The sequence below is a fragment of the Allobosea sp. P4_H5 genome, assembly GCF_056400825.1.
Genome location: NZ_JBFUKM010000006.1, coordinates 326,507 through 373,432 on the forward strand (window position 1 = coordinate 326,507; position 46,926 = coordinate 373,432).

Below are 46,926 nucleotides of genomic sequence, written 5' to 3' on the forward strand. Positions count from 1 at the left end.
TGAACGCCGTGGCGCTCGCCCGCTTCGCCCCGGAGAGGGTCAAGCGCCTGAAGAGCGCCCATTTCGCCTTCCAGGAGCTGATCGACCTCAACCAGACCGTGCTGGCGACGGCCCGCGCGATCTCGGAATCGATCATGCGTGACCTGGCCGTCGACACCAACAAGCAGAACAGGGCGCCCGGCTACGGACCGACCGCGACCGTCGGTGCCGGAGTCTTCGCTCGGCCCAATGCCGGCCCGCTGGTGATTTCGAAGAGTTTGTGAGACCCGCACCCTCAAGAAAAAGCATCCGAGCACTTGCGGCACATCCAGATCAGGAACTCACCGCAAGCGGACAACTGCATGGTTAATCTGAGCCGAGACTCGACCTAAGCCGCATTAACGCTGTCGACGCGCATGAAATGCACAAAACGCATTGCAATTTACCAATTTCTCTAACGGCAGATTCAACTCTCTGCCGCATCCTCGCAGGCTTGGAAGAAGTCCGCCTTTGCGAGAGGAGTCCAGAATGGATTTCGGCGCGACACCCAAGACGTTCGCGACCGGTGCCGTCCAGGCGACGATACGCACCGATATTTCCGTCCAGAACGGCGCAACGCCGGTCGAGCTCCCTCCGGAGAAGACCGTCCGTTCGGTCCCCGCCGGGGAGCCCGTCCAGCTCGACATCCGCGCCCGCGCCGAGGAGCGTCGCTCCGACGCGCAGCGCCAGCAGAGCAAGCAGGACGATACGGCCCAGCAACGCCGCTTCGACGAGCAGCGGCACCAGCAGGAGTTGCGCGACGTGATCGAGCGGCGGCTCGACATCGAGCCGAAGACGCGCAGCGTCATCCTGCGCAAGACCAACCGCGACACCGGCGAAGTGGTCGAGCAGCTCCCTGACGAGACGCTGCTGAAGCTGCGCATCTGGTCGCGCGAGATCATCGAGCGCAACCGCGAGGCGGAAGCTCCTCGCAGCCACGAGGTCGAGCGGCTCGCCTGAGCCTGCCGCCCCCTCACCTCTTGACGCCGTCGGCCTTCGCCGGCGGCGTTTTTCGTTTGCGCAGGCGAAGCCAGGCTGCAGCACCTCGGCGTGGCAATATTTTACGCTCGTTAACTAGTTCGCGACTTCGCCCAAATCGTGGGCAATTCGCCGGCTTGGATTCACCGCTCGTTACGAAATCGGCCGCATCCTCGCTCGGTCGCGGCCAGAACGGTCTCGACGCCAGAAGGCACCATACCAGGAAGGTATCGAAATATGGCCGTTTCTCTCTCTGCCGGCGTCCGGAACAACCTCTCGACGCTGCAATCGACCGCCGCCCAGTCCTCGCAGATCCAGAACCGTCTCGCCACCGGCAAGAAGGTCAACTCCGCGATCGACAGCCCGGTCAACTTCTTCACCGCCGCTTCGCTGAATGATCGCTCGAGCCAGCTCACCGGCCTGCTCGACGGCATCTCGAACGGCATTCAGACCATCCAGGCTGCCTCCAAGGGCATCGACGGCATCACCAAGCTGGTCGGTTCGCTGCAGTCGACGATCAAGCAGGCCCAGGCCGACGCGGCTCAGAACCGCCCGACCAAGGCCGGCGGGGCTTTGGCGAACGCGGCGGAAGTCACCGCCACCAGCAAGAGCCTGAAGGACATCGCCCTCGACAAGAAGATCGGCGGCGCGGATGCCGTCGCTGACGCTGCCACTGCCACCTCCGCCGGTGACATCGGCATCGACACGACGACCAACAACACTGCTGCCGTGTTCCTGAAGTCGGGCTCGACGACCTATACCGCGAGCTTCGACGCCACCACCACGACGGTTCGCGATCTCGTCAACGAGATCAACAAGTCGGGCGTCGCCACCGCCTTCGTCGATGAGAAGGGCCAGCTCAACATCAAGGGCACCGGCTCGGAAGAAGTCCAGTTCGGCTTCGGCGTCGGCACTGACGCGACCACCTCGCAGGCCGCCGCCGCCGGCGCCGGCAATAGCAACACCAAGATCAATTTCTTGACGGCGGACAACGTGGCGGGTACCGGCATCAAGGGCCAGGCCATCACGTCGGCGACGCGCTCGAACCTGATCGACCAGTACAACGATCTGCGCACCAAGATCGACGATCTCGCCAAGGATGCCGGCTTCAACGGCATCAACCTGCTTGGCGGTGACCGTCTGTCGGTCGTCTTCAACGAGAAGACCGGCAAGAACCAGACCAAGCTCGACGTCCAGGGCACCCAGCTGAACTCCGACAACCTCGGCATCATCAAGGCTGGCAACACCCAGCTCGCCGGCAGCACCAACTTCCAGAACGACTCCGATCTGGAAGCGGCGACCAAGTCGCTGACCGGCGCGCTGACCTCGCTGAAGTCACTCTCCTCGACCTTCGGTGCGAGCCTCTCGGTCGTCCAGACCCGCCAGGACTTCACCAAGGATATGGCGAACGTCCTGACCAGCGGCGCGGATAATCTCGTCAACGCCGACCTGAACCAGGAAGCCGCCTCCCTGCTCGCGCTGCAGACCCGTCAGCAGCTCTCGCAGCAGGCGCTCTCCCTCGCCAACCAGGCCGACCAGGGCGTCCTGCGTCTCCTCGGCTGATCTTCGGTCCGCAGGAGCGGATCACCCCGCAGAACGCGGGACGAAGCAAAAGAGCGGCGGAGCCAATGGCTCCGCCGCTTTTCGTTTGCGGGGAGTCCGGATCAGCACCCTGCGCGCCGTTCCACATCCATTAACCATGTCGAGACTTCGCCTGATTTCCGAGTAATTCGCCGCCTCGGATTTACCGCTCGTTACGAGATCGGACGCATGGTCTCTCGGTCGCGGCCAGAATGGTCGCGATGCCAGAAGGCACCATACCAGGAAGGTATCAAATCATGGCCGTTTCGCTCTCTGCCGGCGTCCGCAACAATCTCTCGACGCTGCAGTCGACCGCCGCACAGTCCGCGCAGATCCAGAACCGTCTCGCCACTGGCAAGAAGGTCAACAGCGCGATCGACAGCCCGGTCAACTTCTTCACCGCCGCCTCGCTGAATGATCGTTCGAGCCAGCTCACCGGCCTGCTCGACGGCATCTCGAACGGCATCCAGACCATCCAGGCTGCCTCCAAGGGCATCGACGGCATCACCAAGCTGGTCAGCTCGCTGCAGTCGACGGTGAAGCAGGCCCAAGCCGACGCGGCTCAGAACCGCCCGACCAAGGCCGGCACGGCGCGCGCCACCCAGACCGAAGTCGCCGCCACCAGCAAGAGCCTGAAGGACATCGCTCTCGACAAGAAGCTGGTCGGTGCGGACGCGGTTGCCGACGCTGCGACCGCAACAAGCTCGGGCGACCTCGGCATCATCGATACAAACACCTTCATCGGCATTTCGCTGACGGCGGGCTCCACCACTTATGAGGCGTCGTTCTCCTCGGCGAACGCCACGGTGCGCGACCTCGTCAACGAGATCAACAAGTCGGGCATCGCCACCGCCTTCGTCGACGAGAAGGGCCAGCTCAACGTCAAGGGTACCGGCTCCGAGGACCTCGAATTCGGTATGGGCGTCGGCACGACCGGTGCTCCCATCGGCGCGGGCAGCGCCATCGTCGACGCTCAGGCCGGTAATGCCAACGCGGCTATCGGCTTCGTTCCCGGCGACGCCGTCGCAGCGACCGCGATCAAGGGCCCGACCGTCACCTCGGCAGTCCGCTCGAACCTGATCGACCAGTACAACGACCTGCGCAACAAGATCGACGATCTCGCCAAGGATGCCGGCTTCAACGGCATCAACCTGCTCGGCGGTGACCGTCTGTCGGTCGTCTTCAACGAGAAGACCGGCAAGAACCAGACCAAGCTCGACGTCCAGGGCACCCAGCTGACCTCCGACAACCTTGGCCTCGTCAAGGCTGGCAACACCCAGCTCGCCGGCTCCGTCAATTTCCAGAACGACTCCGATCTGGAAGCCGCGACCAAGTCGCTAACCGGCGCGCTGACCTCGCTGAAGTCGCTCTCCTCGACCTTCGGCGCCAACCTCTCGGTCGTCCAGACCCGGCAGGACTTCACCAAGGACATGGCGAACGTCCTGACCACCGGCGCCGACAGCCTCGTCAACGCCGACCTCAACCAGGAAGCCGCCTCCCTGCTCGCGCTGCAGACCCGTCAGCAGCTCTCGCAGCAGGCGCTCTCCCTCGCCAACCAGGCTGACCAGGGCGTCCTGCGTCTCCTCGGCTGATCTTCGGTCCGCAGGAGCGGATCACCCCGCAGAACGCGGGACGAAGCAAAAGAGCGGCGGAGCCAATGGCTCCGCCGCTTTTCGTTTGCGCCCTCTGGCGTCATTAACCGAATATTAGCCTTAACAAAGGATTGTCGGTCCCGAGCAAGCTGGCTGAGCGCCGAAGTGCGCTGTCTGAGGGACCTGAAATGGCCAACACCATCCTGTCGAACGGCGTCCGCAACAACCTGCTGACCCTTCAGCAGACCACGGCTCAGCAGGGCGTGATCCAGAACCGCCTGGCGACCGGCCGCAAGGTCAACTCCGCGATCGACAACCCGGTCAATTACTTCACCTCCGTTTCGCTGAACGATCGATCCAGTCAGCTCACCGGCCTGCTCGACGGCATCTCGAATGGCATCCAAACCATTCAGGCCGCCTCCAAGGGCATCGACGGCATCACCAAGCTGGTGCAGTCGCTGCAATCGACGGTGAAACAGGCTCAGGCCGACGCGGCCCAGAACCGCCCGACCAAGGCCGGCGGCGCCCTGGCGAACGCCGCCGAAACCGCGGTGACCAGCAAAAGCCTGAAGGATGTGGCGCTCGACAAGCTGATCGGGGCGCCCGGAGCGGCGGCTCCCGCTGCGGCGACCGCCACCTCGCCCGGTCATCTCGGCATCAACACGACCACAAACACCAATGCGGCCTTCTCGATCACCGTCGGCTCGGACACCTACGAGGCGAGCTTCGCGCTGACGGCGACGACTACGGTTCGCGACATCGTCAACGAGATCAACAAGTCGGGCCTCGTCACGGCATTCGTCGACGAGAAGGGCCAACTCAACGTCAAGGGCAAGGGCTCCCAGACCGTCGAATTCGGCTTCGGCGTCGGCAACGCCGGCCCGGCCGCCATCACCGCGGCGCAGGTCGCCGGCACCAACAGCAACGCCGCGATCAACTTCGCCGCCGGCGACGCTGATGTGGGCACCTCGACCATCACCTCGTCGAACATCACCTCGGCAGTGCGCTCGAATCTGATCGACCAGTTCAACGACCTGCGCGACAAGATCGACGATCTCGCCAAGGATTCGAGCTATAACGGCATCAACTTGCTCTCGGGCGACCGCCTCTCGATCGTCTTCAACGAGAAGACCGGCCGCAACCAGACCAAGCTCGACATCCAGGGTTCGAACATCACCTCTGACAATCTCGGCATCCCGCGCGCAATCAACACGCAGCTCGCCGGCTTCATCAACTTCCAGAACGACATGGATCTTGAGAAGGCGACCGCCGCGCTGACGAGCTCGCTGAGCTCGCTGAAGTCGCTGGCCTCGACGCTCGGCTCGAACCTCTCGGTCGCCCAGGCCCGCCAGGACTTCACCAAGGAACTCTCCAACGTCCTGATCACCGGCGCGGGCAACCTCGTCCTGGCCGATCCGAACGAGGAGGGCGCCAGCCTGCTCGCGCTCAACACACGCCAGCAGCTCTCGCAGACCGCCCTCTCGCTCGCCAACCAGGCCGACCAGGGCGTGCTGCGCCTGTTCGGCTGAGGCCCCTCCCCTCGTAGATCATCGCGCGTCCGAACGGACGCGGTCACGACGATCTACATATTGTTGCCGCATCGGATTCTTCCGAAAAGTGGACTCCACGTTTCGGTCCGATGCCTAGCCAGAAGGCGGGACAGACATGGCCCTCAAGGTCGAGCTCAAGCCGAACGAGCGCATCATCATCGGCTCGGTCGTCATCCGCAACGACGAGCAGCGTACGCGCTTCTTCATCGAGGGCGAGGCGCCGATCCTGCGCGAGAAGGACATCCTCACTGCGGCCAGCGCCGACACGCCGGCCAAGAAGATCTACCTCGCGATCCAGCTGATGTATCTCGCCGGCGATCCGACGGCGGAGCATGAGGTCTACTTCCAGCTCGTGCGCGATTTCATGCAGGCGGCGCCGAGCGCTTTGCCGCATATGTCCGAAATCAATAACTGCATCTTAAGCGGTGAGCTCTACAAAGCTCTCAAGGCTGCCAAGAAGCTGATCTCTTACGAGGCGGAACTGCTCGAGCATGCAAAGCGGGTTTAATGCCTACGCCGCGGCGTCGAAGACGGCACAGAACGTCCAGTCACCGCGTGAACTCGAAGCCGGCCTGCTGCTCAAGGCAGGCGCCCGTCTCCAGATGATCATCGATGACTGGGCCGTCCGTTCCGGCGATCTCGACGCAGCCCTGGCCTATAACCGCAAGCTCTGGACCCTTCTGGTCTCGGCGGTGATCGCCGAGGACAATCCGCTGCCGGTCGAGATCAAGCGCAACATCCTCGGCCTCGCGAATTTCATCTTCAACCGGACGTTTCAGATCGCCGCGGCGCCGGAGCCGGCCGCGATCGGCATCCTCGTCAACATCAATCGCGACATTGCCGCCGGCCTGCGCGGCCGCTGAACGCCCCCGGCGACAATTCGGAACACGAACGAAAACGGCCCGGAGCGATCCGGGCCGTTTCCTGTTTCGGGGCCCTGGGCAACGGCCTCAGAGATAATTCGTCAGGCGCAGTTGCTGCAGCATGGAGGTGGTCTGATAGCTCGCCTGCAGAGTGGTCTGCAGCGCCAGGATCTGCATCGCCACCTCCTCCTTGGTGATGTCCTCGACGCCCGAGAGCGTCGTGCTCAGATAGTCCTTGGTCGCGGTGTGCCGCTCCTTGGCCTGCGCCATCGCGGTCTGGGCGGAGCCGAGCTCGACGATGATCTCAGACGGCGCCTGCGTCCCGGTCGGGAAGCCGATCGTGCTGCGCACGCGCTCGGTCATCGCACCGTAGGCCAGCTTCGAATTCGGATCGCTCGCCGGGAAGGTCTCGGCCGCCATGATCGCGAACTGCGCCAGTCCGGTGCGGAAGGCTTCTTCGTTGGCGCGGGCGCCTGCAGCCACTTGCTGGCCCTGGTCGACCTGGACGTTCGACGTCGCCCTGGCGGAGCCGGCGGCATCATCGCCCTGGTACCAGATCACCGTATTGGCGGCCGTGCCCGGCGCCGGCGCTGCGGTTGCGGTGTCGAAGGGCGGTCCGGGCACCCGGAGAGGCGGATTGCTCTTGCTGCCCGCGAAGAAATCCTTGGCTGCGACCTGGGCCGACGCCGCCGACAGTGAGGTCTTCGCCTCGCGCGACAGCGCCGCGCCGATCGCAGTCCGCAGATTCGCGGCGGTCGCATTGGCATCCGTCCCGATGACGAAGCCTTCGGCCGGGTCGCCCGTCGTGCCCGACGCACGCGCCGTCAGGGTGATCTCCTCGGTCGAACCGTCCGGGAGCGTCAGCGCGAACTTCAACGTATCGCCCGGCTGCGGCTGTGCGGCGACGTTGACGGCGATGTCGGCTGGCGGCCCGGCATTATAGGCCGTGGTCATCGCCGCCGTGCTGCTGGAGGCGCCGGTCAGCTTGAAGCCATAGGGCAGCCCGGCCGCCTCCTCGGCGATCGTCGCGTTGGTGCCGGCGCCGCCGGTGACGAGCCGGCCCATGCCGCTGGCGCCGATATCGGCCTGCTTACGCTCGGAGATCAGCTGCTTCAGGCCGGCATGAGTGGCATCGCCATCCATGATCAGCGAATAGTCCACCACCGGCTCGACATCGGAGGTGCGGCCCGAGAACAAGTAGCGGCCATTCACCTGCGAATTCAGCAGATCGAGCGTCTGCTTGAACTTTTCCTCGGCCAGCACCTGCGGCGAGGTGCGCCCGGTCGAGGTCTCGACATAGCTGTCCGGCCGGGCATCGGCCCGTGTCTCGCCGGCGAGCTTGGTGAAGTTCTCGACGGCCTTGGTCATCAGCTTGAGGTTGACGTCGGCGCGCTGGATGCCGGTCAGATAGCCGTCGAGCGTCGAGAGCTTGTTGTTGAGGTCGAGGCTGGTGCCACGATCCATGCCGAGGCCGGCAAAGGTCTGCGACTTCTTCTGCGTCGCGAGCTGTCGCTGCAGATCCTCGAGCTGGCCGCGCATCGAGACGAACTGGTTGGGATTGGCGAGGCGGTAGGCGCCGGTACCGGTCGGGGTGATGGTCATCGACTATCTCCTCACAGTCTCATCAGCACGTCGAGCAACTCCTTGACGGTGGAGATGACGCGTGCGTTGGCGGCGTAGGCACTCTGCAACTCGATCAGCGTCGACATTTCCTGATCGACATTGACCTTGGTGTCCTCGAGGAAACGGCTTTGCACCGAGGAGAAGGCGACCTGCTGACCCTCGTCGAGGCGCTTGGCCTGCTCGCTCGCCTGGCCCTGGCCGGCGACGACGCGCTGGACCAGGCTGGAAACCGTGCCGGTCGAGGTCGCGGTCGAGCCGTCGAAGCCGGTCGCGTTGGTAAAGCTGCGCTGGCTCGAGGTCAGCCGGTCGTAGAGGAATTTCGGCCGGGTCACGTCGCCCTGCGGCGTCGCCGGGCTGGTGTTGTAGATGACGAGCCGCGAGCGGTCGGCGACCAGGTCCGGATTGACGGCGATGCGCGAGGCGAAGCCGACCGCCTGCGCCCCACCCTCATAGGAACCGGTATAGGCGGCATTGTTGCGTCCGGCATCGACGAAGAACGGCATCTCGGCCGTGCCGCCGGTCAGCGAGGTCTGGGTGGGGCGCGCGGTCAGTCCGGCGACGTCGCGCGTCGCGCTGCCGACCACGCGCAGCGTCGAACCGGTGTTGGACACGGTGAAGCCGGCGCCGACGGCCGCCTGGATCTGCGTCGCGACCGAGGCCGGGCCGCCGGAGAAGTCGATGCCGATGACGCGGTTGTTGGCGTCACCCTGGGCAGAGGCGGGCAAGGGCAGCGACGTCGCCGAGTCGACGCGCACGAAGGTGAAGCGCTGCGTCTGCCCGCTGGGCGGGATCTTGTAGTCCAGCGTCACCGAATTGCCGGCAGCCAGCCCGCTGAGGTCGACGTCGAAGCCGTTGAAGCCGCCGGCTGTGACTGCCGTGCCGGCGATCTCGCGATCCGAGAGCGCGCTGGAGAGCTGGGCGGCGATCTCGTCGAGCTGCGCCTGTGCCTGAACCAGCGTCTTGTCGCGCAGTTCGACCAGCGCGCCGATCTCGCCGGAACGGAAAGTGTTATTGGCGATCGCGTCGAAGCTGTTTCCGTTCAGGTCTCGGGCGACGATCGTGCCGACAGTCCGCTTGGTCGGGTCGCTGCTCCATTGCGATTGCGGGCCGATATTGGCGCGCGCATCGAACTCGAACTTGACCGTCGGACGGCCGTCGAAGAGCTGCGTGCCCGAGGCGGTCGTGATGCTGAGCGAGCCGTTCGGCCGCTCATCGGTGCGGATCTCGACATATTGCGAGAGCTCGGAAACGATGCGGTCGCGCTGGTCGCGCAGATCCGCCGTGCCGGAGGTCTGCTGGGCGTTGACGATCCGCGCATTGACGTTGGTCAGCTGGTCGAGCAACTCGTTGACGCGTGTCACCCCCGAGCCGATGCCCGCCTCGGCCTGTGAGCGCTGCTGCTGGACGCCATCCGACAGCCCGCGCAGCCGGTTGGCGAGCTGGCTCGCCGCATCGAGCACGGCGGTGCGGTTGGTGTAGGAGGACGGGTCGTTCTGCAGCGCCTGCAGCGAATTGGTGAAGGTGCTGTACATCGAGTCCAGCGCCGTCTTGCTGCCAGGAGCACCATAGAGCTGGTCGAGATTGGCGAAGACCTGGGCGCGGGTCGAGGTATAGGACGCGCCCGAGCTCTCCTGCAGGAGCTGGTGCTGGACGATGCGGTCGAGCAGCCGCTGGACGTTGGGATTGCTGACCCCGACGGTGCCGCCGGAGATCGAATCGACGCTCGAGACATTTCGCCGGACATAGCCGGGCGTGCCGGCATTGGCGACGTTCTGCGAGACGACGCCGATGCCGATCTGGGCGCTGTTCAGCCCGGAAATCGAAGTGCCGAGTGCGGTGTTGAGACCCATCGTCAACTCCTGTCGTCTTTGGCTCTTGTTCTTTGGCCCGGCCCTTCTGGACCGTCAGGCCAGGCTGCTCTCAGCGCTCAGCGGATGATGTTGAAGACGTCGCGCAGCATCTCCTGCGCCGTCGAGATCACCTTGGTGTTGGCCGAATAGGCCTGCTGGGTGACGATCATCTTCGAGAACTCGTCGGCGATATCGGTGTTGGACTGCTCGACATTGCCGCCGATCAGCGCCGCGGTGCCGAGGCCGACGATCGGAGCGCCCGACTCGATCGTCTCCTCGAAGGCGCCGCCATCGAGCCGTTTCAGCGCATTGCCTGCGTTGAAGCGGGCGACCGCGATCTGCGCCAGCGGCACGACCTGGCCATTGCTGAACGTGCCAATCACCTGGCCCTCGTTCGAGATCGAGACCCGGTCGAGCGTGCCGGCGGTGTAACCGTTCTGGCGGATGCTGCGGGCGTCGATCTGGCCGCTGGTGTCACCGTTCTGGGTCAGGCTGGTGCCGTTGGTGACGATGCTGATTGGCGCGGTGGCGGGCGAGATGGCGTTTCCGCCGATCGTCATGGGCGGGATTGTGATGTTGCCGCTGGCCGGCGACGTCATCTTGCCGGTGTTGTCGAAGGTGATGTCAGTGTTGACGTTGCGGTAGGCAACCGTCGCACCGGTCGCGCCGGTGTTTTCGGCGATGAACAGGTTCCAGGTGTCGGGGGTGGCACCAGCGGCGTTGCTGACCTTGGCCCAGCGCAGCTCGACGCTGGTTGCCTTGCCGAGCGTATCGTAGACCGTGACCGAGCCACCGGGGATCGAGCGGTTGAGGAAGGTGGTCAGGTCGCTGCCGACCACGGTGCCGGTACCGCCCGAGGCGGTCGTTCCGGGATTCGTACCGAAGCCCGTGCCGGCATTGAGCAGCTCGGAACCGGCAGTCGCGGTATTGGCGTTGTTGGTCTTCGGATAGGCCGGGATGTTGGCGCTGTATTCGATCTGGGTCGTCGCCTTGGCCGGGAACTGGTCCTTGGTGATGCGCAGCACATCGGGCTGGCTGCCGATGATCTGGCCGGTGACGGGGTCGATCTTCTGGCCCTTGAGGTAGTAGCCGGCGCCGTTGACGAGGTAGCCGTCGGCGTCGAAGTCGAAATCGCCGCGGCGGGTGTAGAGATTGCTGTTGGCGAACTGGGTCGAAGCGCCGACGCCGCTCTTGCGCTGATCGACGACGAAGAAGCCGTCGCCATTGATCGCGGCGTTGGTGTCGATCCGCGTCGCGTTGAGGTCGCCCTGGATCGTGTTGGTGGCGCGGCTATAGGAGGCGACCGAGCCGGCGACCTGCCGGTTCAGCGCCGAATCCGGCACCAGGTCGGAGAAGCTGGTATCGACCCGCTTGAAGCCGGCGGTGCGCGAGTTCGCAATGTTGCCGGAGATATTCTCGAGGGCATAGGATTGGGCCTGCATGCCCGTCACCGCCGTCGTCAGCGCACTGAAAACACCCATCGCAACCTCACCTGGTCACCTGACCTGGACAGCGCCCCCCATGGGCGGCATGTCGAACCGAGGCTGAGTTTGCACGGCCTGTGCCACGGCCTTGGCTGAGATATTTCAAGAGCTTGGATGGTTTTCGAAACGTTTCCAGACGATTCCGACCGGGCAGATTCGTCCGCTACCGGCAAATTCTGCCGGGCTCAACTATCCTTGCCACCCCAGCCGGAGAGATCGCCGGCGACATCGGACAGTCCCGGCGGCGTCTCCTCGACGAAGGGCAGCGGCCGGCAGACTGCGATGGCCGCGAGCCCGATCCGGGCGGTCAGCAACCCGTTGAGCACGCCCTCGCCAAGCTTGGCCGAAAGCCGCGCCGCCAGCCCCTGGCCGAGCACCTGCTGGATCACCGCATCGCCCGCCGCCATGCCGCCGGTGACGACGAGATGGCCGAGCACCTGCCGCGCCAATCTGAACAGCCCGAGCGTCCCGGGCCGGCCGGCATAGATCGTGGCGATCGTCCGCAGCAGCCGGGCACAGGCGACGAGCACGAAGACGACGTCGACCAGCGCCCGCGGGCTGACCGCCGTGACCAGCGAGACGCGCCGCGCTGCCTGCGCAACCTGCGCCTGCGCGAGCGCATCGAGCGGCGCGAGCAGGCTGCGCTCGGCAACGGTGAGCAGGTCGCGGGCAGCGAGCAGCTGCGGCGTATGCAGGGTCAGCTCCGCCCTGCCCTTCGCCGTCTCGGGCCGGAGGGCATAGAGCTTGTCGAGATCACCGGCGACGCTGCGCGCCTTGGCGAGATCGCTCTCGGCCAGTGCCGCCACGGCGCGCTCGCGCAGTGCCTCGACCCGCCGCTCGCGCAGGATGTCGCGCAGCACCCGCAGCAGCATGACCAGCAGCGCCAGAGCCGCAACGCCGGCGCAGATCAACGCTGCAATGCCGACAGCCGGATTGAGGGCGAGCAGCCAGCGGATCGTCTGCTCGGCCCAGACCGTAATGGAGAGCGCCAGCAGGCCCGACAGCGCCGCGACGAACAGGCTGCCCCAGCTGAAGCGGCGACGCGTCGGCTGCGGAGTCGGAGCGACCTCGGCCTCGATCGGCTCGACCTCGGGCACGACGGCGACATCGCCGCGGTTGGCGAAAACGGCATCGTCGGATGATCCGTCCTGCGGGTCGAGGCGGATCGCGCGCGGCGCCTTGCTCACGACAATCCCCCCACCAGATCGCAGATCGCACTCCCGAATGTGGCGAAGCGCAGGAGCCGCCACAGGTCCTCTCCCCCCTTGTGGGGGAGAGTTAGAGAGGGGGGTAGACAGCGCTGAGGCTGATCATCCTGCTTTTCCGGCTCGACAAAACGGCAAGAGCCAGAGGGTGGCATACCCCCCTCCCCAACCCTCCCCCACAAGGGGGGAGGGAGTGCGTCGGCGCCTCGCCTAGCTGTCGCAAGAATGCCCATACTCCTTCACGCCAGCCTGTCGCCGATCAGGAATTCGAGCGCGCGGTCGAGGCGGATCTGCGGCGGCGGTGCGAGGCGCCCACCGGCATCCGGCTTGACCAGAGGCGGCCGAAAGCGCGGCGCCCTGACATGCCAGCGCGGCGCGCTGGAATCGAAGATCGCGCCAGGCCGCTCCGGCAGGTCGCCTGGGAAGATCGCCGCTTCCGTCTGACCATCGAAGACCTCGCCATCGACCATTTCGCCGGCTTCGGGCACGCCGGCAATCGCGGGCAGTTCCTCGCGGCCCTCGCGGATGCGGACCTCGCGGGTGGCGCGGATCGCAGCGAAGGCCATCGCCTCGACCTTGGCCCCCGCCCCTTGCGCCTGCGCAGCGGCCCGGGCGACCAGATGCGACATGACCCCGGCGAGCCGGTCGTGGCTGGTATGGTGCAGATGATCGGCCTTGGTCGCGGCGAACAGCACCTTCTCGATCCGCGGCGCGAACAGGCTCGACAACAGGCTGTTGCGGCCGACGGCGAAGGCCGAGAGGGCCTGGCCGAGCGCGGTTTCGAGATCGGCGAGCGCAGCCGGACCGGCATCGAGCGCCGCCAGGGCGTCGACCAGCACGATCTGCCGGTCGAGCCTTGCGAAATGCTCGCGGAAGAAGGGGCCGACCACGATGCGCTTATAGGCCTCGAAACGCTCGGCCATCAGCCCGGCGAGGGTGCCGGGCTGCGGCTGCACGCCCGGCGGCAGGTCGAGCGGCGCGAAGGTCAGGGCCGGCGAGCCCTCGAGATCGCCCGGCATCAGGAAACGCCCGGGCGGGGTCACCGCCACCGACTCCGGATCGGCGCGCAGGGCGGCGAGATAAGCCTTGAACACGTCGCTCGCCGCTTCCGCCGCGAGCTCGTCCGCCGGCCCGGCCGGGTCGCGCTGCTTGAGGTCGTCGAGCCAAGGCGCTGCGATGGCGAGCCGGTGCGCCTTGCGCGCATCCGCCACCGCCTGCGCCGACCAGTTGGCATAGTCCTGCCCGATCAGAGCGAGATCGAGCAGCCATTCGCCGGGGTAGTCGACGATATCGAGGGTCAGCGTCGCCGGTCCCTTGAACCAGCCCTCGGCGCGCTCGTAATCGATCTCGATCCGAAGCTCCGAGATGCGGCGCGTCGACTCCGGCCAGCGCCGATCCGCTCCCGAGAGTGCGGCACGATGCGCCTCATAGGGAAAGCGCGGTATCTCGGGGTCAGGCTGCGGCACCAGCCGGACACGCGCGATCCGCCCTTCCGCCGAGGCTTTCAGCACCGGCAGCTTGGCGCCCTCGACCAGGTTCTGGATCAGCGCAGTCGTGAAGACCGTTTTCCCTGAGCGCGACAGGCCGGTGACGCCGATGCGCAAACGCGGCCGCGCCAGCCCGAGCAGGCTGTCGCCGAAAGCGAGCGCGGCATTGCGCGCCTCGTCGAAATAGGAGCCGGACGCCATCAGGCGATCCGCATCATTCGTCGGGGCCTTCGCCGAGTGAGCCCGGCGTGACGAAGCGGTCGAGCCGGCCGCCTTGCGCGACGAGATCGCGCCAGTCCTCGATGGAAAAATCGATCACGGCGAGCCCGCAGGTCGGGTATTTCTGCGCCATCCGTGCCGCCGCATAGCGGTCGCCATGGCCGGCGAGCTTGGCGGCGAGTTCCTCGAAGCCGGGATTATGGCCGATCATCAGGAGCGTGCGAACGCCAGGGTCCGTCTCCTGCACCACGTTGAGCAGGCGCTCGGGCTTGGCCTCGTAGATGCGCGGCTCGTAATGCGTCGGCGGCTTCTCCGGCAGCATCGGCTTGACCAGCTCCCAGGTCTCGGCCGTGCGCTTGGCCGGCGAGATCAGGACGAGATCCGGCAGCAGCAGTTCCTCGGCGAGATAACGCCCCATGACCGGAGCGGCTTCGCGTCCACGCGTGGCGAGCGGCCGGTCGCGATCGGCGGTGTTGGCGGGCCAGGCCGATTTGGCATGGCGCAGAAGCATGAGGCGGCGCATGGCCGCCATCTAACCATGGCTGGCGGGATTTGCGAGTGGCTTGGGCGGGGAAGCCCGCACCGCGGCGAGCAGCATCTCCATGAGACGCCCCGAATACAGCGCGATCAGCCGCTCGCGCCCGCCCGGCTGCATTTCCAGCGGCGCAAGCTGGCCGTCGATTAGCATGGTCGAGAAGCCATGGGTGATCGACCAGACGAACAGGATCTCGGCGAGATCGGCATCGTCGCCATAGCTCGACGGCAGCCGCGCCAGCACATCGCCATCGACCTCTCGTCCCAGCGCCAGCTTGGTCTCCCGGACCAGGATGCCGAAGGCTCTGACCCCGGCGCGACGCAGATCGTCGTCCCCGCTCTTCAGGCCGAGCCGCCCGAAGACGACGCGGAAGCGGCCGGGCCTGGTCAATGCGACGGTGAGATAGGCCTCGCAGATCGCCGCCAGCCGGTCCCCGCCAGCCGCCTTGGCTTTGGCGACGGCGGCCTCCATGCTCTCGGACAGATCGTCGAAGCCGAGCGTCGCGATCGCGGTCAGGAGGCCGACGAGATTGCCGAAATGATGCGCCGGCGCCGCCGGCGACACGCCGGCGCGGCGGGCACATTCGCGCAGGGTGAAGCCACCAACGCCCTTCTCCGCCAGCACCGCCTCGGCCGCGTCGATCATCGCCTGGCGCAGGTCGCCGTGATGATAGCCGCCTCGCTTGCCGACCTTGGTATCCATCGCACGCCCTGCCCGCACGCCGCCGTCATCAAACTTGACGGCGTCAAGATAACGCAATAGGACAGAGCCGCAACTAAACAGCGTCAAGATTGGAGCGCATGATGCCTCTCAGCTTGGACGACGCCTTCGCCCGGGCCGGCCAGCTCGCGATGATCGGCTGGGCCGCCTTGATCCTGCTGCCGCGCTGGCGCGGCATCTCGGCCGCGCTGGCCGGCTGGATCATCCCGGCCCTGCTTTCGCTTGGCTATGCCGTGCTCATCGCCGTCCATTGGCACGCCGCCAAGGGCGGCTTCTCCTCGCTCGATTCGGTTGCGGCGCTGTTTGCCTCGAAGCCGCTGTTGCTCGCCGGCTGGGTCCATTACCTCGCCTTCGATCTTTTCCTCGGCAACTGGATCCTGCGGCGCTCGCAAGCGGAAGCGATGCCGCACTGGCTGATGTTGCCCGTGCTGCTGCTGACCTTCCTGTTCGGCCCGGTCGGCTTCCTGACCTATCTGCTGCTGGAAGCCTGCTTTCGCCTGGCCCGCGAAGACCGCATCGCCCGCCTGCAGGCCCGCCTTCCCACCTGGTTGCCCGATCTCGAGCTGGAGCCGCGTCTCACCGCAGCGGCCTTCGCCATGCTCGCCCTGGCGGTGCCGACCGTGTTCGCCTGGCTGATCGACACCAGGCAGTTCCACGGCGTCGACACCTGGATCAAGCCGCTGAAATTCGAGATCTCGGTCGCCTTCTACCTGCTGACGCTGGCGCTGTTCCTGCCGCTCGCGAGCGACCGCTTCCGCGCCTCCTGGCTCGGGCGCTACATGGTCTGGCCGGTGATCGTACCGATCGTGCTTGAAGTGCTCTACATCGCCTGGCGCGCCTCGCGGGTCGAAGCCTCGCACTACAACAGCGACAGCGCGCTCGGTGTCTGGCTCTACACACTGATGGGCATTGGCGCAGTGATGTTCACGATCGCGCCCGGCTTCCTCGCCTATGGGCTCGCCCGTCGCGACGCCGCCCCCATGCCGCAAGTCGTGCGCTGGGCACTGGTCACCGGCCTTGCGCTCACCTGCGTCTTCGGCCTGCTGAGCGGCGCCCTGCTCGGCTCCAGCGCCAGCGGGCACTATGTCGGCGCCGTCCCGGTCGATCACCGGACGCTTCCGATCTTTGGCTGGTCGCTCGCGATCGGAGACCTGCGCATCGCGCATTTCCTCGGCCTGCACGCTTTGCAGATCATCCCGGCGATCGGCGTGGCTCTCTGGCTGGCGATGCGACAGAGCAAGGCCGGGCTCGTCGCGCTCGGGACGGTCTCGGCCGCCTATGCCGCCATCACCGCGACGGCGCTCGTCGCGGCGCTGCAGGCGCGCCCGCTGCTCGGGCTCGGCTGACAGGCATTACGCATCATCGCCATCGGAACCGGGCGCAAGATCATCGGCGCCCGGCTCATAGCGCAGCAGGTCGCCCGGCTGGCAGTCGAGCACGGCACATATCCGCGTCAGCGTGTCGAAGCGCATGCCGCGGACCTTGCCGGATTTCAGCTGCGAGACCTGCTGCTCGGTCAGCCCGATGCGCTGGGCCAGTTCCTTCGAGCGCATCTTGCGGCGCGCCAGCATGACATCGAGTTCGACGATGATCGGCATCGCCCGACACCTACACGAAACTCTGATTCTCGTCCGCGAGCCGGACCGCCTCCTTCAGCACCAGCCCGAAGGCGACCAGCGCCGCCCCTGCCGCCAGTACGCCGAACGTCCCCGGATCGAGCGTGATCGCCAGTTGCTTCTGGCCTGAGGGATTGTCGAAGGTCAGCGCCACGCTCTGCAGCGCGCGCGCCAGCGGCGTCGCGACGCCCATTGCCGTCAGCAGCCAGCCGACCCGCGTGAGGCGCTGCGCATTCTCTTCTTCCAGCACCCGGCCGCGGCCGAAGCGGCCGAACAGGCTTGAGAGCCGCAACATCGCGGCAACGAAGAGGCCCGCAGGTACGAGGCCAATCGTAAGGGCGGCCCAGTAGCCGCGCTCCGAGAGCGAGCCGACCGGGGCGCTGACGCCGATCGTACTGCGAGCATAGGCGGCGAGTTGCTCGGGATCGCGCCAGAGCCAGATCGCGCCGACGGCCATCAGCGCCGCCGCCGCAAAGCAGAGGACGCGAGCGACCGTGCTCACGCGGCGCAGCCTCGCCATGGCGGATCGGCCTTGGGCGGAATTCGATATGGCTGCCATTTCATTTCACCCCGCGATTGACAAAAATAAACTAATAGATGAATTTCTGAATGTCAAAGCCATTTCATCGAGAGCCGCCATGCACACTTCCCTGCCTGCCAATTTCCTTCTTTTCGGCCTGCTTGCGGGCTGCGGCCACGTGCCGCTGACCTCGCTGCCGAAGCTCTCGAAGATCGACATGAAGACCACAGATCTCGCGCAGCTGCGCGCCGGCATCAGTCTGCCGGCTGATATCCGCACCCTGCCCGGCGGCGTCACCATGACGCTTGTCGCCTTGCCCAAGGATGGCGGCCGTCATGAGCGCAAGGTCGTGCTGGAAGAAGTGCGAGATGCTGCCGAACTGGCCAAGCTGCCGGCGGTGGCATCGCCGGGACGCCGCTTCACCCTGTTCAGGCTGAGCCGGACCGACGCCGCGCGCCTTGGCGCCTTCCGCGAGGAGATGTTCGCCGGTCCGCAGAACAGCGGCAATCGCGGCAGCCTGGCGCTGAGAGCCGACAAGGCCTGCCGCCTCGGCGAGCTCTCAGGCAAGCCGATCGCGATGAGCGGCTATCTCAGGACGTCGGAAACGCAGGACTATGTCCTGCTGATGCGCGACTTCGATCTGAAGGAAGCTGTCCGCGAAGTCGACCCCAAGGTCGACTTGGCCACCGCGATCCCGCCCTGTGACACAGTGTCGGAAACGAAGCTCAGCGGCTCTCCCGCCGCGCCATGAAGGCGAGCTTCTCGAACAGCGAGACGTCCTGCTCGTTCTTGAGCAGCGCGCCGTGCAGCGGCGGGATCAGCTTGCGCGGATCACGCTCGCGCAACACCTCGGGGCCGATATCGTCGGCGACGAGGAGCTTCAGCCAGTCGAGCAGTTCGGAGGTCGAGGGCTTCTTCTTGATGCCGGGCACCTCGCGCACCTCGAAGAACAGGCGCAGCGCCTCTTCCATCAATCGCTTCTTGATGCCGGGGAAATGGACCTCGACGATTCTCTGCATCGTTTCGGCGTCGGGGAAGCGGATGTAATGGAAGAAGCAGCGGCGCAGGAAGGCGTCCGGCAACTCCTTCTCGTTGTTCGAGGTGATGATCATCACCGGCCGCTGCGCCGCCCTGATCGTCTCGCCGGTCTCGTAGACATGGAATTCCATGCGGTCGAGCTCGAGCAGGAGGTCGTTCGGGAACTCGATGTCGGCCTTGTCGATCTCGTCGATCAGCAGCACCGGGCGGGCCGGCGAGACGAAGGCCTCCCAGAGCTTGCCGCGCTTGATGTAGTTGGCGATGTCGGAGACGCGGGCGTCGCCGAGCTGGCTGTCGCGCAGGCGGCTGACCGCGTCGTATTCATAGAGGCCCTGCTGCGCCTTGGTGGTCGACTTGACGTGCCAGGTCAGCAGCGGCGCGCCGAGCGCAACCGCGATCTCCTCGGCCAGCACGGTCTTGCCGGTGCCGGGCTCGCCCTTGACCAGCAGCGGCCGCTCCAGCCGGATCGCGGCATTGACCGCGACGGTCAGGTCCTCGGTAGCGACGTAAGAAGCGGTGCCGGTAAAGCGCATGCGAGGCCCTTCATATGGCTGCTCCGTGGCCATGCTGCCGCCGCGGATGGCAACGTGCTTAGAGGTCAGCCGGCGGCGGGGCAAGTTTTCGTCAGCCCGGCGCGTGATTTGGTTTGTGTTGCAAGGCTTTACCAAGCAAAGCTTTGAGATCAGCAGCTTCGCTTGATTCTTCGAGGGTGACGTGGCCGGGACGATCGATCCTTCCGCCTATCGTGACGCCGTGGTCGTGCTCGCCACGGCCGGCGTGATCGTGCCCTTCGCCAAGCGTTTTCGCGTCAATTCGGTCGTCGCCTTCATGGCCTGTGGTGCCGTGCTCGGCCCCTATGGCCTCGGCGGGCTCGCCGCCAAGATTCCCTTCCTTGGCGCCATCACCGTCTCGAATGCGGAGGCGCTTGCCGGTCCTGCCGAGCTCGGCGTCGCCTTCCTGCTCTTCGTCATCGGACTCGAGCTCTCCTATGAGCGCTTGATGACGATGCGCCGGCTGGTCTTCGGACTCGGCCTCGGCCAGGTCGCGTTCTCGGCCACTGCGATCAGCGCCATCGCCTATGCCTTCGGGCAACCGGCGGCTGCGGCCCTGCTGATCGGCACGGCGCTCGCCTTGTCCTCGACCGCGATGGTGGTCGAGCTGCTCTCGGCCCATCGCCGCATGACGTCCTCGGCCGGACGCGCCAGCTTCGCCATCCTGCTCTGCCAGGACCTTGCGGTGATTCCCCTGCTGTTCCTGGTCAGCGTGCTCGGTGCGCAGAATGGCGGCTCGCTGATCGCCGGCCTGACCCAGGCGCTGCTGCAGGCGGCCGCCGCGGTCGCTGCCATCATCGTCATCGGCCGCCTCGCCATGCGCCCGCTCTTTCGCCTGGTCGCCTCGACCGATTCGTCCGAGAGCTTCATGGCGGCGACCCTGCTGGTTGCGCTCGGCACAGGACTGATCGCGGCCGGGGCCGGCCTCTCCATGGGGCTCGGGGCTTTCATCGCCGGGCTACTGCTGGCGGAGACCGAGTATCGCCGCGCCATCGAGGTGACGATCGAGCCATTCAAGTCGCTGCTGATCGGCGTCTTCTTCCTTACCGTCGGCATGAGCGTGAATCCTGCAGCCCTGGCGGCCCAGCCTGCCGCGATCCTGAGCATCGCCGCCGGGCTCTTCCTCGCCAAGGTCGCGATCACCTTCCTGTTCGCCCGCTATTTCAAACTGTCGGTACCGACCGCGCTCGAAACTGCGATCATGGTCGGGCCCGGCGGCGAGTTCGCCTTCGTGCTGCTGACCGCCTCCGTCGCGGCCAAGCTGGTCGACCAGAACGCGGCCTCGCTCGTACTCGCCGGCGTCTCGCTGACCATGATCTTCCTGCCGCTCGCCGCCCGCATGGCGCGGAAGCTCTCGGCGCGCCTGGCCCCGGCAGCGAACCTTCCGGCGGAAGCGAGCATCCTGCCGCCGGGCGATCACGCGCCGCGCGCCATCGTCGTCGGCCTGGGTCGTGTCGGTCGGCTCGTCAGCGAGATGCTCGAACAGCACAAGGTGCCCTACATCACCATCGACGCCGATCCCTCGCTGATCGCGGCGCAGCGCCGGGCCGGCCGGCCGGCCTTCTACGGCAACGCCACCAAGCCGGATTTCCTGCGGCTCTGCGGCCTCGAGGAGGCGACCGCGCTGATCGTCACCATCGACAATCCCCGCGCGGTCGATGAGATCGTGTCGGCAGCACGCGGCGTGCGGCAAGACCTCATCATCGTCGCCCGCGCCCGCGACGCCAAGCATGCGCGGCATCTCTACGAGCTCGGCGTCAACGACGCCGTGCCGGAGACGATCGAGGCCAGCCTGCAATTGTCGGAAGCGGCGCTGGTCGGCCTCGGCGTACCGATGGGCCTCGTCATCGCCTCGGTGCACCAGCGCCGCGACGATTTCCGCAGCGAGCTGAAGCCGGCCAGCGCCCCGCAGCCGGCGCTGCCGCGCCATGCCCGCTCGCGCAGGCTGTGACGCTAAAGGACGGCACTTGAAAAACACGTGAGCCCTCATCCTGAGGAGCGCTCTGCAGGAGCGCGTCTCGAAGGATGCTTCAGGAGGCTCGGGAACCAGCTGGACCATCCTTCGAGACGCCGCTGCGCGGCTCCTCAGGATGAGGGCTGAGAAGCGTCGCCTTAAGCGAATTCCTTCCGCTCCACCGGCTCCAGCCGCACGGACAGCGCAGTCGTCGAGGCCGGCACCGGCTCGATACGCACCACTTTGCCGGTGGCGGCTGCCTGCATCGCCCGGTGCATATGGCCGTAGAACTGCTCGGCGCTGCTGTGCCAGCTATGGCGCTGGGCGAGTTGAAGCCCGGCCTCGCGTGGCAGACGCAGGGCCGAAAGCGCAGCCTGGCGCAGATCTTCGTGCAGCACCGCCGCCTCGCTGCCGGCAAAGACGTCGCTCGGCCCTTGCACCGGGAAGGCTGCGACTGGCAGCCCGCTCGCCGCGGCCTCCAGCAGCACGATGCCGAACGTGTCGGTCAGGCTCGGAAAGACGAAAACGTCGGAGGAGGCATAGATCGCAGCGAGATCCTCTCCCTCGCGCGCCCCGAGGAAATGCGCCTCCGGGAAGGCGCGCATGAGGTCGGCACGGGCGGGCCCGTCGCCGACCACGACCTTGCTACCGGGCAGGCGCAGCGACAGGAAGGCTTCGAGGTTCTTCTCGACCGCGACCCGGCCGACGCTGAGGAAGATCGGCCGCGGCAGGTCGAGCACGCTCTCAGGGCGCGGATGGAACAGCGAGAGATCGACGCCCCGGCCCCAGCGCAGGATGCGCTCGAAGCCATGGGCGCTGAGCTCCGCCTCGACGGTGGCGGTCGAGACCATCACGCCCGCCGCCGGCCCGTGAAAGCGACGCAGGAAGCGGTAGCTCCAGCTTTCGGGGATCGGCCAGCGCGCCGCGACATATTGCGGGAAACGGGTGTGGTAGCTCGTGGTGAAGGTGCGCTTCTGGGCCAGGCAGACAGCGCGCGTCAGCCAGCCGATCGGCCCCTCGGTCGCGATGTGGATATGGTCGGGACCGAACTCGGCGATGCGCCGAGCGACATGCCGGCGCGTCGCCAGTGCGATGCGGATATCGGGATAGGACGGCAGCCCAACCTGCCAGAAGCCTTCCGGCGTCAGCATATGCGGGGTGACGCCGAACTCCGGCGCCGCCTCGACCATCCGCTCCAGCGAGCGCACGACGCCGTTGATCTGCGGCCGCCAGGCGTCCGTCGCGATCAGGACGCGCATCAGCGCGCTTTCCGCTCAGCCTGTTTTGGCTGAGCGCCAAGAATTCGCGCCAAATCTAAATGCTGGGGCATGTTCTTATCCCAAAAGTGGTTTCCACTTTTGGGGAACATGACCCGGGCGGCCTCGACGAGGCTCGGCACTGGCGCCGGGCGCGCTGTTGTGGGCAGTGCCGGCTTCTCGCCCTTCTGTCGATGCTGCGGCCAGCGGACGATCTCGAAGCGGCCATCGTCGTGCTCGACCACAGCCGTGCAGCTTTCGACCCAGTCGCCGGTGTTGATGTAGGTCAGCCCGCCGATCTCGCGCTGCGCGGCATGGTGGATGTGGCCGCAGATCACGCCGTCGGCCTTGTGCCGGCGCGCCTCGTCGGCAAGGCACTGCTCGAACTCGCCGATATAGTTCACCGCGTTCTTGACCTTGTGCTTGGCCCAGGCCGAGAGCGACCAGTGCGGCAGGCGAAGGACGCGGCGGACCCGGTTGATGCCGTGGTTGAGCACCAGCGCGATCGTGTAGGCCCAGTCGCCGAGCAAGGCGAGCCATTTGGCATTGCGCACCACGAGGTCGAACAGGTCGCCGTGGATGACCAGCATGCGCTTGCCGTCGGCCGTCTCATGGACGATGTCGTCGACCAGGGTGATGCCGCCGAACTGCAGGCCGGTATAGTCGCGCAGGAAATCGTCGTGATTGCCGGTGACGTAGATCAGCTTCGAGCCCTTGCGCACCTTGCGCAGCAGCTTCTGCACCACATCGTTGTGGGACTGCGGGAAGTACCAGCCGCTCTTCAGCCGCCAGCCATCGATGATGTCGCCGACGAGGTAGATCGTCGGCGCGTCGTAGTCGCGCAGGAACTCCAGCACGAGATCCGCCTGGGCTCCGCGCGTGCCCAGATGCAGGTCCGAGATGAAGATGCTGCGAACTTGCTTGGCGTCGCTGTCGTCGCTCATGGCCGCCGGCCCATACTGTTGCCTTGCCTGCGGCGTGTGTCTGATTTGCACTACGCTTTGATGACGCGGCGCCAAAACCGTGCTTTGCCTGCCCGCACAGGAACGGATCTTTCCGGGAGACGACAATGGATCTGGGTATCGCCGGCCGCACGGCCATCGTTTGCGCCTCGAGCAAGGGGCTGGGCCGCGGTTGCGCGCTGGCGCTAGCCGAAGCGGGCTGCACCGTCGTCGTCAACGGCCGCGACGCCAAGACGCTTGAGGAGACCGCAGCTGCGATTCGCGCCAGCACCGGCGCGACCGTGATCGCCGTCGTCGCCGACGTCTCGACCAAGGCGGGCCAGGATGCGCTGCTTGCCGCCGCGCCGAATCCCGACATCCTCGTCAACAACAATGGCGGCCCGCCGCCAAAGCCCTTCCGCGAAGTGACGCGCGAGGGACTTCTTGAAGGCGTAGCGCAGAACATGGCGACGCCGCTGGAACTGGTGCAGCGCGTCGTCGACGGCATGATCGAGCGGCGCTTCGGCCGCATCGTCAACATCACCTCGGCGAGCGTGCTGACCCCGCTGACCGGCCTCGATGTCTCCTCCGCCGCCCGCGCCGGTCTGACCGCTTTCCTCGCCGGCGTGGCCCGCGAGATCGCCCATGCCAACGTCACCATCAACAACATCCTGCCCGGCGTGTTCGACACGGACCGGATCAAGACCGCGACGAACAAGGTCGCCGAGATGCAGGGCATCAGCATCGAGGAGGCGACGAAGCGCCGGCTCGCCGCCGTCCCGGCCGGCCGCCTCGGTACGCCCGACGAGTTCGGCAAGCTCTGCGCCTTCATCGCCAGCGCCCATGCCGGCTACATCACCGGCCAGAACTTCCTGATCGACGGCGGCTCGTTCCGGACGAACTTCTGACACCGGGCCGGCCGGGCCGCGGCAGAGTGCGCCCCGGCTTTCACCTGCAGTACCAAACTGAGACCGATGACCATCGCCTATCGACGCGCCGTCCCCGAGGATACGCCCGCCTGTGTCGTCCTGCGCGGCAGGACACGAGAGAACGCCTTCTCGGTCGAGCGCCTCGCGGAAGCGGGTGTCACGCTCGAAAGCTGGCAGGCTGCCATCGCCGATGGCAGCCTGCCAGGCCATGTCGCGACCGAGGCAGATGAGATCGTCGGCTACTGCTTCGGCGAGCGCGAGACCGGCGAAATCGCCGTGCTGGCGCTGCTGCCGGAGCATGAGGGACAAGGAGTCGGGAAGACCCTGCTGAACCTGGTCGTCGGGGAATTCAGGGAATTAGGCCTCGCCAGGCTGTTCCTCAGCTGCTCGCCCGATCCCGCCGTGCGCTCCTACGGTTTCTACCGGCATCTGGGTTGGACCTCGACCGGCACCTTCGACGATCGCGGCGACGAGATCCTCGAATACCGCCTCGCCTGACCCGGGCCACCGTCGCCTCCCGCAGCGCGCCGGTCCGATGTGCAACATCGGTGCTTGGAACGGCTCGACGCTCGTGGTCTAAGGACTGGAGGTCTTGCACAAGACTTCCATTCCTCCTGCCCGACCTTTTAGCCTTGTCACCGCTCCTCGGCATCAGCCTCAAGCTGCTTTCGGCCCTGTCGTTCACGCTGATGTCGGCCGGCATCAAGACGCTGGCCTCGCGCTATCCGACGGGCGAGCTCGTCTTCTTCCGCTCCTTCTTCGCGCTGATTCCGCTGATCATCTGGCTGGCCTGGCGTCATGAATTCCCCGAGGCGCTCAAGACTAGCAATCTGCGCGGCCATCTCAAGCGCGGCGTCATCGGCTCGACCGGCATGTTCCTCGGCTTCGCCGCACTGCATCTGCTGCCGCTCTCGGATGCGGTCGCGATCGGCTACGCCGCGCCGTTGATCGTCGTCGTTCTGGCGGCGCTGATCCTGAAGGAGCGCGTGCGCATCTATCGCTGGACCGCGGTCGCCGTCGGCTTCCTCGGCGTGCTCCTGATGCTCTCCCCGCATATGGGCGCGCAGGCCTTCGGCCATGGGCTCTCGGGCGGCCCCGCCATCGGCGCCTTGCTCGCGCTTGCCGGCGCCTTCTGCTCGGCCTTCGCCTCGATCGAGGTCCGGCTGCTGACCCATACCGAGAAGACCGGCGCCATCGTCTTCTACTTCATGTCGCTGACCTCGCTGCTCGGCCTGCTGACGCTCTCACTCGGCTGGACCGTGCCGGACCTGAAGGATTTCGTCCTGCTCGTCACGATCGGCGTGCTCGGCGGCCTCGGCCAGATGCTGCTGGTCCAGGCCTATCGCTATGGCGACGCTTCGCTGATCGCGCCCTTCGAATATTCGACGATGATCTGGGCGACCGCGCTCGGCTGGTTCGTCTTCGGCGAATGGCCGGTCCAGGCCGTGCTCATCGGCTCGCTGATCGTGATCGCCTCGGGCATCTACGTCATCCTGCGCGAGCAGCAGCTCGGCCTGCTCAAGAAGGAGACGCGCGAGGCCGGCCCGTCCCGCTCGGTCTGAAGCCACTCGACTTGCTGCTTGGAGCGATCCAAGGCATTGTCCGCTAGGACAAACAATCGTTCTCTTTCCCAAACGGCAAAATCCTGGCCGGGCTAGAGACGACGGCAGGCAAGAGCACAATGGGCATCGAAACCAGGGAACGTGGCGGCCGGGAGCTCGCATCCGGCGCGCAGGTGATTTCGGGCCAGCTCGGCAAGACGATCCAGCGGCTGCGCAAGGCCTACAACCTCTCGCTCTCGGAACTGGCCGAGCAGTCCGGCGTCGCCAAGTCGATCATCAGCCAGATCGAGCGCAACGAGACCAATCCGACGCTGGCGACGATCTGGCGGCTATCGCAGGCGCTCGACGTCTCGATCGAGCGCGTGCTGTCGACCAATGAGGAAGAGGCCTTCATCGAGAAGATCGCCCGGCCCGACACGCCGATCCTGGTCTCCGAGGACGGCAAGCTGCGCCTCGCCATCATCGGCTGGATCAAGACGGTCGAATGGCTGCAATGGTACGAGGTCAGCGCCGAACCGGGCGGCGAGCTCGATTCGGAAGGCCATCAGCGCGGCTCGATCGAATCGCTCTCGGTCAGCACCGGCGAGTTCGAGGTCGAGGTCGGTGGCATCACCCAGCGCGCCAAGGCCGGCGAGACCCTGCGCTATCGCTGTGACCGCCAGCACGTCGTCCGCTGCATCGGCGACCAGCCGGGCACCGCGCTGATGGTCTGCATCCTCAAGGCGGCGGTGATGGACTGAAGGTCGCCTTCGCTTCGGCAGAGCCTTGCTTGTAGACGGCCTCATCCGAGACTATATTTAGCCTCAAGTGAAATGAGGCGAGGCCGATGCTGACCTATGAAGCGATGGCTCGCGTGTTGGGGCTGACCAGCGACGCTGGGGCAGCGCATACACCGTTCGGATTGATCTCGACAATCGAGAGTGGCCTTCCCGTCGCGGCGCTGGAGCGCGTCTCCCGGCTGCTGTCGCCCAACGACGCCCAGTTCAAGTTCCGCTTTGTCCCGAAGGCGACCTATGAGCGACGCAAGGCGGCGCATCGCCTGTCGGCGGACGAAGGTACGCGCTTGGCGCGCGTCGCCGGCGTATGGGGGTTGGCCCTCGATGTCTGGAAGACCGAGGACGCCGCCCGCGACTTCATGTTCAGGTCCCACGCCATGCTCGACGACCGGCGCCCGATCGATGTTGTCATCCAGAACGAGATTGGCGCCGAACTGGTGCGCGACATCCTCGCTGGCCTGAAATACGGCAGCGCCGCGTGACATCACAGCGGCTGGACCGGACGCTGGCGGCCTACCGCATCGGCGATCCGGATGGCCTCTATCCGATCTTCGACGCGACCGGTTCCACCCTTGCGCCCGGGCGCTGGAATACGCCCGGCAGCCCGGTGATCTACAGCAGCGAGCACTTTTCGACGGCCCTGCTGGAAAAGCTTGTGCGCGGCAGCGGTCAGCTGCCACCCAATCAGCACTTCGTCCGGATCAGCATCCCGCGCGGCGTCAGTTACGAGATCTTCTCGCCCCCTGCCCTGCCCGGCTGGGACACGATGCCCGCAACGGTCAGCAAGCTTTATGGCGAGGCTTGGTGCCGGGAGCGCCGCAGTGCCATTCTCCTGGTGCCGAGCGTCATTGCGCGGCTCGACAGGAATGTCCTGATCAACCCTGCTCATCCTGACTTCGCCCTGATCGAGGCAAGCCTGCATGAGCCCGTCTTCTGGGATCGGCGCCTGTTCGGCGGATAACAACCTACCCCCCGGCCGCCTTCTGCGGCCGTGGCGGCCCCTGCACGGCCGGTAGCGATTTCAGGTACTCCGCCATCGCCAGCCGGTCGGCGTCCGATAGCTGCGCCATGTTGCGCACCACCGCAGCCATCGAGCCGCCGACATTGTCGAAGCCTGGCGTGAAGCCGGTCTTGAGCAGTTCGGCGATCTCGGCCTTCGACCATTTCCCAAGGCCGTCCTCGGCCTGGGTGATGTTCGGCACCCAGCCCTTGCCTTCCGGATCGGGCCCGCCGGCGAAGCGCGTCGCCTGGACGATGGCACCAAACTGGTTGCGGCTGGAATGGCATTCGGCGCAGTGGCCCGGCCCGTTGACCAGATAGGCGCCGCGATTCCATTCATCGCTTTTGGCCGGATCGGCCTTGAACGGGGCGCCGTCGAAGAACAGCAGCTTCCAGCCCCCGACCAGGCGGCGGATGCTGAAGGGGAAGCCGAGCTCATGACCGGGCGCCCTGCCCTCCACTGAAGGCAATGTGCGGATATAGCCGAGGAGATCGGCCACCGCCTTGGCCGGCATCTGCCGATAGGAGGTGTAGGGGAAGGCCGGGTAGTAGTGCTGGCCCGCGGGCGAGACGCCAGCGGTCATCGCCTGGATGAAGTCAGCCGTACCCCAATTGCCGATGCCATCGCGCGTGTGCGGCGAGATATTGGGCACATGGAACTTGCCGAAGGGCGACTCCAGCACCAGCCCACCGCCGAGCCTGGTCTTGTCGTCCTGGCCGGGCGTCGCATGACAGGAGGCGCAGCCGCCAGCCGCGAACAGGAGCTTGCCGTTCTCGACATCGGGCGCCGGCAGCGTGCCGACCTCCGGCCCCGGCGAGACCACGCGCGGATCGGTGAGGACGAAGAAGCCGGCAGCGCCGAGCGCGATGAAGACCAGAAGCGTGATCAGCAGGCGGCGCATCGGTTCCTCATTCGGTTGTCCCGGGCAAACAACGCTCGTATCGCGACCGGGTTCGAACCGAACGTCGTAGACACGAATGGAGCGGGCCTTCCGAGAGCCGGATCCGATCAGGTTTCAACAACCTGATCGGTGAATCCGTCTCTCACTTAAAGATAGAGACCGCTTCTCCAATCAGCTTGCCACGCAAACTGATTGGAGCGGGCTCTAGGGAAGCCCGCTCCTTCGATCAGGTCAAATCTGCAGGTCAAATCTGCTGGCGGCAGGCCGCCGTCACTTCTTGATGCGGTAGGTCTCGTGGCAGCCGCCGCAATTCTTGGTGGCGTCGCCGAAAGCCGTGCGGAAGCCGGCGAGATCGGTCACCGCAGCGCCCTTGGCGGCATCCCCCTCGAACTTGGCGAAGGCCGCTTTGAAGCCGGCCTGGTCCTCCCAGATCTTCGGCGCCGCCGTGGTCTCGCCGCCGGTCTTGGCGCTCTCCGGATAGAAGCCCGGCATCTTCTTGGCGGCGTCGCCGTAGGCCTTGAATACCGCCTGCGCCTTGGCGGCGTCGAACGGCGCCTCGCCCTTGGCCATCGCCGCGCCATCGCGCGTCGCCGCGCCGACCGCCTTCATCGTGTCACGCCGCTCGGAGATCGGATTGGCCTGGGCCAGGACGGCGGAGACGCCGACGGCGAGACCGAGGGCGACGAAAGCAGAGCGAAGCATGCTTGGGAATCCTCCGGAAGGCAGCGCCGGACCCGGCGCTGTTTTGAACTCTTCCAGAGAAGCCGACGTGCACGACAGCGCCAAGTCGCATTGTCGTGAACTTCCTTGCAAAGAGGCAAACGCCTCCTTGCATCAAGACGGATAGCCTGCCGCCTTCAGCGTCGCGAACACCTTGGGCGGGGTCGCCGGCATGTCGATCGCCGTGACGCTGGCAGCGCGGTTCAGCGCATCGACCATCGCGTTCATCACCGCCGGGCAGGCGCCGATCGCGCCCGCCTCGCCTGCGCCCTTCACGCCGAGCGCATTGGTGACACAGGGCACATTGCGCGTCTCGAAATGGAAGTTCGGAATGTCGACCGCCCGCGGCAGGGCGTAGTCCATGAAGGTCGCGGTCAGCATCTGGCCGGACGAGTCGAAGCGGATCTCTTCCATCAGCGCCTGGCCGATACCCTGGGCCGCACCGCCATGGACCTGACCCTGCAGCATGATCGGGTTCAGCGTCACCCCGAAATCGTCGACCACGACATAGTTCTGGATCTCGGTGCCGCCGGTCGCCGGATCGACCTCCAGCTCCACCACATGGGTGCCGTTCGGATAGGTCGCTTCCGGCGGCGTCCAGCTCTGATGCACGCTGAGCTGCTCGGCCTTGGCGCCGGGCAGATTGGCGATCGCCTTGAGATCGAGCGCCTTGTCGGTGCCGACGATGCGCACGGCACCATCGACGATCTCGAGATCGCCCGGAGCGGCCTCGAGCGCCTCCGAGGCGAGGCTCTTCAGGTTGTCGGCGAGGATGCCGGTCGCCGCGTTCAGCGCCGCGCCGCCAACGGGGATCGAGCGCGAGCCGCCGGTGCCGGAGCCGGTCGCGATCCGGTCGGTATCGCCCTGGACGACCTTGATGCGGTCGAGCGGGATGTCGAGATGCTGGGCGACGAGCTGTGAATAGGCGGTCTCATGCCCCTGCCCGTTCGACTGGGTGCCGATCAGCACGGTGACGGTGCCGTCCTTCTCCAGGATCACGGTGGAGCTCTCCGGCCCGCCGCCGCCGCAGGCCTCGATATAGCAGGCGAGCCCGATGCCACGGAGCTTGCCGGCCTTCTGCGAGGTCTTCAGACGGCTCTTGAAGCCCTTCCAGTCCGCCACTTCCATGGCGCGGCGCATATGGCCCTCGAACTCGCCGGAATCGTAGACCGGGCCGGTCTGCGTCTTGTGCGGCATCTCGCTCGGCTTGACGAAGTTGAGAGCCCGCACCGCATCGGGCGTCTTGCCGGTCTCGCGCGCGATCGCATCGACCAGCCGCTCGATCAGATAGGCCGCCTCGGGCCGCCCGGCGCCGCGATAGGCATCGACCGGTGTCGTGTGGGTGAACACGCCGCGGAAACGGACATGCACAGCCGGGATGTTGTAGCAGCCCGGCGTCATCGTCGTGCCAACCCAGGGGATGAAGGGCCCATACTGCGAGAGATAGGCGCCCATGTCGGCCGCGAGATCGACCTTGAGGCCGATGAACTTGCCGCGCTTGTCGAGCGCCATCGTCGCGGTGGTGAGGTTGGCGCGGCCATGGGTGTCGGCGAGGAAGTGCTCGGTGCGGTCGGCGACCCAGCGCACCGGCCGCTTCAGCTTCTCGGCCGCGACCATGGTCAGCGGGTATTCGCGGTACATGAAGATCTTGGTGCCGAAGCCGCCGCCGACATCGGGCGTGATCACCCGGATGCGGGAGGGATCGACCTTGAGGATGTAGCTGGCGAGGATGTCGCGCGTGCCGTGGCTGCCCTGGCTGCCATGTGTCAGGGTCCAGCGCTTGGTCGCCTTGTCGTATTCGGCGATGCAGGCGCGCGTCTCCATGTAGTTGGAGGCGAGGCGGTTGTTGACGATGGTGATCGAGATCGTCCGGTCGGCCTTGGCGAAGGCTTTCTCTGTCCGCTCGCGATTGCCCTGCTCCGCCTCGAAGGCGACGTTGCCGTCACGATCGGACCAGACCTGCGGCGCCCCGCTCTCTAAGGCCTCGGCGATGCCGGTGATCGACGGCAGCGTCTCGAACTCGATCTCGATCGCCTCGGCGGCGTCGCGCGCCTGATCGAGCGTCTCCGCGACGATGAAGGCGATGGCCTCGCCGACATGGCGCACCGTATCCATCGGCAGCACCGGCACCGAATTCGGCTTCACGCTCTTGCCGGAGATCTCCTTGATCAGCCCCTTGCAGGGGATGTCGCCGAGATGGGCGACGTCCTCGCCGGTCAGGATCAGCTTGACGCCCTTGCGCTTCAGCGCCGCCTGCTTGTCGACGATCTTGAATTTCGCATGCGCATGCGGCGAGCGCAGCACATAGGCGTGGAGTGCGCCCTCGACGGCGGTGTCGTCGGTATAGCGGCCGGTGCCGGTGGCCAGGCGCTGATCCTCGACCCGCCGCATCGGCTGGCCCATCCCGAACTTCATCGGACGCATCGGCAAACTTCCTTCGGATCACTCGAATGAGAAAGACTGGCGCAGGATCGCCGCGCCGTCACCCCGGTCATCATGGAGGGACCGGGATGCGCCGAGCGCAAGCAAGCGGGCCTTGAAACTCAGCGGATCATGCGCGCGGCGCTATCCGACATCGACACCATCATATTGTAGCTGGAGACGATGCGGTTGGCATCGCCCGCCGCGCCCTTGCGAACGTCGCCCTTCGACTTGCCGAGCTTCTCGCGGAAGTCGCGCAGATTGCCGAGCCAGGAGCTGGCGGAGGAATCGATCATCGGCACGCCCGACGGATTGCTGTCCTTGAAGCGGTCCATTTCCTTGATCGCGCCGGAATAGCCGGCCAGTGCCGTATCGAAGGCAGCGAGGTTGACGATCGGGCTCTCATTGCTCGGCATCACGTCCATCACGGCGCGCGCATTGATCATGATGTTGCGCAGCTGCCAGCGGGCCTGACGGCCCTCGCTCGCCTCGATCGCCGCGAGCTCGCGCGCGTCGATGCCCTTCTTGTAGCCGTTGAGCTGGTTGCTGAAGGCGGTGCGCTCACGCAGGAAGGCCTCCGCCGCCGGCACCATCTTGGCATGCAGCTCGCGGCCCTCGGCGGCGTTGTCGTCGCGGTAGTCCTTGCGCTCATAATAGCGCTCGGCCCGGGTGATCAGCGGCGCCAGCTCCTGATAAGCGGCGATATAGCGCTTCACCGCGGCGTCGAGCTCGGGCTGCGCCGGCGGCTGGCCGGCGGCCGCCTCGGCCTTGGCGATCTCGTCCTTGACGTCATAGAGGCTGTAGAGCCCGTAGGAGATATAGCGCTCCTTGCCGGTCGGGCCCTTCTTCATGTCGACCCAGCTCTTGTAGCGATCCCAGGATTCGATCGCCCGGATCGTCCGGTTGGAGAGCGAGGTATAGGCATTCGACTTGGCGATCGCCGCCTGAAGCTCGGGATCCTGCGCCGGCTTCTTCGCTGCGGTCTGCGGGGCGGCCTGCGCAAAGGCGAGCGGCGCTGCGGACACGGAGCAAAGCAGGGCTGCGAGGGAGAGGCTCAGCAGGCGGGAAGCCTTCATAGGGCACCTTTGGTCGACCGCGGCCGGATTTGAGGCCGCGCCACGTTATCGACGCTGGCGCTGCGAACCGCAACCGGAAGGCGATGCGGGTCACCTCGGGAACCGTCCCGCCAAACACAGCCCTCATCCTGAGGAGGCCGCGCAAGCGGCCGTCTCGAAGGATGATCCAGCGATCTCCGGAACCTCCTGAAGCATCCTTCGAGACGCGCTCCTGGGGAGCGCTCCTCAGGATGAGGGCTCAGGGGATTTCAGCGTTCCACGGGCTCGCCGCGCATCGCCCAGTCCTTGAAGCCACCGATATAGTGGCTGTCGATGTCGAGCCCGGCCGCCTGCGCGAATTCCAGCGCCCGCAGCGAGCGCACCCCGGCAGCGCAGGAGAGCACGACACGCTTGCCCGGCTCGTTCGGCAGGTCGGCGGGATCGAACTGCGACAGCGGCCGCGACACCGAGCCAGGAATGCGCCCGGCGGCGAACTCATGCGGCTCGCGCACGTCGACGAGCAGGATCGAGCCGTCAGCGAGGCCCGCCTTGACGGCGTCGATGTCGAGGTCGTGTACGATCATTAAAGACGCTCCCGAAAGATGGCCGTTTTTACCCAAAGCGCGCCTCGATGTAACCGGAAGCGTGCCGCACTTAAAAAACACCTCGCCGCGATCCAGCGACGAGGTCCAAGTTCCGAACCGGCTGCGGCCAAATATCTACGTCTCGGAACGCAAAGGTCTGGCACCTCAAAATGATAGGCGGTCTGTAGCGCGCTCCGGCAGGGGGCCTGCAAACTCTGTGAGAAGATCAACCAGCCGGCTATCGTACCAGGTAGCGCCAAGTGCCCGTGGTGTGCATTGGCTCCTTCGCCGATTCGGCTCGGCCGGATCCTGTCTAAATCAAGACCGTCATTTCTGGGGAAAAACAATTCGGCTTGCCGCTCTTGTTGATCACGCCTTCGAACAAGCTTGGGATAGGGTCCAGGATCTCAGCGGCGCGATCGAGGATAGTCCGGAAGAAAAGGAGCTAGTCGAGCTCATCAACGCCGTGGAAGAGCGCGAGCGGGAACACACCTTCTGAGCACTGACGCGCCTCACAAGTGCGAAGATCTTGCGAATTGAGCCGGGGCGCGTCCCTGCATCACGGGCCGACGAAAACGATCAATCCAGACCGATAGCTAGGCCAGAGTCACTTAGGGGCGTCGCTTTGACGCCGCGGTCCAGCCGCCGCGTCCGGCATTGTGCCGCCGAGGGCGACTAGGCGCTTGCCAGCCTCGACGCGCACGAGCGTTTCCAACGCCTGTCGAACGAGGGCATCAATCTCCTCGGTACCGGTCAGCGACCGGGCGTTCTTCAGCAATCTGTCCTCGATGTCGATCGTGACGAACATCAGCTGTTTGATCCCTGGCGCTGCGGCGAAAAATACCGGGAGGCTGAGATCTCCGCAAAACACTTTACGATAGCTCGCGTCATGCGCCATTTCCTGACGTTAGCCCGCTGGCGGAAAGCAGACGTGGGGCTGCGCGCCCAGACGGACGCTCATCTACCTTTGCCGGAGACCAAGGCGTTATGACAGATTCGGACCGGCCGCCTCGTTCAAGAATAACAGGCGCTGAGGTTCGGGCTGCTTTCAAACGCGATTGGCGGATCCTAACCAACGCGCTTACGAGCTCGACCAGGGCAAGCGGTCCGGAACCCAGCCGGTGAAAAAGCGCGAGCGGCCGAGGTTTTGGGCTGGGCCGATCCGATGCCCGCTACCGCCCTTTCCCCCTCAGCCCCTTCACCCCCGCCGTCTTTGCCCTGTTCTCCAGGTCGAGCTTGCGCCAGCGTGCCAGCCGCTCAGGGTCGATCACGCCTTTGGCAACTGCATCCTGAACCGCGCAGCCGGGTTCGTGCTCATGGGTGCAGTCGCGGAAGCGGCAGAGCGGGCTTAGTTCCGTGATCTCGGCGAACAGCGTTTCGAGACCAGACGCCGCATCGCTGACATGGAGCGTGCGCATGCCCGGCGTATCAATCACCCAGCCGCCGCAGGCAATCGCATGCAGCGAGCGCGACGTCGTGGTGTGGCGCCCCTTAGCGTCGTGGGCGCGGATGTCGCCGGTCTGCTGCCGTTCGCCCCCGATGGTGCCGGCAAGCGCGTTCACAAGCGTCGATTTGCCGACGCCGGACGAACCGACCAGCGCGAGGGTGCGGCCTTCGCCACACCAGGGCGCGAACACAGCCGCCGCGTGAGAGCTGCGCGGATTGACGGTTGCAACAGCCAGGCCGCGCTGCAGGGCGGCGGCCTGGTCGAGATAAGGCTGAACGTCCGGCACGAGATCGGCCTTGGTCAGCAGGATGACGGGTTCGGCTCCGCTCTCATTGGTCAGCGCAAGATAGCGCTCCAGGCGCGCGACGTTGAAATCAGCATTGCAGGAGGTGACGATGAACAGCGTGTCGATATTGGCCCCGGCAAGCTGCGGCGTCATGCTGCCCTCTGTGCGCCGCGCCAACAACGTGGCGCGCTCCAGCCGGCGCCGTAGCAGATGTGTGCCGGGCTCCACCAGAACCCAGTCACCAACCGTGAAGTCGCCTGTATTGGTATGCACCGGCAGCTTGAGCCAGATCGGCCCATCGGGCGTGATTGCGCTCATGCGGGTGCGGTGCACAGAGCCGATGCGCGCAGGCTGGAGGCCAGCGTCACCTGGTTCGCATTGATCTGCAAAGAAATCCGTCCAGCCCAGCGCCGCAAGTGACAGTGGTGCGGAGGCAGTGTCGCCTTGCGTCACAGTATCGCCCCACCGCTCGGCGTCCTCGTCATGGGCACGATAGAGCGGGGTTTAGGCCGGCTTGCAAGTGCAGAAGGACGGAAGGTGAGCGCATTCCGCGACAGCGATCGGGCGGATCGCGTCCGCTTCCAGAAAGCAAACCTAGCCAGCCGCTTCCCAAATAGCGACTCGGGCCAACCTGGCGCAGCGCTCGATTGACAGCCCCGGACAACCGCGATAGCGTCCAAATGTTATCGATCACATCGATGACACCCAGACCTCCCAACGAGCATCGATCCGCCCTTGATCAAGACAAAAGGCCACGTCGAATCTCATGTCTCGTCGACCCTCGTCGGGCTCGGCGGGCTCGTGATAGCGTTGCCGCTTCTGCTCACCCTCTACATCAGTGTCTTCGACGAGGACCTCATCGTTTTCCCGCCACGCGGCTGGACCCTGCGCTGGTATGGGGAAGCGATCGCCAAATTCAGCGCCACGGCGCTCACCAGTCTCGGCATCGCGCTTGCTGCCGTGGCTGGCAGCCTCCTCATCGGCATTCCCTGCGGGATCGGCCTGCATCGCTACCGCTTCCGCGGACGCTCGCTCGCTTTCAGCCTTGTCACTGCTCCGATGATCGTGCCCGGCGTCGCACTCGGCCTCTCGCTCGCGATCTTCGCGATCTGGCTCACGCGGCAGGGCGCCATGGACCTTCGTACCTCGCTGCTGCCGTTGATCTGCGCCCATGTGCTGATCGCCCTGCCCTGGGTCGTCCGGCTCTGCATCGCCAGCCTGGCGAATTACGACCCCGCGGCGGAGGAGGCGGCAGCCAGCCTCGGGGCAAAGCCGCTGCGCGTGGTCTGGCACGTCACCCTGCCGGCGATGCGCCCGGGCATCATCGCCGCCGCTCTCTTCGCCTTCGTCGTCTCGTTCGAGAATCTCGAAATGACCATGTTCCTGCTCAAGCCCGGCGTCACGACCCTGCCGGTTTCCGTGCTCGGCTATCTGAGCTTCCGCGTCGATCCGATGATCTCGGCGCTGGCTGTGCTCCAGATCGCCTTCATCGCCGTGACGCTGCTCGTCGTCGACCGCTTCTTCAGGATCGGAAGGGTGGTCGGCTGATGGGCGCCACGCTGGACATCTCGAATCTCGACAAACGCTACGCGGGGTTCACCGCCCTCGACGGCGTCAGCATGTCGGTCTCGGGCGGCGAGATGGTTGCCATCCTCGGCCCCTCGGGCTGCGGCAAGACCACGACGCTGCGCACGGTCGCCGGCTTCATCGAGCCGAGCGGCGGCGACATCCGCATCGACGGGCAAAGCGTGCTCGGCCTGCCGACGCATCGCCGCAATCTCGGCATCGTCTTTCAAAGCTATGCGCTTTTCCCGCATTACACGGTCGAGCAGAACATCGCCTTCGGCCTGAAGATGCGCAAGCAACCTGCCGGGACGATGTCCGGGCGCGTCATGGAGATGCTGCGGCTGGTGAAGCTGGAAGAGCTCGCGGCGCGCTATCCGCGCGAGCTCTCGGGCGGGCAGCAGCAGCGCGTCGCGCTGGCCCGGGCGCTGGCGCCGCAGCCCCATCTGCTGCTGATGGACGAGCCGCTCTCCAACCTCGATGCCTCGTTGCGCGCCGAGGTTTCCCGCGACATCCGCCTGCTTCAGCGGCAGGCGGGCCTGACCTCGGTCATGGTCACCCATGACCAGCAGGAAGCGATGTCGATGGCGGACCGGCTCGTCGTGATGAGCGGCGGCCGGGTCCAGCAGATCGGCACGCCGCAGGACCTCTACGAGCGGCCGGCCAATACCTTCGTCGCCTCCTTCATCGGGGCAAGCAACCTGCTCGCGGGCGTGCTCGAGGGCTCCTCCTTCGTCCTACCCGGCGGCGCACGGCTCGGCCTGCGCCGCGATTACGGGCGCAAGGGCGCCGGCACCCTCGCGTTGCGGCCCGAGCGGCTGCGGCTGACGACGTCTGAGGCAAGCCGGCCCGGCGCGCTCGAAGGCCGCGTCGAACTCGCGACCTATCTCGGGTCCGTCGTCGAGCATGTCGTCGTCATCGGCGAGGATCTGCGGGTGATCGTCCGCGGCGCTTCCGGCGCCGGCGAGGAAGGCCGCGTCCATGCGCCGGCCAAGCGCGTGGCTGTCGAATGGGCTGTCGACGGCGAACATCTCTTCGATGCCGAGGGGATGGCGATCGCATTGGGCCGCTGAAGGGCCTGGTTTTCAGACAACGAAAGGGGAGAAGAGCAATGACAAACGAACATGGCCGATCGGCCAGCCTGACACGCCGCAACCTCCTGATCGGCGCGGCCGCCCTGGCGGCCCCCGCGATCATCGGCCGGCACGCCTTCGCCCAGAACGGGGGCGAGGTCGTGATCGGCGTCTCCGGCGGCGATTACGGTCGTCTAGTCAAGGAGAACATCGACGATCTCGTGCTCGGCCCGCAGGGGATCAAGGTGGTGCAGGACCAGGGCGACGAGCCCTTCCGCGTCGCCAAAGTCGTCGCCGCCCGCGACCAGGCCAAGGGCACACTCGACATCCTCCAGGCCGAGGCGACCGCCTGCTACCGCCTCGCCGATGCCGGGCTGCTCGAAAAGCTGGACGAGAACAACGTCCCGAACATCAAATACGTGCTGCCGCATCTGCGAACCGACTTCATGGTGCCGCAGATCTACAGCCCGCAAGTCCTCGTCTACAACGAGAAGCTGGTCGACAAGCCGCCGACCACGCTGACCGACATGCTCGACCCGAAATACAAGGGCAAGTTCGGCATCTCGGCGCAGAATGCGCTGCACCTGATTACGGCCTCCTCGCTGGCCAAGACCGGGGGCGCCAGCGATTTCGAGGCGGCCAAGCCGCTGGTCGAGCAGCTCATCGCCAACGGCCTGCGCATCTATCCGCAGCCCGACGCGATCGCCGCCGCGCTGAACTCCGGGGAAATCTCCGTCAGCCTGATGTGGCTCGCCCGCAAGATCCTCTGGCGGAAGGCCAACCTGCCCCTCGAGGCGGCCTACCCCAAGGAGGGCTGCATGCTCTTCATCAATGCCATGTCGGTGCCCAAGAGCGCGCCGAACAAGGCGAATGCCTTCAAGTACCTGAATGCCGTGCTCGACCCGAGGGCCCAGACCGGCTTTGCGAAGAACATGGGCTATCTACCGACCTCCTCGCAGACGACGCTCGAAGGTGAGGTCGCCAAGCAACTCGAACTGCCGAACCCGGCGCCCAAGATGATCCTGCCGGACTTCGCCTATCTGGCCAAGAACCAGAACGCGATGAACGACTGGTGGAAGAAGGCGATCCGGTAAGGCTTCGCGATGACCGACGCTCCCGACGCCAGAGGCGCGGGCCTGCTCAGAGCAGGCCTGCTGGTGGGACCGGCACCGGCGGTCGCGATCGCCCTGCTGGTCGCGCCGCTGGTCCTGTTATTCCGCTACAGTCTGAACCAGTACGACGCGACCCTGCTGATGGTCGAGGCGGTGACCTGGGAGAACTACGCCACCTTCATCCAGGACCCGTACTACCGCGAAGTGTTGGGGGTCACGGTGGCGGTCGCCGCCGGCTGTACGGGCGTGTGCCTGCTGCTGGGGATGCCGATCGCCTACCGGCTGGCGCGGATGCGCAGTCGCTGGAAATCGGCGGCGATGCTGCTGGTCATCATTCCCCTGTTTATCGGCGGCGCGGTGCGCACCGTCGGCTGGATGATCCTGTTCAGCCGCGGCGGGCTGCTCGACAGCCTCGTCGGGAAACTGTCGCCCGGCACACATTTCGAGATGATGTACACGCCCTGGGCGGTGGTGCTCGGCCTGGTCTCGATCATCCTGCCCTTCGTCGTGCTGACGCTGCAAAGCGTCTTCGAGAGCATCGACGTGCGGCTGGAGGAAGCCGCGAGCGGGCTCGGCGCTTCGCCGGCACGGACCCACTGGCACATCGTGCTGCCGCTGGCGATGCGCGGCGTCATCACCGGCGGCACCCTCTCCTTCATCCTGTGCATGAACGCATATGGCACCCCGGTGCTGCTCGGCGGGCCGCGCTTCGAGATGATGGCGCCGCTGCTCTATTACGAGTTCTCCAGCAACAACAACTGGCCTTTCGCGGCGGCACTGGCCTTCGTCCTGATGGCTTCGACCTTCCTGCTCACGGCACTCGCTCCGCTGGTCGTGCCGAAGCGTTACGGGCTCTAGGGCACGGCGCACCTTTTCCATTCACACGAGCGGCTCCTGGCAAAACGGAACCGCTCTTCCATCCCAAGAGGTATCGATGCGTTACATTCAACTCGGCGGCTCCGATCTCAAGGTCAGCCGCGTCTGCCTGGGCGGCAATTCGTGGGGCGCCAAGGGGCGCCGCGCCTGGGCGCCGTTCGGCCCCGACGAAAGCGCCGGCTTCTTCAGGGCCGCGCGCGAGGCCGGGATCAATTTCTTCGATACGGCCGAAGGCTACAACGACGGCGAGAGCGAGCGCATCATCGGCGACCGGCTGATCGGCGAGCATCCGCGCTCCGAGCTGGTGATCTGCACCAAATCGGTGCCGCAGGCCGGCGAGAACGGCGTTCGCCAGCATATCGTGAAAGCTGTCGAGGCCAGCCTGGAGCGGCTGAAGACCGACTATATCGACGTCTTCTGCCTGCACCGTCTCGATCCGGCCCTCCCGGTCGAGGAAGCGCTGGCCGGGCTCGAGGATGTCGTCTCCAGCGGCAAGGTCCGCTATGTCGGCGCCTCGACGATGCGTCCCTCGCAGTTCGCCCGCATCGTCACCCTGGCAAAGCAGAGTGGCGTCGCCCGCTTCGTCGCGATGCAGAACCTGCACAACCTCCTCTACCGGGAGGACGAGCACGACATGAACCTGTTCTGTGCCGAGGAAAGCATCTCGACCTTCCCCTACAGCCCGCTAGCGCGCGGCATGCTCTCCGGCTCGCGCCTCGATAGCACCGCCGCGACCGAGCGCTCGGCCAATGACGGCTACGCCGAATACTACAAGCGCGAGAACAACCGCCCGATCATCGAGCGCGTGGTCGAGATCGCCACGGCACGCGGTGTCAAGCCGACACAGGTGGCGCTGGCCTGGCTGCTCTCGAAGCCGGCCGTCGGCTCGCCGGTGATCGGCGCGACGAAGCACGAGCATCTCTTCGACGCCGCCCGCGGCACCGAGCTCGACCTGACGGCCGAGGAGATCGCCCGCCTCGAAGAGAAATACACGACGACCACGCCGATCTTCGCCTGAGCCGTCACGAAAACCGCAGCCGCAGCGGTGACCGACGCCGGACATCTCCGTCCGGCGAAAGGTTCTGCTCGGCCGCAAGCCTCCCGTTCCGGAGTACCGCCATGCTCGATTTCGATCCCGCTTCCGTCCCGCTCCTGCCGGGCCATTTCATCGATGGCGCGCTGGTGACGGGGGAAGGTGAAGGGCTGGAGGTCCGGCGTGCCTCGGACGGAAAGATCTATGCGCAGGTCCCGCTCGCCTCGGCTGCGATCGTCGATCGCGCGGTGGCGAGCGCCGACATGGCGTTCCGCAGCAGCGGCTGGGCGACTTGCGCCCCGCGCGAGCGGGCAAGGCTGCTGCGCCGCTGGGCCGATCTGATCGATGCGAAGCGCGATGAGCTCGCCCGGCTCGAATCCGTTGGCTCGACGCGGCTTATTTCCGAGACCCATGCCGGCGACGTGCCAGCCACTGCCGAGACCATCCGCTTCTTTGCCGAGCTCGCGGACAAAGTCGGCGGCGAGGTCGCTGCGACGCAATCCGATCTCGTCGGCCTGATCATCCGTGAACCGATCGGCGTCGTGGCGGCGATCAGTCCCTGGAATTTCCCGCTCAGCCTCTCGGCCTGGAAGATCGCGCCGGCGCTGGCGGCGGGCAATGCCGTCGTGCTGAAGCCCTCCGAGCTGACGCCCTTCTCGGTGATGCGGCTGGCCCAGCTCGCCATCGAAGCCGGCTTGCCACCGGGCATCTTCAACATCGTGCAGGGCGACGGCCCCGTCACCGGCGATGCGCTCTGCCGCCATCCGCTGGTCGGCAAGATCACCTTCACCGGCTCCTCGCGCACCGGCGCGCAGATCATGGCGACCGGCGCCATGACCGGGATCAAGCCGGTAACGCTGGAGCTCGGCGGCAAGAGCCCTCAGATCGTCTTCGCCGACGTGCCCGACCGCGACAAGCTGGCCCGGCTAATCGCCCGCTCCTTCCTCGGCAATGCCGGGCAGGTCTGCGTCGCCGGCTCGCGGCTCGTCGTCCAGCGCGCCATCGCGGACGAGCTGGTCGAGCGCATCGCGGCGATCGCGGCCGAGGTGAAGCCCGGGCCGACCTGGCGCGCCGCCACCACCTTCTCGCCGATCATCTCCGAGCGGCAGGCAGCGCGGATCGACGCCATCGTCGACGCCACGCTTTCCGCGGGCGCGGAGGCGGTGATCGGTGCCGGGCGGCTGCCGGTCGACCATGGCGGCCTCTATTACCGCCCGACCATCCTGCGCTCCGTCTCCGCCGGTATGCCGGCCGTCGAGGAGGAGATCTTCGGTCCGGTCCTGACCGTCCAGACCTTCGAGACCGAGGAAGAGGCGCTCGCGTTGGCCGACCATCCGACCTACGGCCTCAATGCCGGGCTCCATACCGCCGATCTCAACCGGGCGATGCGCTGCATCCGCCGGCTCCAGGCCGGGACGATCTGGGTCAACCGCTACGGCCGCAGCGGCGACTTCATCCTGCCGACCGGCGGCTACAAGCAATCCGGCATCGGCAAGGACCTCGGGCGCGAAGCCTTCGAGGCCAGCCTCAAGTCGAAGACCGTGCTGATGGACATCTCGGCCTGAACCGGCCGGTCCATCGCTCCCGTCACAGAACACCAGGAAGGCACCCGATGAACTCCGATCCGATCTGGCGGCTCGTCGACGAGCTCAGCCCGCGCTATATCGACCTCGCCGACCGGGTCTGGGCCATGCCTGAGACGCTCTACCAGGAGTTCCGCTCCAGCACCGAGCATGTGGCGATGCTCGAAGCCGAGGGCTACCGCGTCACGCGCGGCCTCGCCGGCATCGAGACCGCGATCATGGGCGAGGCCGGCGAAGGCGGCCCGGTCATCGCCTTCCTCGGCGAATATGACGCCCTGCCGGGCCTGAGCCAGGAGGCCGGCTCGACGACCCACAACCCGGTCGAGGCCGACGGCCCCGGCCATGGCTGCGGCCACAACCTGCTCGGTTCCGCCTCCATGCTCGCGGCGAGCGCGGTGAAAGACTATCTCACAGCCAACAACCTGCCCGGCCGGGTCCGTTACTATGGCTGCCCCGCCGAGGAAGGCGGCGCGGGCAAGACCTTCATGGTCCGCGCCGGCTGCTTCGACGATGTCGACATCGCGATCTGCTGGCACCCGGCGGCCTTCCCCGGCGTGATCGAGCCGGACTCGCTTGCCAATACCCGCATCGACTTCAGCTTCGCCGGCCGCGCCGCCCATGCCGCCGCCTCGCCGCATCTGGGCCGCAGCGCGCTCGATGCGGTCGAGCTGATGAATGTCGGCGTCAACTATCTGCGCGAGCACATGCCGAGCAACGCCCGCGTCCATTATGCCGTCGTCGATACCGGTGGCATCGCCCCCAATGTCGTGCAGGCACAGGCCCGTGTCCGCTATTCCGTCCGGGCCGGCACCACGCCGGCGATGTTCGAATTGCTCGGGCGCGTGCGCAAGATCGCCCAGGGCGCGGCGCTGATGACGGAAACCGCCGTCTCCGAGACGGTGCTCGCCGGCGTCTCGAACCTGCTCGGCAATCCGCCGCTCGAGCGGGCAATGCATGCTCAGCTCGAACGGCTCGGCCCGCCCGAGTTCGACGAGGCCGACCGCGCCTTCGCCGGCGAAATCCGCAAGACCGTCGGCCCCGAGGATATCGCCTCGGACTATTACCGCCTCGGCCTGCCCTTCGACCACGATAAGCTCCTGGCCGACCGGATCGTGCCGCTCGACGCCAAATCGCATATGAGCGGCAGCACAGATGTCGGCGATGTGAGCTGGGTGGTGCCGACCGTTCAGGCCCATGGCGCGACTTACGCCATCGGGACGCAGCTCCACACCTGGCAGATGACGGCGCAGGGCAAGCTGCCGGCCGCGCACAAGGGCATGGTTCATGTCGCCAAGGCGCTGGCGGCGCTGGCGACGGAAGTCCTGACCAAGCCGGAGCTGCTCGCGGCGGCGAAGACCGACCATGCCGGCCGGACCGCCGACACGCCCTACACCTGTCCGATTCCCCCGGATGTGAACCCACCCCGCCGCAAGGCGACGGACGCATGAAGCCTGCCGGCTCCTCGATCGAGGAGCCCAGCTCAGCTGCTCTCCCGCTCCTCGATCGTGAACGGGACGGTGACGTGGCGAGCAGGGGTGACCTCGCCCTGACGGGCCGCGCGGATACTTTCCAGCAGCAGGTCGCCGGCAGAGCGTCCGAGAGCGTAGGCGTCGGCCTTGATCGTCGTGAGGCGCGGCAGGCTGTAGCGCGAGACCTCGGAATCGCCGAAGCCCGCTATCGCGCATCGTCCGGGCACGTCCCAGCCGCGCCGCTGGCACTCCGTCAGCACACCGAAGGCCGCGAGGTCGTGGACGCAGGCCACGGCATCGACGCCGGGAAAGCGCGTCAGCATTTCCACGATCGCTTCGGCGCCCTGTCCCATGGCCAGCGCCGTCGGTGCCTGCCTGAAGCCGACGATGCGTCCCTCCGGCAGGCCAAGCTCCCGGATCGCGGCCTCGTAGCCCGCGCGCCGGATCGTGCCGGGCGAGCCTGGGTAGGATGTGCCGCCGATGAAGCCGATCTCGCGATAGCCCTTGTCGTGCAGCCGGCGCACCAGCGTCTCCGTCGCGAGCGCGTTGGAAAATCCGGCGATATGATGGATCGGGTCCCGCGGGACGTCCCAGGCTTCGACGATCGGTATTCCGGCTGCGTGCAGCATCGCCCGGGAGCGCTCGCTATGCTGCCCGGTGACGAGCATGAGCGCCTCGGGGCGCCGGCGCATCATCGCGCCGATCAGCGCCTCCTCCTTCTCGGACGAGTACTCGGTATAGCCGAGGAGGATCTGCAGCCCGCTCTCGGCAGCCGCATCGGTCAGGCCGCGGGCCAGATCGGCGAAGATGGCGTTGTTGACCGAGGGTACGAGCGCCGAGATGAAGCCGGTCTGGTTCGAGGACAGGGCCCCGGCGCGCTCGTCGAGGATGTAGCCGATCTCGTCGCAGACGGCGAGGATGCGTTGGCGTGTCGCATCGAGGATGACGCTGTCGCTCTTCAGCGCGCGGGAGACCGTCATGGTCGAGACACCGGCGAGCCGCGCCACATCCATCATCGTCGGCGGCCGTTTCGGCGGGGGCTGCCCGCTTTTGGCTTCAGGCTTAGTGGCAAGGTCCCGCTGGCGTTTCGACATGGAGCTCCGATGATATTCAGACTTGCCCTTTACGGCTCTCGATCTGTGGGCGCGGGGCGGACAGTTGCGCGCATCACGCGTTCCGCCCGCTTCGCGTACTCGACCGGTCATAGAGCCGGCCTCGGAATCTGTTATCGATACCATCGAAGCAGACCGCGCTGCAACCGTTGAGACTGCGCTGGCAGGCGGCGGGTTGAGACATCCCCGAACTCCCCATATGACGAACAGGAGGAACGTTCCATGACAGACATCACCAAGGAAGCCGTCGAAAAGGGCATTGCCAGTTTCATGGCGACGACGGGCCACGTCCCGCCTCCCTACGGAGTCATGATCGAACACGCTCCGCAGGCTTTCGCCGGCTATGGGCTGATCCGGGATTTCGTGATGCGCTCGCCGGCCGAAGGCGGCGCGCTCGACATCAAGACGAAGGAGCTGATCTTCGCCTTGCTCGATACACTCGCCGGACAGAAGGAGGGCGCGATCGCCCATGCGAAGCTCGCCGTCAAAAACGGGCTGACGCTGGCCGAGCTGACCGAAGGGTTGATACAGGTCGTGATCGTCGGCGGCATCTTGACCTGGAATACTATCGGCGCTGAAGTCGTCGTAGCGTGCGCTCCCGAGCAGCCAGATTGAAATCCGAAGTGGGCGAGGCCGTTAGATGGCCGTCCCCAATCTCCAGCTTTTCTCTAGGAGCGCGACCTACTCGTCTTCGATAGAAACCGGCTCGCGATCGCCGGGCCAGAGCGGATACGGCGGCGGCTCAGAGCCGTAGGGGCGATCCGGTTCGGCGGGATCGCCTTCCCGACGGTTACGCTTGCCGTGCTGCTTGGCTACGGGCTCCGGCTGATTCGCGAGAGCCCGCACCAGGCCGAGATGCGCGTCGAGGACACAGGGTTCTGGTGGCGCATCGCGTATGACGGCCCGTCCGGCAAACCGGTTGCCGAAGCCAATGAAATCCGCGTCCCCCGTCGGCGATGAGGTTGAGTTCGTTCTGCGCACCCCCGACGTGATCCATTCCTTCCGGTGCCGACGCAAGTCGATAAGCTTCGTGCGAAGGGCAAGGAGTTCGACTTCGATCAGCTATTGCGAAGCGCATGCGGCGCAGGTCGGTCTCGGCCAGCCATGCGCTCTTCCTGACTCAGCCGTAGATCGTCGCAGACGTCATCGACCAGGCCGGTGAAGCTGCCTTGGCGAACTGCCAACGAAGTGAACAATTCCGGCGCGGCGCGGTCAATCGCCCCACGGTCATCTGAGGCGAGGAATTCTAACTCGCCGGGTGCGCCATTAGCTGACGTTGACGCTCAGTCAGAATCCGGACGTTCGTCGGCTTCCGACCCATTGCGGACTGGCGCGAGCATCTGATCTCGCTACGCTAGTCACGGCTGGAAAATCCAGCGCGACGGTGCACGTCGCGCTGGTGGGGTTAGTCGCCCGCTCGCCGACTCGAAGAGATCATAGCCCGGCCAGGTAAACGCACATGTCATCGAGGCCTCCCTAAGGAGGGAACGGTGCGAGCGGACTGAACCGCCCCGGGTTCGCCGGAGGCCGTTTGGTTTGAGTCACGCCGCCATGGCTGGCTCATCCAGCATGGTGTAGTAGCGCTCCTCGGCTTCGGCCGGCGGAATGTTGCCGATGGGCTCCAGCAATCGGCGATGGTTGAACCAGTCGACCCAGGTCAACGTCGCGAACTCCACAGCCTCGAAGGATCGCCACGGCCCGCGCCGATGGATCAGCTCGGCCTTGTAGAGCCCGTTGATCGTCTCGGCGAGAGCGTTGTCGTAGCTGTCGCCCACACTGCCGACGGAGGGCTCGATGCCTGCCTCGGCCAGGCGCTCGGTATAGCGGATGCTCACATATTGAG

46 protein-coding genes (1 of these 46 running past the window's edge) are annotated in these 46,926 nt (G+C 66.1%); 24 read left to right on the forward strand and 22 right to left on the reverse strand.

What is annotated here, in order from left to right:
* The 7 genes from AC1DS0_RS15170 to flaF form a co-directional block, all read left to right on the forward strand.
* On the forward strand, positions 1–263 hold the 3' portion of the coding sequence (locus tag AC1DS0_RS15170; protein ID WP_476815125.1) for a hypothetical protein. Its footprint begins 226 nt before the window's first position; the window shows 263 of its 489 coding nt (coding positions 227–489); its start codon lies beyond the left edge, outside the window; the stop codon is at positions 261–263.
* Positions 264–507: 244 nt separating this feature from the next.
* Positions 508–978, forward strand: coding sequence for a hypothetical protein (locus AC1DS0_RS15175; protein ID WP_476815126.1), 471 nt, complete (start codon positions 508–510; stop codon positions 976–978).
* 255 nt (positions 979–1,233) lie between these two features.
* Positions 1,234–2,559: a flagellin N-terminal helical domain-containing protein gene (locus tag AC1DS0_RS15180; RefSeq protein WP_476815127.1), complete on the forward strand. Its 1,326-nt coding sequence runs from the start codon at positions 1,234–1,236 to the stop codon at positions 2,557–2,559.
* A 275-nt stretch (positions 2,560–2,834) separates the two neighbouring features.
* Positions 2,835–4,169, forward strand: coding sequence for a flagellin N-terminal helical domain-containing protein (locus AC1DS0_RS15185; RefSeq protein WP_476815128.1), 1,335 nt, complete (start codon positions 2,835–2,837; stop codon positions 4,167–4,169).
* A gap of 188 nt (positions 4,170–4,357) precedes the next feature.
* Positions 4,358–5,698: a flagellin N-terminal helical domain-containing protein gene (locus tag AC1DS0_RS15190; protein ID WP_476815129.1), complete on the forward strand. Its 1,341-nt coding sequence runs from the start codon at positions 4,358–4,360 to the stop codon at positions 5,696–5,698.
* A gap of 136 nt (positions 5,699–5,834) precedes the next feature.
* Positions 5,835–6,227 (forward strand): flagellar biosynthesis repressor FlbT, encoded by a 393-nt coding sequence (flbT, locus tag AC1DS0_RS15195; RefSeq protein ID WP_152012853.1) that lies wholly within the window; start codon positions 5,835–5,837, stop codon positions 6,225–6,227.
* The gene (flaF, locus tag AC1DS0_RS15200; protein ID WP_476815130.1) at positions 6,211–6,582 is read left to right on the forward strand and encodes a flagellar biosynthesis regulator FlaF; all 372 of its coding nucleotides are present in this window, start codon (positions 6,211–6,213) and stop codon (positions 6,580–6,582) included. Before flbT ends, flaF begins: the two co-directional genes overlap by 17 nt.
* Positions 6,583–6,669: 87 nt before the next feature.
* Here the strand turns inward: flaF and AC1DS0_RS15205 are convergent, their stop codons facing one another.
* The 7 genes from AC1DS0_RS15205 to AC1DS0_RS15235 all read right to left on the reverse strand — a co-directional run bounded on the left by AC1DS0_RS15205 (position 6,670) and on the right by AC1DS0_RS15235 (position 15,687).
* Positions 6,670–8,184: a flagellar biosynthesis protein FlgL gene (locus tag AC1DS0_RS15205; protein WP_476815131.1), complete on the reverse strand. Its 1,515-nt coding sequence runs from the start codon at positions 8,182–8,184 to the stop codon at positions 6,670–6,672.
* Between the two features lie 11 nt (positions 8,185–8,195).
* Positions 8,196–10,055 (reverse strand): flagellar hook-associated protein FlgK, encoded by a 1,860-nt coding sequence (gene flgK / locus AC1DS0_RS15210; protein WP_476815132.1) that lies wholly within the window; start codon positions 10,053–10,055, stop codon positions 8,196–8,198.
* A gap of 77 nt (positions 10,056–10,132) precedes the next feature.
* Positions 10,133–11,536: a flagellar hook protein FlgE gene (locus tag AC1DS0_RS15215; RefSeq protein ID WP_476815133.1), complete on the reverse strand. Its 1,404-nt coding sequence runs from the start codon at positions 11,534–11,536 to the stop codon at positions 10,133–10,135.
* 188 nt (positions 11,537–11,724) lie between these two features.
* Entirely contained in the window at positions 11,725–12,726 is a 1,002-nt protein-coding gene (locus tag AC1DS0_RS15220; protein ID WP_476815134.1) for a YcjF family protein, read from the reverse strand.
* Positions 12,727–12,983: 257 nt separating this feature from the next.
* Positions 12,984–14,432: a YcjX family GTP-binding protein gene (locus tag AC1DS0_RS15225; protein WP_476815135.1), complete on the reverse strand. Its 1,449-nt coding sequence runs from the start codon at positions 14,430–14,432 to the stop codon at positions 12,984–12,986.
* Positions 14,433–14,445: 13 nt separating this feature from the next.
* A complete protein-coding gene (locus AC1DS0_RS15230) occupies positions 14,446–14,973 on the reverse strand; it encodes a SixA phosphatase family protein (protein WP_476815136.1) in 528 nt (175 codons plus the stop codon).
* 9 nt (positions 14,974–14,982) lie between these two features.
* On the reverse strand, positions 14,983–15,687 hold the full coding sequence (locus AC1DS0_RS15235) for a TetR/AcrR family transcriptional regulator (protein WP_476815137.1): 705 nt from the start codon (positions 15,685–15,687) through the stop codon (positions 14,983–14,985).
* Positions 15,688–15,788: 101 nt separating this feature from the next.
* On the opposite strand from AC1DS0_RS15235, the gene AC1DS0_RS15240 reads away from it, so the two are divergent.
* Complete coding sequence (locus AC1DS0_RS15240) at positions 15,789–17,051, forward strand: ABA4-like family protein (protein WP_476815138.1); 1,263 nt, start codon at positions 15,789–15,791, stop codon at positions 17,049–17,051.
* Positions 17,052–17,057: 6 nt separating this feature from the next.
* Here the strand turns inward: AC1DS0_RS15240 and AC1DS0_RS15245 are convergent, their stop codons facing one another.
* Positions 17,058–17,303: a helix-turn-helix domain-containing protein gene (locus tag AC1DS0_RS15245; RefSeq protein WP_291673166.1), complete on the reverse strand. Its 246-nt coding sequence runs from the start codon at positions 17,301–17,303 to the stop codon at positions 17,058–17,060.
* Between the two features lie 10 nt (positions 17,304–17,313).
* Complete coding sequence (locus tag AC1DS0_RS15250) at positions 17,314–17,823, reverse strand: DUF2975 domain-containing protein (protein WP_476815139.1); 510 nt, start codon at positions 17,821–17,823, stop codon at positions 17,314–17,316.
* Between AC1DS0_RS15250 and AC1DS0_RS15255 the strand changes: the two genes are divergently transcribed.
* Entirely contained in the window at positions 17,816–18,592 is a 777-nt protein-coding gene (locus tag AC1DS0_RS15255; RefSeq protein ID WP_476815140.1) for a hypothetical protein, read from the forward strand. The genes AC1DS0_RS15250 and AC1DS0_RS15255 overlap by 8 nt on opposite strands.
* On the opposite strand, the gene AC1DS0_RS15260 is transcribed toward AC1DS0_RS15255, so the two are convergent.
* Positions 18,567–19,412 carry an AAA family ATPase gene (locus tag AC1DS0_RS15260; RefSeq protein WP_476815141.1) on the reverse strand — a complete coding sequence of 282 codons (846 nt, stop codon included), beginning with the start codon at positions 19,410–19,412 and terminating at the stop codon, positions 18,567–18,569. The two genes, AC1DS0_RS15255 and AC1DS0_RS15260, sit on opposite strands and share 26 nt — an antisense overlap.
* Before the next feature lie 181 nt (positions 19,413–19,593).
* Between AC1DS0_RS15260 and AC1DS0_RS15265 the strand changes: the two genes are divergently transcribed.
* Positions 19,594–21,381, forward strand: coding sequence for a cation:proton antiporter domain-containing protein (locus tag AC1DS0_RS15265; RefSeq protein ID WP_476815142.1), 1,788 nt, complete (start codon positions 19,594–19,596; stop codon positions 21,379–21,381).
* A gap of 161 nt (positions 21,382–21,542) precedes the next feature.
* Here AC1DS0_RS15265 and AC1DS0_RS15270 read toward each other — a convergent pair whose 3' ends face one another.
* Positions 21,543–22,643, reverse strand: coding sequence for a glycosyltransferase family 4 protein (locus tag AC1DS0_RS15270; RefSeq protein WP_476815143.1), 1,101 nt, complete (start codon positions 22,641–22,643; stop codon positions 21,543–21,545).
* Positions 22,643–23,584: a UDP-2,3-diacylglucosamine diphosphatase gene (locus AC1DS0_RS15275; protein ID WP_476815144.1), complete on the reverse strand. Its 942-nt coding sequence runs from the start codon at positions 23,582–23,584 to the stop codon at positions 22,643–22,645. Before AC1DS0_RS15275 ends, AC1DS0_RS15270 begins: the two co-directional genes overlap by 1 nt.
* Before the next feature lie 125 nt (positions 23,585–23,709).
* Between AC1DS0_RS15275 and AC1DS0_RS15280 the strand changes: the two genes are divergently transcribed.
* The 6 genes from AC1DS0_RS15280 (at position 23,710) to AC1DS0_RS15305 (ending at position 27,809) form a co-directional block, all read left to right on the forward strand.
* Positions 23,710–24,489 carry an SDR family oxidoreductase gene (locus AC1DS0_RS15280; protein WP_476815145.1) on the forward strand — a complete coding sequence of 260 codons (780 nt, stop codon included), beginning with the start codon at positions 23,710–23,712 and terminating at the stop codon, positions 24,487–24,489.
* A gap of 66 nt (positions 24,490–24,555) precedes the next feature.
* Entirely contained in the window at positions 24,556–25,008 is a 453-nt protein-coding gene (locus AC1DS0_RS15285; protein WP_476815146.1) for an N-acetyltransferase family protein, read from the forward strand.
* A gap of 134 nt (positions 25,009–25,142) precedes the next feature.
* Positions 25,143–26,072, forward strand: a complete 930-nt coding sequence (locus AC1DS0_RS15290; protein WP_476815147.1) for a DMT family transporter — start codon at positions 25,143–25,145, stop codon at positions 26,070–26,072.
* 119 nt (positions 26,073–26,191) lie between these two features.
* Positions 26,192–26,812, forward strand: coding sequence for a helix-turn-helix domain-containing protein (locus tag AC1DS0_RS15295; protein ID WP_476815148.1), 621 nt, complete (start codon positions 26,192–26,194; stop codon positions 26,810–26,812).
* Positions 26,813–26,898: 86 nt separating this feature from the next.
* A complete protein-coding gene (locus AC1DS0_RS15300) occupies positions 26,899–27,330 on the forward strand; it encodes an antitoxin Xre-like helix-turn-helix domain-containing protein (RefSeq protein WP_476815149.1) in 432 nt (143 codons plus the stop codon).
* On the forward strand, positions 27,327–27,809 hold the full coding sequence (locus AC1DS0_RS15305) for an RES family NAD+ phosphorylase (protein WP_476815150.1): 483 nt from the start codon (positions 27,327–27,329) through the stop codon (positions 27,807–27,809). The genes AC1DS0_RS15300 and AC1DS0_RS15305 overlap by 4 nt, the downstream gene beginning before the upstream one ends.
* A gap of 4 nt (positions 27,810–27,813) precedes the next feature.
* Here AC1DS0_RS15305 and AC1DS0_RS15310 read toward each other — a convergent pair whose 3' ends face one another.
* From AC1DS0_RS15310 to rsgA, 7 genes are all read right to left on the reverse strand, one after another.
* Positions 27,814–28,749 (reverse strand): c-type cytochrome, encoded by a 936-nt coding sequence (locus tag AC1DS0_RS15310; RefSeq protein WP_476815151.1) that lies wholly within the window; start codon positions 28,747–28,749, stop codon positions 27,814–27,816.
* Between the two features lie 270 nt (positions 28,750–29,019).
* The gene (locus AC1DS0_RS15315; RefSeq protein WP_476815152.1) at positions 29,020–29,451 is read right to left on the reverse strand and encodes a c-type cytochrome; all 432 of its coding nucleotides are present in this window, start codon (positions 29,449–29,451) and stop codon (positions 29,020–29,022) included.
* A 132-nt stretch (positions 29,452–29,583) separates the two neighbouring features.
* Positions 29,584–31,893 carry a xanthine dehydrogenase family protein molybdopterin-binding subunit gene (locus tag AC1DS0_RS15320; RefSeq protein WP_476815153.1) on the reverse strand — a complete coding sequence of 770 codons (2,310 nt, stop codon included), beginning with the start codon at positions 31,891–31,893 and terminating at the stop codon, positions 29,584–29,586.
* 119 nt (positions 31,894–32,012) lie between these two features.
* The gene (locus AC1DS0_RS15325) at positions 32,013–32,966 is read right to left on the reverse strand and encodes a YiiG family protein (RefSeq protein WP_476815154.1); all 954 of its coding nucleotides are present in this window, start codon (positions 32,964–32,966) and stop codon (positions 32,013–32,015) included.
* A 248-nt stretch (positions 32,967–33,214) separates the two neighbouring features.
* Positions 33,215–33,529 (reverse strand): rhodanese-like domain-containing protein, encoded by a 315-nt coding sequence (locus AC1DS0_RS15330; protein WP_377801061.1) that lies wholly within the window; start codon positions 33,527–33,529, stop codon positions 33,215–33,217.
* Between the two features lie 607 nt (positions 33,530–34,136).
* Positions 34,137–34,337 (reverse strand): type II toxin-antitoxin system VapB family antitoxin, encoded by a 201-nt coding sequence (locus tag AC1DS0_RS15335; RefSeq protein WP_476815176.1) that lies wholly within the window; start codon positions 34,335–34,337, stop codon positions 34,137–34,139.
* A gap of 364 nt (positions 34,338–34,701) precedes the next feature.
* Positions 34,702–35,580, reverse strand: a complete 879-nt coding sequence (gene rsgA / locus AC1DS0_RS15340; RefSeq protein WP_476815155.1) for a ribosome small subunit-dependent GTPase A — start codon at positions 35,578–35,580, stop codon at positions 34,702–34,704.
* 417 nt (positions 35,581–35,997) lie between these two features.
* Between rsgA and AC1DS0_RS15345 the strand changes: the two genes are divergently transcribed.
* The 7 genes from AC1DS0_RS15345 (at position 35,998) to AC1DS0_RS15375 (ending at position 43,950) form a co-directional block, all read left to right on the forward strand.
* Positions 35,998–36,810: an ABC transporter permease gene (locus tag AC1DS0_RS15345; RefSeq protein WP_476815156.1), complete on the forward strand. Its 813-nt coding sequence runs from the start codon at positions 35,998–36,000 to the stop codon at positions 36,808–36,810.
* Entirely contained in the window at positions 36,810–37,898 is a 1,089-nt protein-coding gene (locus AC1DS0_RS15350; RefSeq protein WP_476815157.1) for an ABC transporter ATP-binding protein, read from the forward strand. Before AC1DS0_RS15345 ends, AC1DS0_RS15350 begins: the two co-directional genes overlap by 1 nt.
* Before the next feature lie 38 nt (positions 37,899–37,936).
* Positions 37,937–38,992 carry an extracellular solute-binding protein gene (locus AC1DS0_RS15355; RefSeq protein WP_476815158.1) on the forward strand — a complete coding sequence of 352 codons (1,056 nt, stop codon included), beginning with the start codon at positions 37,937–37,939 and terminating at the stop codon, positions 38,990–38,992.
* A gap of 9 nt (positions 38,993–39,001) precedes the next feature.
* The gene (locus AC1DS0_RS15360) at positions 39,002–39,868 is read left to right on the forward strand and encodes an ABC transporter permease (RefSeq protein ID WP_476815159.1); all 867 of its coding nucleotides are present in this window, start codon (positions 39,002–39,004) and stop codon (positions 39,866–39,868) included.
* Between the two features lie 76 nt (positions 39,869–39,944).
* Positions 39,945–40,904, forward strand: coding sequence for an aldo/keto reductase (locus AC1DS0_RS15365; protein WP_476815160.1), 960 nt, complete (start codon positions 39,945–39,947; stop codon positions 40,902–40,904).
* 101 nt (positions 40,905–41,005) lie between these two features.
* On the forward strand, positions 41,006–42,484 hold the full coding sequence (locus AC1DS0_RS15370) for an aldehyde dehydrogenase family protein (RefSeq protein ID WP_476815161.1): 1,479 nt from the start codon (positions 41,006–41,008) through the stop codon (positions 42,482–42,484).
* 47 nt (positions 42,485–42,531) lie between these two features.
* Positions 42,532–43,950 carry a M20 family metallopeptidase gene (locus tag AC1DS0_RS15375; protein WP_476815162.1) on the forward strand — a complete coding sequence of 473 codons (1,419 nt, stop codon included), beginning with the start codon at positions 42,532–42,534 and terminating at the stop codon, positions 43,948–43,950.
* A 32-nt stretch (positions 43,951–43,982) separates the two neighbouring features.
* Here AC1DS0_RS15375 and AC1DS0_RS15380 read toward each other — a convergent pair whose 3' ends face one another.
* A complete protein-coding gene (locus AC1DS0_RS15380; RefSeq protein WP_476815177.1) occupies positions 43,983–44,984 on the reverse strand; it encodes a LacI family DNA-binding transcriptional regulator in 1,002 nt (333 codons plus the stop codon).
* Between the two features lie 321 nt (positions 44,985–45,305).
* Here AC1DS0_RS15380 and AC1DS0_RS15385 point away from each other — a divergent pair, with 321 nt between their 5' ends.
* Positions 45,306–45,698, forward strand: a complete 393-nt coding sequence (locus tag AC1DS0_RS15385) for a carboxymuconolactone decarboxylase family protein (RefSeq protein ID WP_476815163.1) — start codon at positions 45,306–45,308, stop codon at positions 45,696–45,698.
* Positions 45,699–45,764: 66 nt separating this feature from the next.
* Here the strand turns inward: AC1DS0_RS15385 and AC1DS0_RS15390 are convergent, their stop codons facing one another.
* Together AC1DS0_RS15390 and AC1DS0_RS15395 are read right to left on the reverse strand one after the other, a co-directional pair.
* The gene (locus AC1DS0_RS15390; RefSeq protein WP_476815164.1) at positions 45,765–46,064 is read right to left on the reverse strand and encodes a hypothetical protein; all 300 of its coding nucleotides are present in this window, start codon (positions 46,062–46,064) and stop codon (positions 45,765–45,767) included.
* Between the two features lie 560 nt (positions 46,065–46,624).
* A partial coding sequence (locus AC1DS0_RS15395) for an integrase core domain-containing protein (RefSeq protein ID WP_476815165.1) occupies positions 46,625–46,926 on the reverse strand: 302 nt, incomplete at its 5' end.

Bases quoted from the DNA above. Each gene is read 5' to 3' on its own strand.
- AC1DS0_RS15175 (WP_476815126.1), top strand. From the start codon at position 508: ATGGATTTCGGCGCGACACCCAAGACGTTCGCGACCGGTGCCGTCCAG.
- AC1DS0_RS15180 (WP_476815127.1), top strand. From the start codon at position 1,234: ATGGCCGTTTCTCTCTCTGCCGGCGTCCGGAACAACCTCTCGACGCTG.
- AC1DS0_RS15185 (WP_476815128.1), top strand. From the start codon at position 2,835: ATGGCCGTTTCGCTCTCTGCCGGCGTCCGCAACAATCTCTCGACGCTG.
- AC1DS0_RS15190 (WP_476815129.1), top strand. From the start codon at position 4,358: ATGGCCAACACCATCCTGTCGAACGGCGTCCGCAACAACCTGCTGACC.
- flbT (WP_152012853.1), top strand. From the start codon at position 5,835: ATGGCCCTCAAGGTCGAGCTCAAGCCGAACGAGCGCATCATCATCGGC.
- flaF (WP_476815130.1), top strand. From the start codon at position 6,211: ATGCAAAGCGGGTTTAATGCCTACGCCGCGGCGTCGAAGACGGCACAG.
- AC1DS0_RS15205 (WP_476815131.1), bottom strand. From the start codon at position 8,184: ATGACCATCACCCCGACCGGTACCGGCGCCTACCGCCTCGCCAATCCC.
- flgK (WP_476815132.1), bottom strand. From the start codon at position 10,055: ATGGGTCTCAACACCGCACTCGGCACTTCGATTTCCGGGCTGAACAGC.
- AC1DS0_RS15215 (WP_476815133.1), bottom strand. From the start codon at position 11,536: ATGGGTGTTTTCAGTGCGCTGACGACGGCGGTGACGGGCATGCAGGCC.
- AC1DS0_RS15225 (WP_476815135.1), bottom strand. From the start codon at position 14,432: ATGGCGTCCGGCTCCTATTTCGACGAGGCGCGCAATGCCGCGCTCGCT.
- AC1DS0_RS15230 (WP_476815136.1), bottom strand. From the start codon at position 14,973: ATGCGCCGCCTCATGCTTCTGCGCCATGCCAAATCGGCCTGGCCCGCC.
- AC1DS0_RS15235 (WP_476815137.1), bottom strand. From the start codon at position 15,687: ATGGATACCAAGGTCGGCAAGCGAGGCGGCTATCATCACGGCGACCTG.
- AC1DS0_RS15240 (WP_476815138.1), top strand. From the start codon at position 15,789: ATGCCTCTCAGCTTGGACGACGCCTTCGCCCGGGCCGGCCAGCTCGCG.
- AC1DS0_RS15245 (WP_291673166.1), bottom strand. From the start codon at position 17,303: ATGCCGATCATCGTCGAACTCGATGTCATGCTGGCGCGCCGCAAGATG.
- AC1DS0_RS15260 (WP_476815141.1), bottom strand. From the start codon at position 19,412: ATGCGCTTTACCGGCACCGCTTCTTACGTCGCTACCGAGGACCTGACC.
- AC1DS0_RS15270 (WP_476815143.1), bottom strand. From the start codon at position 22,643: ATGCGCGTCCTGATCGCGACGGACGCCTGGCGGCCGCAGATCAACGGC.
- AC1DS0_RS15275 (WP_476815144.1), bottom strand. From the start codon at position 23,584: ATGAGCGACGACAGCGACGCCAAGCAAGTTCGCAGCATCTTCATCTCG.
- AC1DS0_RS15280 (WP_476815145.1), top strand. From the start codon at position 23,710: ATGGATCTGGGTATCGCCGGCCGCACGGCCATCGTTTGCGCCTCGAGC.
- AC1DS0_RS15285 (WP_476815146.1), top strand. From the start codon at position 24,556: ATGACCATCGCCTATCGACGCGCCGTCCCCGAGGATACGCCCGCCTGT.
- AC1DS0_RS15295 (WP_476815148.1), top strand. From the start codon at position 26,192: ATGGGCATCGAAACCAGGGAACGTGGCGGCCGGGAGCTCGCATCCGGC.
- AC1DS0_RS15300 (WP_476815149.1), top strand. From the start codon at position 26,899: ATGCTGACCTATGAAGCGATGGCTCGCGTGTTGGGGCTGACCAGCGAC.
- AC1DS0_RS15310 (WP_476815151.1), bottom strand. From the start codon at position 28,749: ATGCGCCGCCTGCTGATCACGCTTCTGGTCTTCATCGCGCTCGGCGCT.
- AC1DS0_RS15315 (WP_476815152.1), bottom strand. From the start codon at position 29,451: ATGCTTCGCTCTGCTTTCGTCGCCCTCGGTCTCGCCGTCGGCGTCTCC.
- AC1DS0_RS15320 (WP_476815153.1), bottom strand. From the start codon at position 31,893: ATGCGTCCGATGAAGTTCGGGATGGGCCAGCCGATGCGGCGGGTCGAG.
- AC1DS0_RS15325 (WP_476815154.1), bottom strand. From the start codon at position 32,966: ATGAAGGCTTCCCGCCTGCTGAGCCTCTCCCTCGCAGCCCTGCTTTGC.
- AC1DS0_RS15330 (WP_377801061.1), bottom strand. From the start codon at position 33,529: ATGATCGTACACGACCTCGACATCGACGCCGTCAAGGCGGGCCTCGCT.
- AC1DS0_RS15335 (WP_476815176.1), bottom strand. From the start codon at position 34,337: ATGTTCGTCACGATCGACATCGAGGACAGATTGCTGAAGAACGCCCGG.
- rsgA (WP_476815155.1), bottom strand. From the start codon at position 35,580: ATGAGCGCAATCACGCCCGATGGGCCGATCTGGCTCAAGCTGCCGGTG.
- AC1DS0_RS15350 (WP_476815157.1), top strand. From the start codon at position 36,810: ATGGGCGCCACGCTGGACATCTCGAATCTCGACAAACGCTACGCGGGG.
- AC1DS0_RS15355 (WP_476815158.1), top strand. From the start codon at position 37,937: ATGACAAACGAACATGGCCGATCGGCCAGCCTGACACGCCGCAACCTC.
- AC1DS0_RS15360 (WP_476815159.1), top strand. From the start codon at position 39,002: ATGACCGACGCTCCCGACGCCAGAGGCGCGGGCCTGCTCAGAGCAGGC.
- AC1DS0_RS15365 (WP_476815160.1), top strand. From the start codon at position 39,945: ATGCGTTACATTCAACTCGGCGGCTCCGATCTCAAGGTCAGCCGCGTC.
- AC1DS0_RS15370 (WP_476815161.1), top strand. From the start codon at position 41,006: ATGCTCGATTTCGATCCCGCTTCCGTCCCGCTCCTGCCGGGCCATTTC.
- AC1DS0_RS15375 (WP_476815162.1), top strand. From the start codon at position 42,532: ATGAACTCCGATCCGATCTGGCGGCTCGTCGACGAGCTCAGCCCGCGC.
- AC1DS0_RS15380 (WP_476815177.1), bottom strand. From the start codon at position 44,984: ATGGATGTGGCGCGGCTCGCCGGTGTCTCGACCATGACGGTCTCCCGC.
- AC1DS0_RS15385 (WP_476815163.1), top strand. From the start codon at position 45,306: ATGACAGACATCACCAAGGAAGCCGTCGAAAAGGGCATTGCCAGTTTC.